The organism is Paenibacillus woosongensis (assembly GCF_009725165.1).
Classification (GTDB): domain Bacteria; phylum Bacillota; class Bacilli; order Paenibacillales; family Paenibacillaceae; genus Fontibacillus; species Fontibacillus woosongensis.
On record NZ_WNZW01000004.1, the window covers coordinates 173,015 to 230,685 of the forward strand.

Annotated in this window: 48 protein-coding genes, 2 tRNA genes and 1 other annotated feature (2 of these 51 running past the window's edge); of the genes, 38 read left to right on the top strand and 12 right to left on the bottom strand. The window is 48.8% G+C overall.

The features are described from left to right. Window positions 1-505, bottom strand: partial view of a GNAT family N-acetyltransferase gene (locus tag GNP95_RS13850; RefSeq protein ID WP_155611461.1) — the 5' end (the start) only. It extends 758 nt beyond the left edge of the window; only the first 505 of its 1,263 coding nucleotides appear in the window; the start codon lies at window positions 503-505; its stop codon lies beyond the left edge, outside the window. Between the two features lie 208 nt (window positions 506-713). Between GNP95_RS13850 and GNP95_RS13855 the strand changes: the two genes are divergently transcribed. Further along, on the top strand, window positions 714-875 hold the full coding sequence (locus tag GNP95_RS13855) for a hypothetical protein (protein WP_155611462.1): 162 nt from the start codon (window positions 714-716) through the stop codon (window positions 873-875). Between the two features lie 17 nt (window positions 876-892). Here GNP95_RS13855 and GNP95_RS13860 read toward each other — a convergent pair whose 3' ends face one another. The 4 genes from GNP95_RS13860 to GNP95_RS13875 form a co-directional block, all read right to left on the bottom strand. Further along, a complete protein-coding gene (locus GNP95_RS13860; RefSeq protein WP_155611463.1) occupies window positions 893-1,582 on the bottom strand; it encodes an ABC transporter permease in 690 nt (229 codons plus the stop codon). Continuing rightward, window positions 1,583-2,518, bottom strand: coding sequence for an ABC transporter ATP-binding protein (locus GNP95_RS13865; RefSeq protein WP_155611464.1), 936 nt, complete (start codon window positions 2,516-2,518; stop codon window positions 1,583-1,585). A 71-nt stretch (window positions 2,519-2,589) separates the two neighbouring features. Next, window positions 2,590-3,552, bottom strand: a complete 963-nt coding sequence (locus tag GNP95_RS13870) for a sensor histidine kinase (protein WP_155611465.1) — start codon at window positions 3,550-3,552, stop codon at window positions 2,590-2,592. Then, window positions 3,549-4,259 (bottom strand): response regulator transcription factor, encoded by a 711-nt coding sequence (locus tag GNP95_RS13875; RefSeq protein ID WP_155611466.1) that lies wholly within the window; start codon window positions 4,257-4,259, stop codon window positions 3,549-3,551. Before GNP95_RS13875 ends, GNP95_RS13870 begins: the two co-directional genes overlap by 4 nt. A 160-nt stretch (window positions 4,260-4,419) precedes the next feature. Between GNP95_RS13875 and GNP95_RS13880 the strand changes: the two genes are divergently transcribed. The 4 genes from GNP95_RS13880 (at window position 4,420) to GNP95_RS13895 (ending at window position 11,863) form a co-directional block, all read left to right on the top strand. Then, the gene (locus tag GNP95_RS13880; RefSeq protein WP_155611467.1) at window positions 4,420-5,667 is read left to right on the top strand and encodes an MDR family MFS transporter; all 1,248 of its coding nucleotides are present in this window, start codon (window positions 4,420-4,422) and stop codon (window positions 5,665-5,667) included. Between the two features lie 93 nt (window positions 5,668-5,760). Continuing rightward, window positions 5,761-6,021, top strand: a complete 261-nt coding sequence (locus GNP95_RS13885) for a hypothetical protein (RefSeq protein WP_330163448.1) — start codon at window positions 5,761-5,763, stop codon at window positions 6,019-6,021. Window positions 6,022-6,164: 143 nt separating this feature from the next. Further along, window positions 6,165-7,925 (top strand): protein kinase domain-containing protein, encoded by a 1,761-nt coding sequence (locus GNP95_RS13890; protein ID WP_196427176.1) that lies wholly within the window; start codon window positions 6,165-6,167, stop codon window positions 7,923-7,925. Window positions 7,926-8,137: 212 nt separating this feature from the next. Next, window positions 8,138-11,863, top strand: a complete 3,726-nt coding sequence (locus GNP95_RS13895) for an S-layer homology domain-containing protein (RefSeq protein WP_155611470.1) — start codon at window positions 8,138-8,140, stop codon at window positions 11,861-11,863. 579 nt (window positions 11,864-12,442) lie between these two features. Here the strand turns inward: GNP95_RS13895 and GNP95_RS13900 are convergent. Then, window positions 12,443-13,657 carry a methyl-accepting chemotaxis protein gene (locus tag GNP95_RS13900; RefSeq protein WP_196427177.1) on the bottom strand — a complete coding sequence of 405 codons (1,215 nt, stop codon included), beginning with the start codon at window positions 13,655-13,657 and terminating at the stop codon, window positions 12,443-12,445. A 584-nt stretch (window positions 13,658-14,241) separates the two neighbouring features. Here GNP95_RS13900 and GNP95_RS13905 point away from each other — a divergent pair. The 17 genes from GNP95_RS13905 to GNP95_RS13990 all read left to right on the top strand — a co-directional run bounded on the left by GNP95_RS13905 (window position 14,242) and on the right by GNP95_RS13990 (window position 30,808). Beyond that, on the top strand, window positions 14,242-15,147 hold the full coding sequence (locus tag GNP95_RS13905) for a response regulator (RefSeq protein WP_196427178.1): 906 nt from the start codon (window positions 14,242-14,244) through the stop codon (window positions 15,145-15,147). Between the two features lie 157 nt (window positions 15,148-15,304). Further along, window positions 15,305-16,297 (top strand): iron-siderophore ABC transporter substrate-binding protein, encoded by a 993-nt coding sequence (locus GNP95_RS13910; RefSeq protein WP_330163433.1) that lies wholly within the window; start codon window positions 15,305-15,307, stop codon window positions 16,295-16,297. A 113-nt stretch (window positions 16,298-16,410) separates the two neighbouring features. Further along, window positions 16,411-17,508: an outer membrane lipoprotein-sorting protein gene (locus tag GNP95_RS13915; RefSeq protein WP_155611473.1), complete on the top strand. Its 1,098-nt coding sequence runs from the start codon at window positions 16,411-16,413 to the stop codon at window positions 17,506-17,508. A gap of 224 nt (window positions 17,509-17,732) precedes the next feature. Continuing rightward, window positions 17,733-18,917, top strand: coding sequence for an alanine racemase (alr, locus tag GNP95_RS13920; RefSeq protein WP_330163449.1), 1,185 nt, complete (start codon window positions 17,733-17,735; stop codon window positions 18,915-18,917). A 255-nt stretch (window positions 18,918-19,172) separates the two neighbouring features. After that, on the top strand, window positions 19,173-19,454 hold the full coding sequence (locus GNP95_RS13925; RefSeq protein ID WP_019638235.1) for a CopG family ribbon-helix-helix protein: 282 nt from the start codon (window positions 19,173-19,175) through the stop codon (window positions 19,452-19,454). Between the two features lie 3 nt (window positions 19,455-19,457). Next, the gene (locus tag GNP95_RS13930; RefSeq protein WP_125082509.1) at window positions 19,458-19,808 is read left to right on the top strand and encodes a type II toxin-antitoxin system PemK/MazF family toxin; all 351 of its coding nucleotides are present in this window, start codon (window positions 19,458-19,460) and stop codon (window positions 19,806-19,808) included. Between the two features lie 171 nt (window positions 19,809-19,979). Next, complete coding sequence (locus GNP95_RS13935) at window positions 19,980-20,342, top strand: DUF4190 domain-containing protein (RefSeq protein WP_155611474.1); 363 nt, start codon at window positions 19,980-19,982, stop codon at window positions 20,340-20,342. A 134-nt stretch (window positions 20,343-20,476) separates the two neighbouring features. After that, window positions 20,477-22,705, top strand: coding sequence for a Tex family protein (locus GNP95_RS13940; RefSeq protein ID WP_155611475.1), 2,229 nt, complete (start codon window positions 20,477-20,479; stop codon window positions 22,703-22,705). Between the two features lie 141 nt (window positions 22,706-22,846). Continuing rightward, window positions 22,847-23,566 carry a hypothetical protein gene (locus GNP95_RS26205; RefSeq protein ID WP_230873806.1) on the top strand — a complete coding sequence of 240 codons (720 nt, stop codon included), beginning with the start codon at window positions 22,847-22,849 and terminating at the stop codon, window positions 23,564-23,566. A gap of 195 nt (window positions 23,567-23,761) precedes the next feature. Then, entirely contained in the window at window positions 23,762-24,439 is a 678-nt protein-coding gene (locus GNP95_RS13955) for a TetR/AcrR family transcriptional regulator (RefSeq protein WP_330163434.1), read from the top strand. Window positions 24,440-24,475: 36 nt separating this feature from the next. Then, the gene (locus GNP95_RS13960; RefSeq protein ID WP_155611477.1) at window positions 24,476-25,486 is read left to right on the top strand and encodes an ABC transporter permease; all 1,011 of its coding nucleotides are present in this window, start codon (window positions 24,476-24,478) and stop codon (window positions 25,484-25,486) included. Beyond that, window positions 25,479-26,345 (top strand): ABC transporter permease, encoded by an 867-nt coding sequence (locus tag GNP95_RS13965; protein ID WP_155611478.1) that lies wholly within the window; start codon window positions 25,479-25,481, stop codon window positions 26,343-26,345. The genes GNP95_RS13960 and GNP95_RS13965 overlap by 8 nt, the downstream gene beginning before the upstream one ends. A gap of 28 nt (window positions 26,346-26,373) precedes the next feature. Further along, complete coding sequence (locus GNP95_RS13970; protein WP_155611479.1) at window positions 26,374-27,987, top strand: ABC transporter substrate-binding protein; 1,614 nt, start codon at window positions 26,374-26,376, stop codon at window positions 27,985-27,987. A gap of 73 nt (window positions 27,988-28,060) precedes the next feature. After that, window positions 28,061-29,050 carry an ABC transporter ATP-binding protein gene (locus tag GNP95_RS13975; RefSeq protein ID WP_155611480.1) on the top strand — a complete coding sequence of 330 codons (990 nt, stop codon included), beginning with the start codon at window positions 28,061-28,063 and terminating at the stop codon, window positions 29,048-29,050. After that, window positions 29,034-30,002 (top strand): ABC transporter ATP-binding protein, encoded by a 969-nt coding sequence (locus GNP95_RS13980; protein ID WP_155611481.1) that lies wholly within the window; start codon window positions 29,034-29,036, stop codon window positions 30,000-30,002. Before GNP95_RS13975 ends, GNP95_RS13980 begins: the two co-directional genes overlap by 17 nt. Window positions 30,003-30,025: 23 nt before the next feature. Further along, a complete protein-coding gene (locus tag GNP95_RS13985; protein ID WP_155611482.1) occupies window positions 30,026-30,445 on the top strand; it encodes an OsmC family protein in 420 nt (139 codons plus the stop codon). Window positions 30,446-30,734: 289 nt separating this feature from the next. Continuing rightward, window positions 30,735-30,808: transfer RNA gene (locus tag GNP95_RS13990), tRNA-Arg, on the top strand. 267 nt (window positions 30,809-31,075) lie between these two features. Here the strand turns inward: GNP95_RS13990 and GNP95_RS13995 are convergent. Then, window positions 31,076-32,956 carry an arginine--tRNA ligase gene (locus tag GNP95_RS13995; RefSeq protein ID WP_155611483.1) on the bottom strand — a complete coding sequence of 627 codons (1,881 nt, stop codon included), beginning with the start codon at window positions 32,954-32,956 and terminating at the stop codon, window positions 31,076-31,078. Window positions 32,957-33,006: 50 nt separating this feature from the next. Continuing rightward, window positions 33,007-33,225, bottom strand: a binding site (T-box leader). 194 nt (window positions 33,226-33,419) lie between these two features. Here GNP95_RS13995 and GNP95_RS14000 point away from each other — a divergent pair. From GNP95_RS14000 to GNP95_RS14020, 5 genes are all read left to right on the top strand, one after another. Next, window positions 33,420-34,457, top strand: coding sequence for a LacI family DNA-binding transcriptional regulator (locus GNP95_RS14000; RefSeq protein WP_155611484.1), 1,038 nt, complete (start codon window positions 33,420-33,422; stop codon window positions 34,455-34,457). A 135-nt stretch (window positions 34,458-34,592) separates the two neighbouring features. Next, entirely contained in the window at window positions 34,593-35,924 is a 1,332-nt protein-coding gene (locus GNP95_RS14005; protein ID WP_230873807.1) for an ABC transporter substrate-binding protein, read from the top strand. A gap of 82 nt (window positions 35,925-36,006) precedes the next feature. Beyond that, window positions 36,007-36,945, top strand: coding sequence for a carbohydrate ABC transporter permease (locus GNP95_RS14010; protein ID WP_155611485.1), 939 nt, complete (start codon window positions 36,007-36,009; stop codon window positions 36,943-36,945). Beyond that, window positions 36,945-37,784: a carbohydrate ABC transporter permease gene (locus GNP95_RS14015; RefSeq protein WP_155611486.1), complete on the top strand. Its 840-nt coding sequence runs from the start codon at window positions 36,945-36,947 to the stop codon at window positions 37,782-37,784. The genes GNP95_RS14010 and GNP95_RS14015 overlap by 1 nt, the downstream gene beginning before the upstream one ends. 31 nt (window positions 37,785-37,815) lie before the next feature. Beyond that, the gene (locus GNP95_RS14020) at window positions 37,816-40,248 is read left to right on the top strand and encodes a hypothetical protein (RefSeq protein ID WP_155611487.1); all 2,433 of its coding nucleotides are present in this window, start codon (window positions 37,816-37,818) and stop codon (window positions 40,246-40,248) included. Window positions 40,249-40,335: 87 nt separating this feature from the next. Here GNP95_RS14020 and GNP95_RS14025 read toward each other — a convergent pair whose 3' ends face one another. From GNP95_RS14025 to GNP95_RS14045, 5 genes are all read right to left on the bottom strand, one after another. Continuing rightward, a complete protein-coding gene (locus GNP95_RS14025) occupies window positions 40,336-40,713 on the bottom strand; it encodes a PilZ domain-containing protein (RefSeq protein WP_155611488.1) in 378 nt (125 codons plus the stop codon). Between the two features lie 282 nt (window positions 40,714-40,995). After that, the gene (locus GNP95_RS14030; RefSeq protein WP_155611489.1) at window positions 40,996-41,487 is read right to left on the bottom strand and encodes a glutathione peroxidase; all 492 of its coding nucleotides are present in this window, start codon (window positions 41,485-41,487) and stop codon (window positions 40,996-40,998) included. Window positions 41,488-41,492: 5 nt separating this feature from the next. After that, window positions 41,493-42,074, bottom strand: coding sequence for a thioredoxin family protein (locus GNP95_RS14035; protein WP_155611490.1), 582 nt, complete (start codon window positions 42,072-42,074; stop codon window positions 41,493-41,495). Between the two features lie 239 nt (window positions 42,075-42,313). Further along, window positions 42,314-42,781: a hypothetical protein gene (locus tag GNP95_RS14040; RefSeq protein ID WP_155611491.1), complete on the bottom strand. Its 468-nt coding sequence runs from the start codon at window positions 42,779-42,781 to the stop codon at window positions 42,314-42,316. 309 nt (window positions 42,782-43,090) lie between these two features. Further along, window positions 43,091-43,164, bottom strand: a tRNA-Arg gene (locus tag GNP95_RS14045). Window positions 43,165-43,358: 194 nt separating this feature from the next. Between GNP95_RS14045 and GNP95_RS14050 the strand changes: the two genes are divergently transcribed. The 11 genes from GNP95_RS14050 to hemA all read left to right on the top strand — a co-directional run. Beyond that, on the top strand, window positions 43,359-44,285 hold the full coding sequence (locus tag GNP95_RS14050) for a hypothetical protein (protein WP_155611492.1): 927 nt from the start codon (window positions 43,359-43,361) through the stop codon (window positions 44,283-44,285). Window positions 44,286-44,486: 201 nt separating this feature from the next. Beyond that, window positions 44,487-45,830, top strand: a complete 1,344-nt coding sequence (gene tig, locus GNP95_RS14055; RefSeq protein ID WP_155611493.1) for a trigger factor — start codon at window positions 44,487-44,489, stop codon at window positions 45,828-45,830. 265 nt (window positions 45,831-46,095) lie between these two features. Then, the gene (gene clpP / locus GNP95_RS14060) at window positions 46,096-46,686 is read left to right on the top strand and encodes an ATP-dependent Clp endopeptidase proteolytic subunit ClpP (RefSeq protein WP_155611494.1); all 591 of its coding nucleotides are present in this window, start codon (window positions 46,096-46,098) and stop codon (window positions 46,684-46,686) included. 12 nt (window positions 46,687-46,698) lie between these two features. Beyond that, window positions 46,699-47,955, top strand: coding sequence for an ATP-dependent protease ATP-binding subunit ClpX (gene clpX, locus GNP95_RS14065; protein WP_155611495.1), 1,257 nt, complete (start codon window positions 46,699-46,701; stop codon window positions 47,953-47,955). A gap of 120 nt (window positions 47,956-48,075) precedes the next feature. Then, a complete protein-coding gene (ispG, locus tag GNP95_RS14070) occupies window positions 48,076-49,200 on the top strand; it encodes a flavodoxin-dependent (E)-4-hydroxy-3-methylbut-2-enyl-diphosphate synthase (protein WP_155611496.1) in 1,125 nt (374 codons plus the stop codon). A 923-nt stretch (window positions 49,201-50,123) separates the two neighbouring features. Beyond that, complete coding sequence (gene lonB, locus GNP95_RS14075) at window positions 50,124-51,833, top strand: ATP-dependent protease LonB (protein ID WP_155611497.1); 1,710 nt, start codon at window positions 50,124-50,126, stop codon at window positions 51,831-51,833. Window positions 51,834-52,003: 170 nt separating this feature from the next. Further along, window positions 52,004-54,340, top strand: coding sequence for an endopeptidase La (gene lon, locus GNP95_RS14080; protein ID WP_155611498.1), 2,337 nt, complete (start codon window positions 52,004-52,006; stop codon window positions 54,338-54,340). Window positions 54,341-54,354: 14 nt separating this feature from the next. Continuing rightward, window positions 54,355-54,972 (top strand): ribosome biogenesis GTP-binding protein YihA/YsxC, encoded by a 618-nt coding sequence (yihA, locus tag GNP95_RS14085; protein WP_155611499.1) that lies wholly within the window; start codon window positions 54,355-54,357, stop codon window positions 54,970-54,972. A gap of 210 nt (window positions 54,973-55,182) precedes the next feature. Beyond that, on the top strand, window positions 55,183-55,770 hold the full coding sequence (locus GNP95_RS14090) for a non-ribosomal peptide synthetase module (RefSeq protein WP_155611500.1): 588 nt from the start codon (window positions 55,183-55,185) through the stop codon (window positions 55,768-55,770). A gap of 310 nt (window positions 55,771-56,080) precedes the next feature. Continuing rightward, a complete protein-coding gene (gene speD / locus GNP95_RS14095) occupies window positions 56,081-56,479 on the top strand; it encodes an adenosylmethionine decarboxylase (protein WP_155611501.1) in 399 nt (132 codons plus the stop codon). Between the two features lie 242 nt (window positions 56,480-56,721). Further along, a protein-coding gene (gene hemA, locus GNP95_RS14100) for a glutamyl-tRNA reductase (protein WP_155611502.1) crosses the window boundary here: on the top strand, window positions 56,722-57,671 show its 5' portion. Its footprint extends 460 nt past the window's final position; the window shows 950 of its 1,410 coding nt (coding positions 1-950); its start codon is at window positions 56,722-56,724; the stop codon falls past the right edge of the window.

The following is a 57,671-nucleotide window of genomic DNA, read 5'->3' on the forward strand; positions in this document are numbered from 1 at the left end:
CGAGAGGCTTGACCCAATAAGGGGAATGCACAGCCGTATCCGAATCCGGCGATCCTAGACTGATTCGGGAAGAGAATTGCTCCGAAGGCAGCCGATATTCCGTTTCCGGGACGATGCTCCAGCCCAATTTCTCATAAAAAGGATGGATGCTCGCGAAGAGCAACGACAAATCGTAACCTTCCTGCGCCATCCATTCCGTTAGCTTTTGCAAAATTTGCAGACCTAGTCCTTGCCCGCGGTATTCTGGTTTTGTCGCAACGCTGCCGATGCCGGCCACCTTGAGTGTTACATTCTCTACGCGGCAAATATAAGGGAAAATTTGAACCGTTGAAGCGATGACGCCATCCACAACAGCTACCCAGGTGGTATCAAAGCGGTAAGCGGTATAGTGGTCAAGGCGGGATTGAAAATAAGATTTGCTGATTGGAAAACAGGTTTCCAGCAAATTATAGACCTCTTCCAGCTCGGCTCGGCTCTGAATCGGACGAATCTCCATATTCGACATCTTAGGTCACATCCAATGCTTCAATTAGTTAACTAGATAAGTCTAATGTACCATGTTCCACAATATACCTACAATACAGATAAGGCGGAACAATGAATTATCCACGTCCGCCTGAACTGCAACTTTATTCCCTTTTTTCACGTAATAAGTTTAAAGCATGCATTAACGGGTTAAGTAACACAAAAGCAATGAAAGGAGCGTGAATAGTATGGACATCATCGTTCATGGCGCATTGCCCTATTACTCCCAGCATCCAAGATCACCGATCATGCCTCTTTCCAGGAAAAATGACGATCCCCGCAAGTCCGTCCGGTTTAAAGATGTGCTTCACGAGAAAATGAAGGCAAACCGCGACAAGCAGCAGCGTTAAGCGGTAATTTAGCCGATTTACCCGACGTCGGCTGTCTCCACGTTGCGAATCGTCCAAGCCGCTATAAGCACGCCGACAACAGCCAGGGCCAACGGAACGTAAACGATCGAGGCGATCGAGAACTCCGGATTGTGCGAGCCGATTAGCGCAACGATAACAATGGAGGATACGATCGTCGCAGGTACAGAATGCTTGCGCATGCCGAAATACAGGGGAATTAAGCTGGTGCCCGCCGTAGCAACCGAGAAGGTGAGCATCGATAACAGCTGCTTAAGCAAGAAGGCCGTATCTACGTTACCGGGAATGAAATGAAGATAAGAATTGAGCAGCATCAGCAAGCCTGCGGATAACAAATTGGTGACGAAGACGGTAATGAAAGTTAAGATCGTGATGAACAGAAGCTTTGCACCGAGCAATTTTTTACGGCTGATCGGATAAGAGAAGAGGATGAAGATGGTCTTATTCTTGTATTCTTCGACGATTAGTTTAGCTACTAGCACTCCGCCCAGAATGACGCAGGTCACTCTTGCAATAGCCCCTACGACAATCAAGGCTTCATCTAAATCTCTGAGGGGAACTGCATTAGGAGTTTCTACATAATTAATCAATATGAGTATGGCTATGATGCACAGGCTGGCGATAAACGCACTGCTGAAATACCACCCCAGCGAATGCTTTTTCAGCTCCAGCTTCATAAGCTTGATCATTTATGATGCCCCCTTCATATGGTTGTTGCTGCGCTGGATAAGATCCAGGAAATATTCCTCCAGGGACATCGATTTCTTGTTGATAGCCTCGATTTCGATGTTCTGTTGTACTAACGCCCGGACAATCTCCCCCTGACCTATCGACGGGTCGTAAACGCGGATGATCCGGTCATGCATTACTTTGAAGTTGGAAATCCGCAGCTGGTGGTCCAGAATGGCTGCCGCCCGGCTGGGTTCAGCTGTAATTAACTCGATAAACTCCGTATTTTGCCCCCGAATACTATCCATGGACACTTCATCAATTAACCGGCCGTCGCTGATTACACCGATCGTATCTGCAATCTGCTCGATTTCGGCCAGCAGATGAGTGGAGATTAACAGGGTAATCCCGTACTCCCTGCTCAAGGTTCGGAACAATTGGCGCATTTCTTGAATTCCTAAAGGATCAAGCCCGTTTATCGGCTCATCCAGAATGAGCAGTTCGGGTCTGGTCATAATCGCTCTGGCAATGCCGAGCCGCTGCTTCATGCCCAGAGAAAATTCTTTCACCGGTTTCTGGCCGGTATCTCTTAAATGAACCATATCCAGAGCTTCTTGAATGGCCCGCTTGTTATGGTAGCCCATATATTCGCCATGCAGCTCCAAGTTTTGCGCAGCCGTCATCTTCTCATAAAATATCGGGTACTCGATGATGCTGCCGAGCCGTCCCAACACTTCGTAGGAAGCAGACGTCAGACGTTCGTTGAACAGCAGGATTTCCCCGGTTGTGGGCTTGACGAGATTGGTCAGCATTTTCATGATGGTTGTTTTGCCTGCGCCATTTGGCCCGAGAAAACCGTAAATTTCTCCCTTTCCGACCTTCATGTTTACATTGCTGATCGTTTCCTTCCCGTTATAGGCCTTGCTCAGCCCGCGGGTCTGAATGATATATTCCATTGGCATGGCTCCTTCCGTGATCTTACGACCTCATTCTAGCTGCAGAAATTAACTTATTTGTGATATAAATCTTAAGAAAATCTTACATTTGTCTCGGCTGCGCGGCGCAGCATGATCGTGAATACCGTCTTCTGGAAGGGCACGCTGCGCAGCGCAATCGATCCTTCCATCGCTTCTACCAGCCTTTTGGTAATCGTCAAGCCCAGTCCGCTGCCTTGGAAGGCACGATTCCTTGATTCCTCGAGCGTAAACATGCGCTCAAATACACGCTCCAGATTTTGCTCCTGAATGCCTTTGCCCCGATCCCATACTTCTATCGTCACGTGGGTTTCGTCTGCAGCAAGGGCCAGACCAAGCACTCCCCCGTCATGCCCATAGCGGATCGCGTTGGAGAGCAGATTGCTTAAGACTCTCTCTAGTGCTTCCTCATTTCCATAGGCGTATATAGGATGGTCGGGAATGTCGATAACGGCTTCCATCCCGCTGGATTGAACCCACTCGTACAAGGACAATATATTTTTACGGCAAATTTCATTCATATGTACTTTTATGATCTCAATCTGCCGGTCCCCGGATTCCAATTTCGCCAGGTCAAAAAAAGAATGGACCAACGCAATAATTTCGGTCGTTTTGTGCTGTACGTGGCGAAACAGGCGGCTTCGTTCGGCTTCATCCATGGCAGGATCGGCTTGAATCATTTCGACGTATCCCAGAATGACGGTAAGCGGCGTCTTTAAATCATGTGAAATATTCGCCAGCATTTTTCGCATGGACTGCTCGGTTCTGGCGTAGCGAACCGCCATTTTCTGACTGCTGGCCAATACCCCCTCGATGTCTTGGACCAGCTCTTGCAAATATTTATCATCGGTAAAGAGCAGCAGCCGTTCAGAGGTTTCATTATCGACAATGCGTCTTAACTTGCTGGATATCTCTGCTAGGCTGGCATCACGCTTCTTTCGCGCGGCATATTGAATCAGGTTCAAGCCGATCGACCCGGCAAGAAGGGCGGTCAAAAGCCACAGTAAAGCGGTCATTCCTGAAAATCTCCCAGCTTGTAGCCGATACCCCATATGGTCTTGATATATTCCGGGGAGGAAGGATGATCCTCGACCTTGTCGCGCAGCCGGCTCATATGAACATTAATGATATTCTCATCGCCGTAGTACTCGTCTCCCCAAACAGAGCGGTAGATCTGCTCTTTGGTAAATATTTTTCGCGGATAGGTAAACAGCAGCTTCAGGATGCTCCACTCTTTGGCGGTCAGGTGAATTTCACGCCCATGTTTGGTCAGCCGGATATTGTCGATATCCATAGTCACGTCCTTGACGGTGATGATCTTCGGGCTGTGGGAAGCGGAGCCTCCCGCATTCGAATACTCCGTCGCCCGCCGAATTGCGGATTTGACGCGGGCGGTCAATTCAATCAAGGAGAAGGGCTTGGCGATGTAATCGTCCGCTCCAAAGCCAAGTCCCAGCGCTTTATCTACTTCGCTATCTTTCGCTGACACAATGAGCACGGGGACGCGGCTATGCTCCCTGATTTTTTTGAGGAAATCCATGCCGTTTAAGTAAGGCAGCATGAGATCAAGCAGCACAAGCGCGTAGCTCTGCTCGCCGAATAAGCGCAGGGCTTCCTCCCCGTCGCGGGCGAGCGTAATGGAGAACCCTTCTTTGGACAAGCAATTGATAACCATTTCGCTGATCGAACCATCGTCTTCAACAAGCAGTATGTTTTGATTCATAACAGTTACCTACCTATTCTTTTGTTTTCCAGGAATTGGGCTATATATTGAACTTCATTTTACCACATTCGCAGTCTAGCATAGATCTTGACAGTTTAAAAAAATCAGAGTTAAATGGTTGAATAGTTTTGAATAAATTGTAAATAAAGAAGGCGCATAAATGAACGCTCATTTGAAACAAATTCACCCGTTGTCCTGGACGATCATCATCGGCACGATTTTTGGCCGTACTGCAATTTCGATGAGCATCCCGTTCTTGTCCATTTACCTGATCCGCTCCATGGGAGCTACGCCGGCAGAGACAGGGATCGTCGTAGCCGTTAGCTCGCTGATCGGCGTATTTGCCAGCTTTAACGGCGGTTATATCTCCGATGTCATCGGCCGCAAAAAAGTGCTCTTCATTGCGATTTTCGGTTGGGTGCTCGTGTTTGTGGGGTTTGCATTTGCGAATAAAATATGGATTTTCTTCATTATGAATGCATTAAACGGTCTGTGCAGGGCGACGTTCGAGCCTACTTCCCGCGCGCTCCTTGCCGATATTACCCCTAAGGAAAGCAAGCTGCTCGTATTCAATTTGCGATATGCGGCCATTAACATCGGGGTTGTCGTCGGACCGCTGCTCGGACTGCAGGTAGGCGCTTCCGATTCCAATAGCGTGTTTTTAATAGCGGCTGTAGTATACGCCTGTTACGGCATCTGTCTGGTCGTGCAATTTTGGCGTTATCACGAGCTTGGAGGGGCGAGCACAGAAAATGAGCAGCGGCTTAGCATCAGCGGGGCTTTGAAAGTGACGAGTGGAAACCGGACATTTATGCTGGTGCTGACCGGGATGATTTTCTGCGTGCTCGGTTATGGACATTTCGACTCGACACTGGCTCAGTACATGGAGATGAGTCCGCGAATCGAGGAGGGAGTCAAATGGTTCAGTTACCTGATATCGCTCAATGCGGTAGTTGTACTGGCGGTTCAATATCCTCTCGTTCGGCTCGCTGCCCGCTTTGCGCCGGCACTGCCGATCATTGCTGGTAATTTATTCACAGGGGCAAGCCTTATTTTATTCGGGATGTCGGACACACTTCCCTTTTTAATGATATGCGTCGTTATATTTACGGTTGGCGAAGTGCTGGTATTCACGGCAACGGATGTGCTTGTCGATCGAATAGCGGAGCCTGAGCTGCGGGGAGCGTACTTTGGCATGTTTGGTTTTAATAATTTGGGAATGGTATTGGCGCCTTTACTGGGCGGCTTTCTCCTCGAGGGTCTGGGGGTTGCTTCGTCGCAGCTTATCTTTGCTCTCCTTGGATTGACGACCTTTGCCGGCGTCCCATTTTTGTATTTGGCCCATCGGAGCATGCTGAAGCTGGAGCAGGCTCGTGCCGAGCGGGAAGGACAAGCCGCTTCCTCCTGAGGATGATATAACCTGTATGTTGGGCAAACGTCCACACTCCCCCGGCAAATGACGCGTATATTGTGTCATGAGCCGGGGAGGTGATATGGCTTGGTGAAGATCAGTGATCAGGCGAGGAAGCATTTGAATAAGCGGGTCAAAATCAAAACAAAGACCGGGGCGGTGCTGTACGGTAAAATCGTCAAGGTAAGCGGGAATAAGCTGTACCTTCAAGTGTCGTCCGTCCATGAGCGGGGCAGCAAGGCTCATGCAGCGTTTGCTCCGTTTATCATCCCGCTCGTGCTGTTTGATTTGCTTGCCATCTTGCTGCTGGAAAGACGGAGAAGACGGCGGCGCAGAGTGGTAACGCTGTAAGAAGAACATAGCCCTTATTTATGGGAGCCTGGGAGGCTCTTTTTTTTCTCAAAATTGCCGGGGTTTTTTACGCTCAGAATCTATTAGGCTGACCTTTTTAGTTTATAATGAGGTATATCACAGTTAAAAAGGATTGTAGCGTAATGATTAACATTCCCGGTTACTCGATCATACGGACGGTTTACGAGGATTCTTATCTTTTAGTTGCATTCGCCGCTCTAGAACAAACGTCTAAGCAGGTGTTATTAAAAATCGTTAAAAGCGGCAGAAGCACAACGATTGAAAACGCCAAGCTTATTCATGAGTTTAACTTTTTGAGCGAGCTGGATATGAAGGGTCTTCTTAAGCCTACTTCCTATATGAATTTCAAAAATGTGATGGTGCTGGAGTACGAACCGATTTACGCGTCAACCTTACGGGATTATTGGTCCATGGTGGCTGTGACACCTGATATGTATATTCATATCATGAAGAACGTCGTGACACGCTTGCAGGAGCTTCATGACCGGCAAGTGCTCCATTTAAATATCAGGCCCGACACCTTGCTCATTCAGCGGCATACGGATGAAGTATTCCTGACTGGGTTTGGGTATGCCGTACAAATGAATGAACGGAAGGAGCAAGGCCAGAGCAGCTTGGAAGGAAATCCGGTTTATATGTCGCCAGAGCAGACAGGACGAATGGATTATCCGGTTGACGTTCGATCGGATATCTATTCATTGGGGATGGCCTTCTATGAATTATTTGCCAGCAGGCTTCCTTTCAAGGCACGAGGAGCGCTAGATTGGGCGCACGCCCATCTGGCCCGGCAGCCTGTGCCATTATATGAAACCAATCAGATGGTTCCTCCGATCATCTCGGATATTGTCATGAAAATGCTGGCGAAGAACCCGGACAATCGTTATCCAAGCATGAAAGCCGTTTTAGAGCAGCTAGGGGAGCATACTTTATTAGAGAACGGGAACGGCAGTGCTGCCCGGGAGAAATGGAGGATAAATGCCAGCGGGGGGAACGATCCGCCAAATACCGGACTGCCTATGCATACGAAGGATATAACTTTTTCTCGGGGAGATCATCACGTACAAGCTCAACGCACTACACTGGTTGTCACCGATAATATTGTCAGTTATCCTCAAGTATTGGATTTGGCGGCTATCGTTCAAGCGTCAGAGATATTCGCAGACCATATGAACGGGGAACAAATCGCTGAGCAATTCATGAAGCTTATCATACAAAATGCAGGAGCACAGCGCGGCTTACTTATCATCCCTAGCCATAATCAATGGTACGTGAATATAGAAGCCAAGCTTGAAAGTCATGCCATAGTCTCTTCGCTTCAGCACATTCCTATTGATACATACCCATATATTAGAAGAGAGCTTGTCGCCGGCGCACTTCAGGATAAAATGATAATGCAGGCAGCGGAGACGCGGGAGGCATCTCTGGCTGCAGGAAGCAAGATCAGCGGGACTGCTCTTTGCATGCCTATCGTGAGCCGCAATGAAGTTCATGCTTTGCTGTACATGGAGAATTTGCTTACAACAGAGTATTTTGCAGCAGAGCGATTTCATGTCATCAATAATCTAGCCTCACAGGCTTTGTTTGTGCTAAAGTCCAGGTCGTCAGCCTTTGCTGTTGGAGCTCAACATGATAACGACCGGGTTATGGAGCTGGACGGGCAGGCAGAGGTCCAGCGCGCATTAACTACAAGAGAGCAGGAGGTGCTAAAGCTCGTATCCGAAGGGCTGTCCAATAAAGAAATAGCCGCCACATTAACGGTTACGAGCGAAACGGTTAAAACGCATCTCAAGAACATATTTGAGAAGCTGAAGGTGGACCGGCGTATGAAGGCTGCTGCTATCGCCAAAACGATTGGATTGCTGGATGAGGAAGAGCGCAGGTAGGTTAAGCAATGGTTGAACGATAGAAGGTATACGGCAAAGGGCTGTATGCCTTTTTTGATTGAACTCCTCTCGTGGAAAGTCATCATAAATATCCCTCGATCGGGGGATGTTTAATTCATTTTTGGCAATCTACAATTTGAAGTGATGGGCTGATCCAGAAAGGAGAGTGTATTATTTACCCGGATAGAAAGAGTTTTATTGGTTTGTTGTCAATGGTTTGTTTTACCGCGACGCTCTTATTTGCCGGACCAGCAAGCAGAGCTTCTGCCGAGCAGATTCAAGCCGAGGCGATCCATATGATTAATTACAATCCGAGCGGATTCGCATCGATGTCGCATCGCTATAGCGATGGAGTGGATATATTCTATATTGATTTAAACTTTAATCCATTGCCTTCCAACGCGAAGTGGGCCACGTTTCTTCCATTCCGAGGTTTGGATGAGGGGGTAGAAATCTACTATAGTCGTGACGGAGTTACGACCGAGAAAAAATTCATCACGGACTATTGGTACGGACTTCCGACTGATGTCAGATGGATCACGGTCAGCAATTTCGACGGCGGTTTTGGCGAAAAGAATCCGATTTACAACCAAAAATACAGATACAGCCTGGACGGCGTCACTGTACTGGAAGGGGATTCGGTTCCAGCGGAAGCGATATGGGCTACCTTAAGTTCTTTTCAGAGCTCTTGGGGCGGCGAGACCAAAACGCTTGATTACAGCAGATCTTCAGGCACTTATACGTTAAATGTTGATACGATACAGAAACTGAGTATTTCATCGAGTAATCCGAACGCTCCAAAGTATGCTCAGGCAGGGGATACGGTGACGCTATCTATCTCTTCTGCATTCTATTTGAAGCCCCCCGTCGTACGAATTGCCGGGCAGGAGGTTCAGGCGGTGCAACATGGCAACCGTAAAAACTGGAAGGCTGCCTTGACGCTGGATTTTTCCGTTCCTGAAGGACCTGTCCCGTTTATGCTCGAATATGAGGATGAAACAGGACAGCGGCGCGGCCAGCTCGACGCTACTACGGACGGGAGCAAGGTTCACGTCGATAAAACTCCGCCCATCATTATTGAACTTAGGCATTCACCCGCAAGTTGGACCCAGCAGAATGTGTATGTCGTTGGTTCCGTCAGAGATGATGGCTCTGGCGTTGCTGCACAAAAATGGTTAAAGGGCGAACATGACGCCTCATCCATGCGGAAATATGGAACCACAGTGCCTGGAAATTACTTTATAGCTACCGATAACGGGAAGTATACATGGTACGCCCGAGATCATGTCGGCAATGAAAGCGTTGCAGTCACTGAAGTTACGAATATTGACCGCATGGCACCGACGCTGGAGGTCTTTACGAAACAGCAGGGATGGACGAATCAGCCAATCCCGGTTACGGCGAATGCGGTCGATGATCAAAGCGGTTTGAATTCGGGGCAGTTCAAATGGGCTGCTGGGCAGCAGACAGCCGATTATTTCCGTTCGGGCGGCACCTTAATCGTGAATAATACTTTCCTTGCCGATAGCAATGGCAAGTATACCGTCTATGCTGTGGACCAGATTGGCAATGAGACGATTCAGACCATTAGCATTGATCAGATCGATCTCATTCCGCCAAGCATAACATTAACGCCTTCCACAGGAGCGCCAACTAGTCAGGACGTGAAGGTTAGCGCCAGCGCAGTTGATCAGGAGAGTGGAATAGCTGAACTGAAGTGGGCTCAGGGAGATCACAATGCCGCCTATTTCGTTCAGGGAGGCAGCGTGTTTAATGACAGTTTCCCTGTTTCCGAGAATGGTATTTACACGGTGTATGCCGAGGACAGAGCTGGGAATGGAACTGTACAGACAATCACCATAACAAATATTTTTAAGATCGGCCCGAGCCTTACCCTCTCTTTATCTTTCACGAGCTGGAGCAATCAGCCGGTTGCCGTAAATATCAACTATATCGACAACGGGAGCGGGATTGCCGAGCTGGAGTGGGCCAAGCAGGGGCCGAATGGGCAGCGTGTTGCCCTGAATACGGACGATACCCGATTCCTAGTGCATGAGAACGGAGTTTATACGGTATATGCCAAGGACAAAGCCGGATTCGAGGTAAGTGCCGATATTGAGGTGAGCCGTATCGACGTAGAGGCTCCGCAGCTGGATGTGAGCTTGGATCCATTGGATTGGACGAATCAGCCTGTCACAATCACCGCAGCCGCTGATGATGATACGGATGATCATGTGGCCTTGAAATGGAATGAGGGACGGCAGCCTGTCTCGTTTTTTCAAAATGGCGGAGGAGTTTCATTCCAGAATTCTTTTCAGGTCAGCCAAAATGGAGAGTATACGGTCTACGCAGAGGATCATGCAGGGAATGGGGCCGCTGAGACGATTGTGGTAAGCAATTATGACGGAACAGAGCCGACGATTCATCTTAGTATAGGGAACGGTCTGCCGACCAGCCAGCGCGTGACGGTAACCGCCGACGTATATGACCGTTTAAGCGGGATCAGCGAAGTGAAATGGGCGGCTGGAGATCAGCCTGTCAGTTATTTTGAGCTGGCCGGTACGGCATTTGGCGGATCAGGCTCCTTTGAAGCTGAGTTGAATGATATTTACACAGTTTACGCCAAGGATCGTGCCGGCAATGCCGCCGTACAAACGATCGAAATCACGAATATCCATAGGGATGTACCAGTCATTAAGCTTACGGTATTTCCGACGGCATCTACGAACCAGAACGTCACTGTGACTACATCTGTTTACTCGCGAGTAAACCTGATCGCAGAGAAAATGGCGTTCGGATTTCATGAGTCGTCTTACTTCGATGATAACGGGGATCCGTTATTGCCGGTAGTCATCGCCGAGAATAACGGCTGGATCAGCTTCTATGCCAAGGATGAGGCCGGCAATGAAACGGTGAAGCAAATTGAAATTACGAATATTGACCGCAATCGGCCTGTCATTACGTTAACGGGCGATCCGATGATAAGCGTTGTACAAGGCAGTTCCTTTGAAGATCCGGGAGCCGTAGCTGCGGATGATGCGGACGGAGATATTACCCGTAAGATCAGGGTGTCCGGTCAGGTTGATACAGATGCTGTCGGCGAGTATATACTGCGCTATAACGTCTCTGATGCAGCGGGGAATGCAGCAGAAGAGGTTGTAAGGACCGTGAAAGTAACTCCTCGGCCTATTATTGATGACGGTGGGAATGGCGGCGGTAGTGGAGGATCGCCTTCTAGTGGCGGCAGTCCTTCCAACAGCAGCGTAAATCCGTCCAGCGGGGATAACACGGCTCCAGCCAAGGAGACTGGAGAAGGCTCCAAGCCGGATGGATTGGAATGCTCGGCGGGGGCAGCGTGCAGTGATAATGATATCCAAGTATTCCTGAGCGACATTGAAGGACACTGGGCTAGTGAAGCGATCCGGGAGCTTGCAAGAAGGGGGTACGTTAAAGGTTACCCTGATGGAACCTTTCAGCCGAATCGTCAGCTAACCAGAGCCGAGTTCGTCACGTTACTGGTCAAGGCCCTAGAGTTAAAGGGTCAGGAATTTCCGGCACAGATTACCCCTGTGTTCGGCGATGTGCAAGGACATTGGGCGCAGAAGACTATAGCGGCAGCACAGCACTATGGGCTGATTCACGGCTATAGCGACCGTGTATTCGCTCCAGAAGAACCGATTACACGCGAACAAATGGCCTTGATCCTAGCTAAGGCTCATGGATTGAGAGTTGAATCAGCTGTCGATTTCGCCGCGATTGAATCAGGTGCTTTGCTGTATGAGGACGCTGTCCATATTTCCGCATGGGCGCGGGAAGCCGTCCGTTTGGTAACGGAGCAGCAGGTGATGATTGGCCTGCCCGGCAACAAATTTCAGCCGCAAGCGCTCGCGACAAGAGCGGAAGCAGCCGTCGTATTGCTGAAGCTAATCAGGCAATAGGAATTGTACGGTTTGTCTGGGATGATCAGAAGGAGCTGTCCAAATAGTCAAACCAACAAAAAATTGGGTGTGAAAACAATCTGTTTTCCATCCAATTTTTTTTATTGAGATTTTGATCAGCAATGCAGCAAGGCGGATGCCTGCTAACTTCCTCACTGCCATACCCATTTTATTTGTTCAACCCATCTAAATGGACTTATAGTAGGTAATTTCTGCGGCAAAGAAAGGAAAGTAGATTTAATTGTATTCCAAGCCGTTAGATGAAGTAAGAAAGTCATCATGGGCTGGATTATTACTTTTAAGTGCATAAAACCCATCTAATCCCCTAAAATATGCTTTTGGAGCATAATTAGATGCATGAACTCCAATTAGTGTGGACGACGACATAGCTTAGCACGTGGCATCTCTTCTTGGTGTCGGTACTGCTCATATAAACTGCTCATATAAGATGAGCTAAAGAATCGGATATCAGGCAAGGGATGAAATGGATTCCGCAGGAACGGAAAGTCTTTCTGAAAAAAAGGGTGCCCCTCAGTCATCTAGGATGGCCTTTGGGAGAGCCCTTTTCTGCTGCACGGTTTATAGTTTATCCGCCGATAAGCTCCTCTCAATGCTGCCGACAATCCCGCCTAGCTCGGCAACGAGCGATTCCAGGTTTAAGGCGATATCATGAACTGCATCGGAGGATGCGGATTGCTCCTCTGCGGCGGATAAAATTTTCTCAATGTTTGAGAAAAAGGCCGACGTTATTGCGGACACCTGAATCATCATATCCTTGGTCTGTTTGGAGTGCTGGAGCAATAAATTGGTCGTGACGGAAATGTCACTAATTTGCTGATCGACTGTATTTGAAGATTCGGAAATTTCAGCAAAGACGCGCTGCATCTCGGTAATCTGCTCCATGCCTTTCTGTACCTCGCTTAAGCTGACATTCATTTCACCGAGCACCTGATCAATGCGGCTTTGGAAAGATTGAACGTTCCTGTGAATTTCGGCAGCCGAATCATTAGACTGTCCAGCCAGCTTGCGAACTTCAGCGGCGACCACGGCAAATCCGCTGCCATGTTCTCCGGCCCGGGCCGCTTCGATCGAGGCATTGAGAGCCAGCAAATTAGTTTGATTTGCGATGGACGATATGAGATCCACGAGCTTGTTGATTTCCTGAGAGCTGTCAGCCAGCTGCTGAATCACCTCGTTCACATTGTTGACGGCAGAAGTAATCACGTGAATCTGGTTTGCCAGCAGATGAATCCTATCTTGCCCATAAATGACCTGCTTCGAGGTTGCCAGGGCACTCTCCGTAACAGTATTAGCGTTTTTGTTAATATTTCCGACCTGATCCACCATGCTTCGAATGCTCTCGACTCCTAAGCCCAGCTTATTCGTCTGCTCGTAGGCCCCTATAGAGATCGATTCAATGGACGTTACGATTTCTTGGCTGGCCTTGGCCGACTGGCCGGCACCGGACAAGAGCTGGCTGACGGCCTTCAGCACTGACTCGCTGGAATTATTCATGTTTTGCAGAACCTCATTCAAAGCTTGCTGCTGGGAAGCTACTTTATTCTCGTATTCACTAGTGTGTAATTGCTTAGAATAGACGAACCAGATCGTTGCTCCGCTCGTAAGAATTAAATAGAGCGCATGAATAAGCAGCAGCGAGAACCTGTAATCGGACGTGCCGCAGAGCAGCTGCGGGAACCAGAAATAGCCGGCTAAATGCTGAACCGCGAATATGACGGTGCTGTAGATCAGTATTCTTATGTTTTCATAGTAAGCGATAATTGCGATCGTCATAAATATGGAAAAGTGGTACTCCACGAATCCGTCGCCGCCAGCCATAATAGAGATGCTGCTGAATGTCAGCGTTGAGCTGATCATCCACGGCAAAACCGGGGAACTGGCGCTCTTCCTGTAAATGAGGAGGCTTAATATCATTAGGACAATCGGGACAAAAAAGAGTAAATTTTGGAATATGGACAATCCCTGCGACAACTGGCCGATTCCGCTCATCGCTTTATGAATATCGAACAGAGATGTATATCTGTGCACGGCATGTGTTCCAACTGACAGCAGCAGCGAGATTCCGGATAAAATAAGCATGATTGAATTTTTTTGTAAATGTTTCAACTTCATTTTTCTTTTCAGACCTGCCTTTATAAAAAAATATTTCGTTACAAATATGTGAAGCTATTCATAAACGCATCTTCCCCGCCGAAATTGTATTCAAACCTTCGTAGGAAGGGTCGAGTACGGAGACTCGCTATTTTGGCATAATGTACATCATAAGTCGCTGAACTCACAGAAATCTCACAACATCACAACTCTTGCTATAGCAAATGTTACTTGGGTTTAAATCAGTCTGAGGTAGGTGGATGTCAATGCTGAGAACAGTTATCGTAGAGGATGAATGGCTTGCTCTGAATATGATGAAAAGATACATAGAAGAGCATCCGAAATATGAGCTCATCGGGGCTTATTCCGATCCGGTCGAGGCGTTGAAGGACATTTCACGCTTGCAGGTTGACGTTCTGTTTACCGATATTGGCATGCCGGGTATAAATGGATTGCAGTTGGCGAAACGGGCAAAGCAGGATTCTATGCAAATCGTGTTTACGACGGCACACCGGGAATATGCGGCCGATGCCTTTCGCGTCGACGCGGTGGATTATATGCTGAAGCCGGTTACGCGCAGGGCAATCGACGAGATTGCCGTCAAATTGGAGCGTATAAAGCGGTTGCTCGCCATGGAAGCTTTGAATTTCAAAGCGCCTGTCATGAAGGTACAATGCTTCGGTTCGTTCCAAACGACTAATCAGGACGGGCAAATCGTGAAATGGCCAACGAAAAAAACGGAAGAAATGTTCGCTTATTTCATCGCGAATGAGGGGCAAATCGTGAACAAGTGGATCATCGCGGACAGGTTATGGCCGGAGATGGACGGTTCGCGAGCGGTTCACAATGTGTACAATACGATCTACAGGCTGAAGAAGACAATTGAGGAGTTCTCCTTGCCATTATCGCTCAGAACCATGAATGAAGGTTATGTTCTTGAGGCAGACGTCGCGATCATTGTGGACTTATACGACTTCCGGGAATTATCGGAGCAGAAGGAATTGACGGCAGGTCAGCTTCAGCTCTTGCAAAATCTATATTCAGGTTATTTATTTCAGGATAAAGACTATCCTTGGTGCATCAATCTAAGGGAAAGCCTCGAAATGACATATCTGACAAAACAGCAGCATATGTCCTTAACGCTGGAGCAGCCGGCATCACCTGAGCAATGATGGCACTGAACCATATCCCTATAAAGAACCCGAAGGGGTTCTTTTTTTGTTGTTTGAGTGAAGGGATTTTATTGTGTTGACAATGTATACAGATGATCATATAATCTTTAACGATAATGATAATCATTATCAATAAAACGGAATCGGAGGAATTACTGTGCCTAATACATATCGAATTAACCATAAATTAAGGTCTTTTGTTGTCGTTGTTTTCATGCTAGCTGTTGTGTTGATATCGGGATGCGGCTCTGCCGGATCCGTAACTGATCAGAATAATGCTTCTACAGAAGACTCGGAAGTTCTCTCCCCTATTATGCGTACGGTCAAGGATGTGAGCGGCGATGTGGAAATTCCAGCTGCACCGAAAAAAATAGCCGTACTGCTGGATTATTATGCGGATCACATGCTGGAGCTCGGAATTAAGCCTCATGCCTCGACGACATCGCTTGTCGATCATCAGTTCCTACCATATATAGCAGATCGAATGGAAGGAGTAATCCCTTTAGGCGCATCGGAATCTCCGAACCTGGAGGCGCTATTGAAGGCTGAGCCCGACTTAATTCTCGCTTACGCCCCTTCGCATCAAGATATCGAAGACAGTTTGCGGAAAATAGCGCCCACTCTTATGCTTGACGGAGAATTGATGAACGATTGGCGTCAGCTGCTCCTTGAACTGGGAAGAATCGTCGGGCAAGAGGAGCTAGCGCAGCAGAAGCTGAACGACTATTTGACTAAAGCTGAGAGTGCACAAGAGGAGCTCAACCGCAGGGCTGGCGAAGAAGTGTTCGTCGTTATGCGCGTGATGCCTAAGGAATTGAGAGTGTATGGCGTGGATGATATCCGCATCGGCCGCATCATTCATCAAGAGCTTGGCTTAAACGGCTTGAAGCTGGCCGAGGGTAAAGCGATGCAGACGATTTCACTGGAAGAGCTGCCGAATCTAAATCCGGATCATATTTTCCTGATGGAGAATGTCGAGGATACAGCCAAGAGCAGGTTAGATGAATTAAAGAGCTCGGCACTGTGGAAAAACATTAAAGCGGTTCAGAAAGATCAGGTTTACATCGTTGAACAGCAATTATGGAATCGCGGCATTGCGCCGATTGGTTCTACTCAAATCATTGACCAGGTTCTGGAAATTGTGAAATAGCGCGCATTTTTAAGCTGAGTTCCTGCTTGTCAAACTAGTCCGCATAATCGGCCAAGTTCCCTCATAGACATGTTATCAGTTTAGGAAATCAATCTGCAGAGGGGATGATCTTCATGCGACGGATCACTTGGGCGCTAGTCATTGTGATATGCTTGAGTGCGGTATTGGGCGGGTGCGGCAAGAAGGATGCTGACGGTGTCGTCAAGGATTTGGACAAAATCGTTACCAAGCTGGAGAGCTACCAGGGCTCGGGAACGATGACGCTTCATACGGGGGATAAACCCCAGGAGTACAAGGTTGAGGTGTGGTACCAGAATCCGTCTTTTTATCGGATTGCTCTAACGAATGCCCAGAAGGACATTACGCAGATCGTCCTTAAGAACGATCAGGGCGTTTACGTGTTGACGCCGAGCCTGAACAAGAGCTTCCGGTTCCAGAGCGATTGGCCGGAGAACCAAGGTCAAGTCTACTTGTATCAGACGCTTGTGCGCAGCATCCTAAGCGACAACACGCGCCAATTCGTAAGCGATAAGGACAGCTATGTGTTCGATGTGGCCGCAAACTATAATACTCATGCGCTTGTACGTCAAAAAATATGGCTGGACAAAGACGACTATGCGCCGAAGCAGGTGCAGGTCTCGGACGCCGAAGCGAAAGTCGTAGTCGAGGTCAAATTTGACAAATTTGATTTCGGTGCGAAGTTTGATAATAAATCATTCGATATGCAGCATAATCTGGATACGGCTGGCCAACGCGCCAAAGGGACGCTGCTCGAAGTCGATGAGAATGGGATGCTTGTGGAGAACATGGACGCTTCCGAGACCGGAGCGAATGCAGCTGGGAGCGATAGTTCTGCCGCACCGGCGCTGAACGAGCCATTCGGGGTTATTGTTCCGACATATTTGCCTGAAGGCGTAGTGTATAAAGATGACAAAGTCGTAGATGATAGTGATAGAAGCAGCGTATTGCTCCGATATGACGGTACATATCAATTTACGGTAACCGAATCCCGTTCACCGGATCGCACGGTTTCGCTAGTTGCAGGAACAGTCGTTGATCTCGGCTTTACTGCCGGCCTGCTGACAGGGGATGAGCTGCAGACATTAACCTGGACTGTGGATGGATTGGAATTCCGTATTACAAGCGACAATCTTCCAGTGAGCGAAATGGTAAAAATCGCCGCGTCTATGGAGGAACAAACGGGTAAATAAGAAGAGGCTGGCGGACTTGCGGTACTTCAGATAGACTGTAGAAGCTATCGAACCCGTCAGTCTGTCTCTTCTTTTTATTTGGATAAAACAGGATTATGGGTTAAAATGACTTCATATGCACAATATGGTTTATTCTGTATAATTGACAGCCGCCTTCTAGAACATTACGATTAGTGTATTGTTTGATGATGGATTTTCACTCATTAGAGAAGGTGACCTACAAAGTGCAAGTGAAGTATCGACCTACCCGTGCAGAAATCGATTTGGACGCGCTTTATGCCAACTATACTGCTTTACGGAGAAGAATACCGGCGGACATGAAGCTGTTGGCGTGCGTTAAAGCAAATGCATATGGACATGGAGCTGTGCCCATCGCCAAAGAACTTGAGCAATACGGTGCCGACTATCTTAGCGTAGCCTTCCTGGACGAGGCGCTGGAGCTGCGCCAAGCTGGTCTGACCATTCCTATTCTGGTTCTGGGCTATACCCCTCCGCACGGGATACGTACGGCATGGGAGAATGGGATTACGCTTACTTTGTTCAGCGGAGAGGTGCTTGACGAGATAAAGGCTATTGATCCTGTTGAGTATCCCGGCAAACTGAAAGTTCATATCAAAATCGATTCTGGTATGGGGCGTCTCGGACTCCTGCCCGGGGATGAGGCGCTGGATTTCATCCGCCATGCAATGAGCTTGCCGCATTTGGAAGTGGAGGGCTTATTTACCCACTTTGCAACAGCGGATGAACAAGATAAGAGCTATACATTGGAACAGTACCGACGTTTTCAGAATGTGGTTCATGCGCTGAAGCATTATGATTTGGATATCCCGATTATACATACAGGCAACAGCGCGGTTGCAATTGATTTACCGGAGATTTCGTGCCAGATGGTGCGAATCGGCATCGCATTGTATGGTCTCTACCCGTCCGATGAGGTTCATAAGGAGCAGGTTCCGCTTCATCCGGTTCTGTCTCTTAAGACGGAAACGGTTCAGGTGAAGACTTTGCCGCCGCATTCCTCCGTAAGCTACGGAGCGAAATATGTGACGGACCGGGAAGAGATTATTGCAACGCTGCCCATAGGCTATGCCGACGGATATTCACGGATGCTTAGCGGTAAAGCGCAAATGCTTATTCGCGGACGGCGCGTCCCTGTCGTGGGAACGATCTGCATGGACCAATGTATGGTTTCGCTACAATCTTTAGCTGAAGAAGCTGAAGAAATCCAAGTCGGTGAGGAGGTTGTTCTCATCGGCCGGCAGTCCGGTGCAACGATTACAGCGGACGAACTGGCCTCCATGCTCGGTACCATAAACTACGAGTTGATTTGTATGTTGGCTCATCGTGTGCCCCGTCTATACATAGGCACAAATAGACCACAAATTTTGGTAAACCCGTTGTTTGCCTAATACAGGCAGACAAAAAACTACAAAACTCCCTTCCTAATGGAAGGATTTTATGCTAGGTCCATCGAATGATATACATTATGATCGAAAAGATGGAAATGATCAGGTATGTACGCTCATGCCAATTTTGGTTATAATGAAATGCAGCATACTTGATATACACTTAGCATATATTCTTTTGTATAAATATCCTTGAATATTGCTATACTGAGTCACAAGGATCTGGGTCGACAAGGTTTTGGGGGTGGATGTTTAACGATGGCCAATATGCAGAACACCAAAAGGATTATGATCAGCTTACCGGATCATCTGTTACAGGAAGTGGATGGAATCGTAGCTATGGAGAACTCCAATCGTAGTGAGCTTATTAGGCAAGCCATGAAACTGTATTTGAACGAACGGAAGAAACGCTTCATCCGGGAGTCTATGCAGCGCGGCTACATGGAAATGGCCAAAATTAACTTAACCATGGCCTCTGAAGCTTTCCACGCGGAGGAAGATGCAGACAGCACTCTGGACCGCCTAGTTAGCGGGGTGTGACCATTGATTGTAAAGCGCGGCGACGTATTTTTTGCAGACCTTTCCCCTGTGGTCGGTTCTGAACAGGGCGGGGTAAGACCTGTGCTTATCATCCAGAACGATATCGGCAATCGATTCAGCCCTACGGTAATCGTTGCTGCCATTACCGCTCAAATTCAAAAAGCGAAGCTCCCGACTCATGTTGAGATTGAAGCGGCTACGCATGGATTCGACCGGGATTCCGTCATCTTGCTTGAACAGATACGAACGATTGACAAGCAAAGATTAACGGACAAAATTACCCACCTGGATGATGAGACGATGAAAAAGGTTAACGATTCGCTGCTTATTAGTCTGGGATTAATCGATTTTTGATGAAAAAAGGGGAGAAATTTCCCAAGGCGCCCTGCCTCAAGGGCGTCTTTTTTTCATGGGGATGGTATGCTTCCATTTATAGTTAGAATGAATTTTTTCGTTTTCGCATATCTTCATTGGCTGAATCTGGTATAATAATCATATCTACTTCTCTGAGGAGGACCGTTTTTAATGGATTATAATACTTCCGGGCAATACAACTATAATTATCCGCCCGCACCACCCCAGCCGCCTGCACCGCCTGCCGAGCAGAATACGAATGGAAAATCAGTTACGGCGCTGGTTTTGGGAATTTTGGCTATTGCTATTCCGTACATTGGATTCTTTTTAGGGATCGTAGCGATCATTATTGCGTCAATTTCCTTTAAGGAAATCAAGGTGACTCAGGAGAAAGGGCATGGCTTCTCCGTAGCTGGATTGGTATGCGGCATTATCGGAACAGTAATTTATGGCCTTATCATCCTGTTCTTTGTCATCGTAATTATCACTGCCGTATCTACACCGGATAACTATTGGAACTACTCGAACTTCTAAAATTCGACGATCGGACACCGTACCTCGTGTACGGTGTTTTTTGTTGTTCATTCACCACAAGCAGTGGTACCGACTGGCACTCGGCCATAAATTTTGTGATAATAGGAACAGTGCAATTTGAGGATGAAAGAGGGATGACTTTGTCACAAACTGAAATCAATCCGGAAACGAATACAAGCGAAGCGCAAATTGAGGCTAAGGTTCAGGAAAGAATTGTAGTTCAGGTAGCTAAAGAGCTCGGGCTGCCTTTAAAAGGGGTACGGACGACCGTTCAACTGCTGGATGAAGGCAATACGATTCCCTTCGTGGCCCGTTACCGCAAAGAGATGACCGGGGAACTGGATGAAAACCAGCTGCGCGACATCGACGACCGGGTACAGTATTTGCGGAATTTGGAGGTCCGCAAGCGGGAAGTGATCCGCATTATTGGCGAGCAAGATAAATTGACCCCAGAGCTGGAGTCTGCCATCGTTCAAGCGGTAAAGCTGCAAGAGGTGGAGGATTTATACCGTCCCTACCGGCAAAAACGCAAGACAAGAGCCAGCGTCGCCAAAGAAAAAGGGCTGGAGCCTCTGGCAAAATGGCTGCTATCACAGCCAAAAGACGGCATGCCGCTGGAGGAGTCCGCCAAGTATGTAAATGCGGAGCTTGCGGTAGAGGCGGCGGAGGACGCATTGCAGGGCGCTATGGACATCGTGGCCGAGGAGATCGCGGACGAGGCGGTAATCAGAGCCTGGGTGCGGAAGTACAGCATGGATCATGGCGTGATCGTGTCGGAAGCGAAAAATTCGGAGGAAGAATCCGTATACGAGATGTATTACGACTATCGTGAGCCGGCCAAGAAAATGCCGCCCCATCGCATATTGGCGATTAACCGGGGAGAACGCGAGAATATTCTTAAAATATCGCTGGAGCTGGACAACGGGGCCATCCATCGCCATATCGCTGGGCGGACGATTAAAGGGCGTTCTGTCACCGAGGGCATCCTTCAAAGCGTGATTGAGGATGCTTACAAAAGGCTGATCGCCCCCTCGATCGAACGGGAAGTGCGCGCGGAGCTGACGGAGAAGGCCGAACGGCAGGCGATTTCTATTTTCTCGGCGAATTTGCGCAGTTTACTGCTTCAGCCGCCGGTAAAGGGTAAAATTGTGCTCGGCGTTGACCCGGCTTACCGTACAGGCTGCAAGCTGGCCGTCGTGGACGAAACAGGGAAGCTGCTTGAAGTTGCTGTAACCTACCCGACGCCGCCGAACAATAAAAAAAGGGAAGCGGCGGTTAAATTTAATGAACTTATAGATAAATACGGCGCGGAGCTGATTGTCATCGGCAATGGAACGGCTTCCCGGGAGACCGAGCAATTTGTGGCCGAGATCATTACGGAACGCAATGATCCTAACCTGGCCTATCTGATCGTGAATGAGGCGGGGGCCAGTGTCTATTCAGCTTCAAAGCTGGCGCAGCAGGAATTCCCTGATCTGGACGTCGCTGAACGCAGCGCGGTCTCGATCGCCAGAAGGCTGCAGGATCCGCTGGCCGAGCTTGTAAAGATCGAACCAAAAGCAATCGGCGTCGGCCAATATCAGCACGACGTATCTCAGAAGCATCTGGACGAGAGTCTTACGGCGGTAGTAGAGTCTGCGGTTAACCATGTCGGTGTAGACGTGAATACGGCATCGCCATCTCTTTTGTCCTACGTTTCTGGCGTTAATGCAACCACTGCCAAGAACATCGTGAAATATCGGGAAGAGAACGGAAAATTCACGAGCCGCAAGCAGCTGCAGAAGGTTCCGCGCCTTGGCGCAAAAACGTATGAGCAGTGTATCGGCTTCTTGCGGATCAATGATGGGGAGCATCCGCTCGACCGCACGCCAATTCATCCAGAGTCTTATGGCGTGGTGACCGAATTGTTCAAGGAGCTGCGCGTAGAACTGAGTCAGCTTGGAACGAAGGAATTGGCCCAAATGCTCTCTACGCTGGAGCCGGAGAACCTGGCCGTACAGCTCGGCGTAGGAGTTCCGACATTGCGGGATATTCTCGACAGCCTGCAGCGGCCGGGCCGTGACCCGCGGGAGGAGCTTCCGCCGCCGATCTTCCGCACGGATGTTCTGAAAATCGAGGATTTATCCCCAGGCATGGAGCTTCAGGGCACCGTCCGCAACGTTATTGATTTCGGCGCATTTGTCGATATCGGCATCAAAAACGATGGTTTGGTTCATATATCCCAGCTTAGCAATGGCTATGTGAAGCATCCGATGGACGTTGTATCGGTTGGCGACAATGTGACAGTATGGGTGCTTACCATTGACGTTAAGAAGGGACGAGTTGGGTTGACCATGCGCAAGCCCTCTGAAGTAAAATCATAACGCAGGGACCCGATAAATTGCCAGTCTGAGTGTTCTCAGGCTGGCAATTTTATTTTATGGTGCTGATAGCGGCTCCTCGTGCATGTTTTCTTTCACATTGTACACAATGGTAACTATGGCAAGCTTAGAGGAGGGGTGACGATGGGTAAGCGTTACTATGTGTCCATACCGGGACGCTCGGTTCTGGAAGAGCAGGGCGCCACAGCTTATGAATGGACGATTGAAGCGTCTTCTGAAGAGGCAATCAATTTGAGATATATGCTGGAGCGGATTGGAGAGAAGGAGGATAGCTCCTTTGTGGCCTACACGTATCCTTGGCCGGATACGCCGGAAGATGTCGTAAACAGCGGGTACCAGAGTCAGATTGACAAGGTATATCGGGAAATCTACCGGTTGGGCACGGAAGAGACCAGGCGCGAGCTGGCCCGGATCGGTTATGGGAACGGGGTTGAAGACAAACACCAACTACAGAATAACGAGGTGCGAAGGAATATGTATTATATCAAGGAAGCCAAATTTCGCCGGTTGGCTGAACATGATGGCCGGGAATGCGCGGAAATACAAGTATGGCCCGGTGCGGCCGGTGATCCGGAGCTGTTTGTGTACGTAGCCCGCTCCCAGAACGGGAACGAGGAATATGAGATCATCCGGATGATTCGCAGTGATGCCGATTTTGAGATCGACTGGTATGATAACAGTCTTCATGAGGCTTATGCCGAGATCGCTGAAGAGAACTTTGGCGATACTGGCTGGCCTGAGCCTGCAAAGCAGCGTGCTGATTTCAAGGAGCAATTGCTCGCTTACGGCGACATCGCCGACAAGCTCAGGGAAAAATTGAGTGGTGAAAACGGCCAGCAATAGTCACATTAAATGTGCTTTATCGGCAGCTTTAGAGCAACCTTATCGGTTGCTTTTTTTTTGGGCAGGATAGGGGAGCCCTAAACCGTTTTTCTCATGTTCAAGCCAATCTTCACTCCAAGAAGTGCTTTGCAGCAATCATCATCGGCAGCCGCGTGAGATTTAACCATTGACAAATACCGACTAAACCTATAAGATATGAAAAAAACTGACTCACCAGTCAATCTGGAAGGAATGATTTTCATCGCAAGCGTAAATCCGTCTAGACTACGTGATACGAGAAAATCTCAATTGATGGATATAGCAGTTGAGAGATTTGCAAAATACGGCTATCAGAACACGAAAATTTCAGACATTGTCAATGATGCTGGAGTTGCGCAGGGCACGTTCTATTGGTATTTCAAGAGTAAAGAGGCCATAGCTCTGGAAATCATCGAATCGGGCAGAGAAGCGCTGCTGGCCGTGATTCAGAGAGGCTATCGGACGGAAGGCGGCTCTGTGCAGGAAATGGTTCAGGGGTCTGGACGCCTGCTCGCGGATATTTTTAGATTCGCTCAGGAGCATCGTTATTTCATGGAGCTGCTGCTTACGAGCAACGGTGAAGAGGAAGCCATTCGAAATGCTTTCCGTGAAACGCGCATTGAAATGGAGAAGTCCTTCAGGCGCAATATCGAGCGTGCCATTGAGCTGGGAATGCTGCCGGAATCATCGGACATACATATACGGGCAGCGCTGCTGATGAGTCTGATTGAGGGCATTGTTGCAAGGTGGCTGTTTGGTCCTAATCCAGTAGATTCTAATCTGGCTGAACTTACGGTGGAGGAATTGGCAGCAGAGGCCGTTCATTTCGAATTTTTCGGATTGCTTGGGATATGACAGCTTCAGACAGCAAGAGAAGGGGTATGATGTGAGTTGCTAAAGTACGCGCTTAGACGTATAGCCATGATGATCCCAAGTATTATAGGTATCGTTATGATCACGTTCATCTTGACGAGAATTTTACCAGGGGACCCGGCATTAATGATTACAGGGGAACAGGCGCTTCCGGAAGTTGTAGAAAAGGTTCGGCAAGAGTACGGTTTCGACCAGCCGCTGTATATCCAATTTTGGGATTATATCAAGCAATTGCTCCGGGGAGATTTAGGGTTTGCCTGGCATACGGGACACTCGGTAGCATCCGATTTTGTCTCCCGCTTTCCGGCTACTTTGGAGCTTACACTTGCAAGCATGTTTATAGCTTTAGTAGTAGCCATTCCTCTCGGTATTGCGGCTGCTTCCAGACAAAATTCTATTTTTGATCATATCTCCAGGGTGCTCTCCTTTATCGGATCATCTGTTCCTATATTCTGGCTTGGATTGCTGCTGATTGCGTTATTCTATGCCAAGCTTGGATGGCTGCCTGCTCCCATTGGACGTATTAGCGGCGGCATTAACCCGCCGACTCATATTACGGGCCTGTATGTGCTGGATAGCTTGCTAAGCTGGGACATGATTGCTCTGAGGAGCTCTCTGCATCATTTGATTCTGCCGTCGCTCTGCCTGAGCATGGGTACGATGGCCATCGTGACCAAAATGATCAGGGCGAGCATGCTTGAGGTGATCAGCCAGGATTTCATGAGAACGGCCAAAGCGAAGGGATTATCGAACAGGTCCGTGATTTATAGACATGGTCTTGTTAATTCATTAATCCCTTCTCTGACGGTAATTGGCCTGCAATTTGGCGCACTGCTGGGCGGAGCCGTGATTACGGAGACGATCTTTGTATGGCCGGGAATCGGGAATTATGTAACGGAATCGATTCTTTCGGCAGACTACGCTCCCATTCAGGCCATGACGCTTATAAGTGCCATATTGTATGGATTCATTAATCTTATTGTGGAATTATTGTATGGGGTTCTTGATCCCCGGGTGAGATATGAGTAAATCAATTAGACGATCATGGACAAGCTTCATAGGAAAATTTACGTCAAAAAAGTTGTTATTCATCGGCTTAACCCTAGTAATTATATGGATTATATTGGCATTATTAGCCCCCTGGATTGCCCCTTATGGCCCAAATGAAATCAGGACAGAGGACAAGCTGCAATCTCCTAATATGGCTCATTGGTTCGGTACGGATAATTTCGGCAGGGATATTTTCAGCCGGATTTTGTATGGAGCTAGAGTCACGATTTGGACAGGGATGGTGGCGATAGGCATAGCCTGTGTGATCGGGATTCCGCTTGGCGCCATCGCGGGTTATTTTGGAGGGAGAATCGGCAATCTCATTATGAGATTCATGGACATCTTGCTCGCGTTTCCATCGCTGATATTGGCTATGGCGCTTGCAGCCTCGATTGGTCCGGGCTTAATTGGCGCGCTGCTGGCGGTCGGCATCGTGGCTATACCGGAATTTGCGCGATTAATGTACGGCCAGACCGTAGTGATTAAAGAGAAGGAATTTATTGAAGCAAGCAGAGCGTTGGGGGTTCGGCATTCCTCGATTATTTTTCAGCATATTCTACCGAATGCATTGGCTCCGCTCGTTGTGCAGATTACGCTTGGCTTGGGATCGGCCGTTCTCATTACCTCTAGCCTCAGCTTTCTCGGTTTGGGGGTTAAGCCTCCGACAGCAGAATGGGGAGCTATGATCTCGTATGGCCGTGATTATATTATTTCGGGCGAATGGTGGATGACGGTGTTTCCGGGAGCAGCCATTGCAACAACTACTTTTGGATTCATTTTACTTGGAGATGGATTACGCGATGTTCTTGATCCGCATGGCCAATCCTCCAGAAAATAAATAACAACATAGATTAGGAGTGGAAGACATGAATAAAAGCAAATTATTTATTCTCATTTCAGCTTTACTGGTTTTGGTGCTAGTATCCGGATGCGCGCAAAGCTCCAATCCAAAGGGAGCTGCCGGCAATAACACAGGGACCGGTGCAGAGAAATCCTCCGGGGCTGATTCCTCGGCAGGCCAAACCATTACGATCGCTTATTCGCAGGGTGCTGGCCAAACGATGGATCCGCATGATGCAGCGGACCTGACTTCGGCTTCATATGCATTTGCTCTGTATGACCAGCTTGTAACGAGTGCAACGGAAACCGTCGATGGCAAAACCGTGGGACGTACCGATCAAGTTGTTCCTTCGCTAGCTGAATCCTGGAAAATTTCCGATGATTTGACGACATATACTTTCACCCTCCGCGACGGAGCCAATTTCCAAAGCGGCAATCCCGTAAATGCAGATGCAGTCCTGTATTCGTTTGAGCGGCTAAAAACCAAAGGTGAGGGCGGAAGCCTGTATACGCTGGCAAATATTCAATCCGTTACTAAAATCGACGACAAAACGGTAGAATTCAAGCTTGGGGCTCCTAACCACCTGTTCTTGAAATATCTAGCAACCTTTACGTTCTCGATCGTCGATCCATCTGTGGCTGAGGGCCAAGCGGATGATTATTTGACTCAGCATTCCGCAGGCTCCGGTGCGTTTAAGCTAGAAAAATGGGATCCGGCTACTGAAGCCGTATTCGTAGCTAATAAAGACTACTGGAACGGCGCTCCAAAGGTCGACAAAGTAATCGTTAAATATGTAGCAGAGGCTTCCAACCGTGAAATGTTCCTTGAAAAAGGCGAGGTTGACGTAGCGCTGGATATCCCGGCAAAGGACGTTGAAAGCCTGTCGAAGAAAGACAACATCACGATCAGCTCGGAATCTTCCAACCGGATTGTGTATCTTGGCATGAATTCGAACTTCGAGCCATTCGACCAGTTGAAGGTAAGACAAGCTCTAAACTACGTGATTGATCAGAGCAAGCTGATTCAGGACGTTGCCTTCGGACAGGCATCTCCGCTAAAGAGCTCGATTTCCAGCAAATCCCCGGATTTCACTTCCGAGGGAAATGAGTATGAATACAATCTGGACAAAGCCAAGGAATTGATTAAAGAAGCAGGCTATGAGAATGGATTTACCTTTGACCTGACCGTCAGCTCCGCTACGCAAGACTATGAGGACATTGCTGTCCTGCTTAAATCGGAGCTTGAGCAAATTGGAGTAACCTTGAATATTAACAAAGTATCTCCAGCACAATACCGCGAGCTGATCAACAATAAAAAAGCAGCAGCTTTTCTGGGCAAATACACCTCGCTGGTCAATGATCCATCCTATCATTATGGATTCCTGCTCGATAGCAAAGGTGCTTCCAACTACACCGGCTACAACAGCAAGGTCGTCGATGATCTGTTGGCGCAGGCCAATGTCGAGGCGGATGATGCGAAGCGCTCGGAACTGTATAAGCAAGTACAAAAACAGGTTACGGCGGATTCTCCATGGGCCTACCTGTATGAGAGCAATTTGATTGTTGGAATCAGCAAGGACGTAAATGGGTACATCTTCTACCCGGATGAGATTATTCGTTTCAGCTCATTGCACAAATAAGAAGAAGGACCCCCGGGCCGAAGGGCATAAGGGGGTCTTGCCCACTTAATTCATCATGGGAGGCCGCTATGTTATGACAAAGCTCTTGGAAATCGATCAGCTGTCTATCGAGTTCGCCAGTGGTTCAGGTACGGTACGGGTAGTAAACGGTGTCCGCTTGGAGCTGGAGGCCGGAGAAACGCTTGGCATTGTCGGGGAGTCCGGCAGTGGGAAAAGTGTGACCTCGTTATCCATTATGCGACTGCTTCCCAAGGGTCTGGCCAAGGTGGCTGAAGGCGATATCCGCCTTCATGGACGAAGTCTGCTGGACATGTCTGAAGCCGAAATGCAGAAGGTGCGGGGCAATCAGATTGCCACGATCTTTCAGGAGCCGATGACTGCCTTGAACCCGGTCTTCAAGATTGGCCGGCAAGTTAGAGAATCGATACGGCAGCACTCGAGGAAGAGTAAAAGAGAGGCCCACAAAGAAGCGATTGTTCTGCTTGGTGAAGTCGGCATATCCGCACCGGAGCAAATTATGGAGGCATATCCGCACCAGTTGTCCGGCGGCATGCGGCAGCGCGTGATGATCGCGATGGCCATGGCCTCCAACCCGGATATTCTGATCGCGGATGAGCCTACAACAGCTTTGGACGTCACGATTCAGGCACAAATTCTCGAGCTGATGAAGAAGCTTCAGCAGGAGCGGGGAGCCGCAATTATTTTTATCACTCATGATCTCGGAGTGGTGGCTGAAATGTGCGATCGGGTAGCGGTGATGTATGCCGGCCAAATCGTGGAGCAGGGGGATGTCCGGACACTATTCAAGGAGCCCAAGCATCCTTATACCATCGGCCTCTTAAATTCAATGCCTCAATTTTCAGGAGAGAAGAAGCGTCTGGAGGCTATATCCGGACAGGTTCCTCATCCTTCGGAGTATTTGCCGGGCTGCCGCTTTGCCGAGCGCTGTCCTTCCAAGATGGATGTGTGTGAGAGCATAGAGCCGGCGCTTTACGATTTTGGCAATCAGCATAGATGCAAATGCCATCTCTATAGGGGGGATATGGATGCTGCCCATTCTTGAGATCAAGGATTTAAAGAAGCATTATCCCGTAAAAACGGGTCTGCTCGGCCGAGTCACCGGCGCCGCCAAATCGCTAGACGGAGTCTCCTTTGCAATTCAAAAAGGGGAAACGTTCGCGATCGTAGGCGAATCGGGCTCAGGGAAAACGACGCTGGGCAAAACCGTGCTCAGATTAATTGAGCCTACATCTGGAAGCATACTGTTCGAAGGGACGGATATCACGGAGCTGGGAACGGAACCGATGAGAAGGCTCAAAACGGATATGCAAATGGTATTCCAGGACCCGTTCGGCTCCCTGGATCCGAAGTGGACGGTTCGTCGTATTTTGGAGGAGCCGCTGCGTACCCATTATAAATTACCGAAGGAAGAGCTTGTAAAGAAAGTGAATGACATTCTCGAAGTTGTAGGGTTAACCGCTAAGCATGCCTCAAGATACCCGCATGAATTGTCGGGGGGGCAGCGGCAGAGAGTAGGAATCGCCCGGGCGCTGATTCTTGAGCCGAAATTCATCGTTTTTGATGAGCCAGTATCGGCGCTGGATGTATCCATTCAAGCTCAGGTTCTGACCTTGCTGGAGGAGCTCCAGAGCCGCTTGTCGTTAACTTATCTGTTCATTTCCCATGACTTGTCGGTTGTACGCTACATTAGCGATCATGTCGGGGTCATGTATTTGGGAAAAATGATGGAGATGGGGCCTTCGGAGGAGCTGTTCACAAATCCGCTTCATCCCTATACAAGGGCGCTGATATCAGCTATTCCCGAGCCGGATGTGGACAAAAGAAGAGAGCGAATTGTTCTGTCCGGAGAGGTGCCGAGTCCGCGCAAACCGCCTTCAGGCTGCGTATTTCATACGCGCTGCCCTCATGCTATGCCGCAATGCAGCAGCGTTCAGCCAGAATGGCTTAAAGTATCCGAAAATCGTTATACAGCTTGTCATCTATATCATAAATAGAACAAAGAGAGTAGGTAAACAACATGCAAGTAACGACAACATGGCAGGGTAAAAGATTTTTCCAAGCAGCAGGTCCTTCTGGTTACACCGTGAATATGGACGCCACTCCGCAATGGGGGGGAGAAGGCAATGGAGCTTCCCCCGTTGAGGTACTGCTAGCCAGCTTGGCGGGTTGCATTGGCATCGATGTAACGATGATTCTGGAGAACTTCCTGTCTTCCATTAATAAAATTGAGATTGTAACGAACGGAGTCCGCAAGGAAGAGCCTCCAAAGGGATTTGCATCGATCGAGCTGATCTTCAAAGTAGACGGCGATATTCCCGATTACCGGATTTGGAAGGCTATTGAACTCGGAACGATGAAGTATTGTTCCGTATCGGATTCGCTGAATGCGGTCATTACACACAGACTCATTCTGAATGGCGTAGAGGTGTTTAAGTAAGAGATGATGGATCTGGAGTTGAGCCGGCCTTGGTGATGAAATAGAGCTGTAGGCCGGATCAGTATACGGAACTTGAGCCAAGGCTGGCGCGAGAGCCGGAACCAGATACGAAGCTTATGCCGAGCCAGAGAGATACCCATGGTCAGGGCACTAAAAAATTGCCGAGACGGTGGGTATCTTCTGGACTTTTGATTGTTGATTAAAACTGCTTCGAAACAATAGATATATCCGCTAAAGGTCTTGAAAAAAAGACTCAATGCGGTATAATAATACTGTTGCGTTAAAATGTGTCCCAGTAGCTCAGCTGGATAGAGCAACGGCCTTCTAAGCCGTCGGTCAGGGGTTCGAATCCCTTCTGGGACGTAGCCAAAACTCTCCTTTGGAGAGTTTTTTTCGTTTCCCAGGGGATGAGAACCCCTTGTGGGGTTCGTCGTAGTGAGACCGCCATGCGGAGCGGCAGGACGAACGAAGTCTCGCGCCTGGAGCGCGAGTATCCCTTCTGGGACGTAGCCAAAACTCTCCTTTGGAGAGTTTTTTTCGTTTCCCAGGGGATGAGAACCCCTTGTGGGGTTCGTCGTAGTGAGCCCGCTGAGCGTAGCGGCAGGTCGAGCGGAGTCTCGCGCCAATAATCTACATACGGCTAGGCGCAGGCAAACCAAGCACCTGCAGTGCATCTCCTAACGTCTCCTGGGCTTTGGCAGTCAACCATATGCGAAATGGCTGCAATGCGCTCTCCGCTTTTAGGACAGGGCAGGACGTATAGAAGTTATTGAACAGGGCTGCCAGCTGGTAGGCATAGCTGCATATCGTATTTGGTGTCAATTCCTTACTGGCATTGTGCAGGGTATCGAACCAGCTGCTGATATGCCTCAGCAAAGCCCTTTCGGCTGGTTCCAGCGAAATGATCTTGACCGGAATACGGTTCGGCTGAAGATTCCGTTCCTGCGCTTTCCTTAAGACATTATTGGCACGGGCATAAGCGTATAACAAATACACGCCCGTATTGCCTGAAATTTCAGTAGCCTGCTCTAAGTCGAACACCACTTCGGTCTGAAGGCTGAAGCGCAGTAAATAATAGCGTATAGCTGCAGCTGCAATTTCTCTGCTGGATAGGCCGCTTTGCTCCGTGCGTTTGTTCTCGATCACGCCCTCCATAATATCCAGTAACTCAGTAACTTTGATGCCAATTCCCTGGCGTCCGGACATGGCATACGAGCTCTTGCCATCGGATATGTCGATTCCTAATTCTGCGGCCGACGAGGGACTCAGGGAGACGACCCCGTAGCTGACATGATAGAGATTCTCCGCTTCTTTCGCATAACCCAGTGCCTGAAGCGCCTGCTTCACCATGGCCTGAGGATATTCCTGACGGTAGTCAATGACATTAATAACCGAATCGGCATGGCCGAAACTTTTTTCGGCGATCCCATAAGAGCGGGTTATCCATAAATCACCGGAAAATTTCTGATACGCAAAATCTTTATCCAACAGCCCGTATTTCCACAAATGGTAGGCAATATCTTTGGCTGTATACGTTAAAATGCCATTGGAACGCACCAGAACTTTGTCTGCGGCATGATCGGTCGCTGCCTTCTGCATGCTGACCTGAACCTGGTCTTCAGCGCTTTGCTTCAAAACCCAACACCCAGCCAGCTTGCCTTCGGTTTCTTGGTAAAACAGCGATGTCTTCTGCAACCGCTGAAACGCTGAATGCCAAAACCCTTCCCTTACAATACTGCTCTCCCAGACGAGCAAATCGTATTGGATCCCGAATGCGCTCATATCCTCAAGATGCTCACGAACGATCCGTTCCGCCGCAAGCATGCCTACCCACGATATGTTGGAGTTGCCGCATTCCAGGTCATGAAGCACTTCGATTCGCTTCTCGGCCAGTTCAGGATGAATGGCATATGCTTTATTGGTCATTGCGTACAGATCCCAGCAATAATCTCCGAAACGCCCGTGTTCTCCCGATAAAGGAATGTGCAGCAGTCCAACCACGGTGTCCGCTAATTGATTGCCTAAATCATCGATATAATTATGAACTTCGACATCATAGCCGACTCTTCTGAGCAGTCTTACTAACGTATCGCCAATACATGAATTTCTTAGATGGCCGATATGAGCTGACTTATTCGGATTGATGGAGGTATGTTCGATGACTATTTTTTCAGCAGAGCACTTCGGTAGCTCGAATTCTTGCTGCATCCATGCTTCCCAGTTGATATATAGATTTATAAATCCCGGAGGAACAATCTCGATTCGGCTCAATAAATTTTGCATATTCCCCTGCTGGAGGAGCTCTGCCTTAATCAGCTCTGCGATTTGCAGAGGTGGTTGTCTAAGCGCCTTTGCCAATTGCATCGCAATATTGCTGGAGTAGTCGCCATGCTCAAGGCTTGCGGGTTGTTCAATTTTGACAATGGGCTCTTTAGCGTCTACAACGTCTAGATCTTCACACAGACTCTGAACAGCATTGGTTATGTGCCCCCTTATCCAATGACTTAACATGCAATCCCTCCAATAAATTTTGTTGTAAAAAATAAAAAAGCCCACGTCTCATAAGAGACGAGGACTGATCGTACTCGCGGTACCACTCTTGTTGTTAAACATAAATGTCTAACCACTCATAACATAACGGTGTCTGCCGGACCTTCCTACTTTACTGTTCAGAAGACCATCTCATGGATCCGTTTCATTATTGACTCCGGCCGGCTCCCACTATCCCGGCTCGCTTGGACGTGGAGGACAATAATTACTCTTCCAATCATGGATGTACATATTAAGTTTGAACTATTATAACCAATTTACCCATGAATATCCACCTATTTTAAAAGCATATTTATCTGAGTGAAAATAATATTTAGTTAAAACGGCAAGAAAACGCTTGCAGAACAAAAACGGATATGGTATAAAAAATATAAATCTAAACGTTTAGATTTTGTGAACAGTGATTATATCGAGGAGGTGGAGTATGTCTAACATTAGCATCAAAGATATAGCAGCCAGGGCGAATGTGTCTACGGCTACCGTCTCCTACGTCCTCAATGGCACGCGGAATGTCCGTCCCAAAACGCGTGAACGGGTTTTGGCGGTGATCGAAGAGCTCAATTATAAGCCAAATGATATTGCTAAAAGCCTCAAACGCAGACGTACCGATACAATTGGCGTCATTGCCGAAGACGTTACCGTATTTAACACGCCAGAAATTATTGACGGCATTAACGATTATGGCGACCGCCATGATCTGCATATTTTGCTGACCAACCTGCGTCTGGATAAACGGATCGGCCGCGATTTCGACAACGTCGACAAGTACAAAAAATATGCTACAAGCGCCGTATCCGAACTGCTCAGCAAGCAGGTGGACGGGATCATTTATGTAGGCGTACATACCCGGGACTTGAGTGGCTTGATCGATACGGAGGGCAAACCGATTGTTTACACGTATGGGTATACCCAGAATGATATCGCTATTCAATATAACGATGAACAGGCATCCTATGAAGCAATGTCCTATTTAGTTCAGAAAGGACACCGGCGAATCGCTATAATCAGCGGCTTGATGGATTCGATTCCTTCCCGCCTGCGTTTGAATGGATATTACAAGGCGGTAACAGAGTTCGAACTTCCCTTCGACCCGCTGTATATTAAAATGGGAGATTGGGAACGGGAGTCCGGCTACCGATTAACGAAGGAATTGCTGGCTTTGCCGGAGCCGCCGACAGCGATTCTATCTATGAATGATGTTATGGTTGTCGGGGTTTTGGAAGCGGCAAACGAAGCAGGAGTAAAGGTGCCGGCGGACCTGTCTGTGATCGGGTTCGATAATCGTGAGTTCAGCGATTATTTAACTCCCCGCATTACAACCATGGATATTCCATTGCATGAAATGGGATACCAAGCGATGGAGGTTCTCCATAACCTCATGCAAGGAAAGAAAAACGAGCCTGTGAATATGCCGGTCTGCCGGTTGATTGAACGTGATTCTGTAGCTGCCCCGAAGAAATGAAAGAATTTTTCGAGACAGCTCCTCTTTTCCAATAAAATCTAAACGTTTAAATTTTTGACCGAATGGTGACAACTTGCCGAAGGAGGCAAGCTCACATATACATGTACCACACATTAGGGAGGGGTCAATGTGAAAATGAGCAAGAGTACAAGCAAGGATAACAGCAGGAACAAAAGATGGTTTATGCTAACTCTGGTAGCTGCGTTGTGTCTCAGTTTGCTGTCCGCTTGCGGCGGCAAAAGTGAAAGCGGTGCCAATTCGCCTGGGACAGCAGCTAATGGAGGCAATAAAGGAACTGAAGGAAATGAAGTGACGCTTCGTTTTATGACTTGGGATTCCGGACAGACGCTTCAGCCTTACCAGAATGCAATTAACGCTTTTATGGAGAAAAATCCTGGCATTAAAGTCAAAGTCGAATCCGTACCAGACAACTATGATCAGAAGCTGTTGACATCTCTTGCGTCAGATACCGCTCCTGATGTGTTCATGGCCTGGAACTATCCTCTGTACGTACCGGGGGGTGCGCTTGAAGATATGCAGGCCTGGGTAGATAAGGACAACTATGATCTCGGCAAATATTACCCGATCTTAATGGATTACATGAAATATGACGGCAAACTGTGGGGGCTCCCGACAACGTATTCTACGCGTGCCATTTACTACAACAAAAAGCTGTTTGATGAAGCAGGCGTACCCTATCCGCAAGACGGATGGAAATGGGATGAATTCGTCGATACCGTCCAGAAGCTGACCAAGCCCGGACAATACGGATTCATTATGACGCCGGATGATGTGATGACGATGCAGCCATATGTCTGGAGCAACGGCGGGGACATGGTGAGCGAGGACGGGAAAACGGTGGAAGGCGTCTTGAACAGTGCAGAGAACGTGGAGACGATGACCTTCCTGAAACAACTGTACGACGCCTCCTCCAAAATCAACTCCGCAGGCAAGTTCAGTACGAATAACGGTTTGGAATCGTTCCAGACAGGGCAAATCGCCATGTTCGACAACGGGATGTGGCCGCTTGGAGATATTCTGAAGGAAGGTAAGCTGGATATCGGAACTGTGACGCATCCTCTGCCGGAGGGCGGCAGTCTGAAAGGCATTATCCATACGTCCGGCTACTCGATGCCGAAGTCCGGCAAGAACAAAGAGGCGGCATGGGAATTGATCAAGTTCATGTCGGGTGAAGAAGGCATCAAAATCATCACTGCGAATAAGTTCGCATTCTCGCCAGTTATATCCGTGGACGAAGAAAATGGTTACGCCGCGGATCCATATCTAGAAGCCTTCGCGAAAGAATTAGAGGGCAGTGACAAGCTGATCGCGAGCATGCGGAACGAAAAATGGAGCGAGGCCGAGGATATGATTCGCGCCGGGGTACAGGCGATCTTCTATAACAATGCCGACATTCAGAGCACTTTGAATGATGCGGCCAAGCAGGCTCAAGCGGTTTTGAAATAAGGGTTCAAGTACGGATTCACAGTAATGGAAGGATGGGAGGCTGAAAGGCTTCCCCTTCTCCTCAAATTGAGGTGATGACAACATGGCACAATCCAGCGCAGATCAGACTCTATTGAAACGTTCCTTCAGAAGGAAAAGGCTTCGTGAGAATGCAGCGGGTCTATTCTTTATCTCGCCGTGGCTCATCGGCTTTCTTCTGCTGATGTTCGGCCCGATGGTTTTCTCATTGGGGATCAGCTTCACCGAATGGAATATGGTGGGCAGCCCGAAATTTACCGGTATTGAAAATTACGTCCATATGTTCACGAGCGATCCTTTCTATTTTAAATCGATGATCGTCACATTTAAATACGTGTTCATTATGGTGCCCTTGCAGGTCGTGTTTGCGATACTTATCGCTGTCCTGCTCAACCGGGCCACCTACGGCATTAAATTTTTCAGATCGATTTTTTATTTGCCATCCCTGATACAAGGGGTAACGCTAGCGCTAATTTTTAGCTGGATGCTGAACGACGATTTTGGGCCAGTCAATTACATGCTGGAGCTTGTCGGACTTCCACGAGTGCACTGGCTGACCGATCCAAACGTTGCTCTATACGCACTCATATTCATTGCTCTATGGGGCGTCGGCTCCCCGATGGTACTGTACCTGTCAGCGCTTCGTTCAGTATCCTCTGAATATTATGAAGCGGCAGACATTGACGGCGCAGGTCCCGTACGCAAATTTTTCAATATTACGATTCCGCTGATTACGCCGACGATTCTATTTAATATTTTGACGAGCCTGATCTCGGCTTTCCAAACGATTGTTCTTGCGTTCGTGCTGACAGGAGGCGGGCCGGCAAACTCAACCTACTTCTATTCTCTGCATGTGTACCGCAATGCGTTCACCCATTTCAAAATGGGCTACGCCTCGGCCATGGCCTGGGTGATGTTCATTCTCATCGTGCTGCTGACCGGCCTCGTTCTGGCTTCGTCCAAGTATTGGGTTCATTATGAAGACGACGGAGGTGGACGTTAATGCATGCGCTAGAGAGTAAAAAACGTACCCAAACAGTCATGGTTTTTGCTTTGACGGTACTCTGTGCAGCAGCATTCCTCTTCCCGATCGCCTGGATGCTGTCCACGGCGGTGAAAGCGCCGGAGGATATTTTTACAGCAAAGCCAGAGCTTATACCGACAAATTGGCAGCTGCATAACTTTGCCGATGCTTGGAAGGCGCAGCCGTTTGGCCGCTTCCTTCTGAACACGCTGATTGTAGTGGGCGTATCGACTCCGTTTGCCATGCTGTCCGCTACGATGGTCGCCTTCGGATTTGCCCGGATCAATTTCTGGGGCAGGAATGCTCTGTTTCTTTTCGTAATCGGTACGATGGTAATTCCTTGGGACGTAACGGCGATTCCGTTATATATCCAATACAACAAAATGGGACTCATTAACACGCTTTGGCCTATGATTTTGCCGGGGGCGTTTGGCTCCGCGTTTTTCATCTTCCTAGCCCGGCAGTTTATTATGGGAGTTCCGCGAGATTTGGACGAAGCGGCTGAAATTGACGGGTGCAACCGCTGGCAAATTTATTGGAGCATTATTTTGCCGTTATGCCGTCCGATTGTGGTCGTCATTGGGGTGTTCCATTTTGTCTGGTGCTGGAATGAATTTTTAACGCCGCTCATTTTTATAAATGACCAGAGCATGTACACGCTGCCGCTTGGAATCAATTTATTCAAAAATGCTTTTAATATTGAATACGAGAAACTGATGGCGGTATCCTGCTTATCGGTTCTGTTCCCGGCAACGCTGTTTTATTTTACGCAAAACCTTATTCTAGGGGGCATTTCGCTCAGCGGAGTCAAAAAATGATAAAGGTGACAAGACTGAGGGGTGGAGACATATGAACATACTGAATAGTCCAAAGTTTGAACTTGCCTTTACAGAGCGTGGAGCGGTAAAGTCTCTGAGGATGAAGGACGATCCTTACGCGATGAACTGGGTCGTTGATCCCGGTTATTTGGCAGAGGCTGGTTATGATGATGTTGATAAGCTATTCGGGGAATGGACAGCGGTAGTGAACGGACGTACAATACGAAGCTTCGATCTGATTCCGGCGATTAGAAAGGTCAGTGAGGGCTGTGCCGAAGTCTCCTTCGATACAGGGGGGCTGACGATCACACTGACTTACCGGCTTGAAGAGGAGCGGATGATCTGGCAAATTGAGAGCTTCAATTCTACAGACAAGGAGCTGCGGGTCGATGGATTCCATCTCTGGTTCTCATTAGCCTACGTGATGTTTCGCGATGATAACGTCGTACGCAACATACGCGAATCCTGTGCGGTATTCGCCCATATGGGAGGGGACTTCTCCAAGTTTGCAGCAATCCGGCGCAGTAATGAGGCCCCCCATCTCGGTATTTATGGAAAAAAGGGGCGTTCCGCGGCGTTCGGTTCATTTTGCAGATATGAGAATCGCTTTTTGGAGCAGGTGTCCCCGTCGCTTGACGGTCTGCTGTTCCATCGCTTATCGCTAGTCGAGAATGGCAGCTCGATGCCGGAATCGGCAGCGGTCGATTGGATTTACGGGGATGAGTATGATCCGCTGATTTTGGATGCCGGGCAGCGTGTGCAGTGGGAGTATGCGTTCGCTGCTTGTGATGATCAGGAGGATTTTTATCACCAGGCATTAGAGCACGGGCATCCCCGCTGGACCTATACTCCCGTGCTGACGTCAGGCGGGTTATTTCAAGCGGAACTGGAGCTTCCGAATGGGCAACAGGTCAGGCAGGTTAGATTGCTTACTTCGTCATCTCAAGGTGTGGTCCAGGAGGAAGACATTACTTCCTTTTTCGCAGCGGATGGGCAGCGCCCTCAGCGATTCCAAGCCGCCTTGCATCGGACGGAGCCAGGTGAGCATAAGCTTGAGCTGCTGCTGGAGGATGGGCGCAAGGATATTCTGGTGTGGAACGTGCTTGAACCGATCGGCCGTATTTTGGAGAAGCGTGCGGAGTGGCTCTGCCGCAACAATTACGACGAAGAGGGGACGATGGGAAGAGCGCATGCATTTTTACCGCTGTCGAATCAGGGAGAATCCCTAGGGAAGCTTACTTTTCTGCTTATGAAAAATAGTCTGGCGACCCCCGTTCGGGAGCAAGTGGAAAAGGCGGAGGCATCCGCAGTGCTCGATATGAAGCGTCATTGGTTTGAACATGGCAACTTTACTAAGCCGCGTGCTTTATATGGAAGCTTCTATCGCATATTTGATCTGGACTATATCGCCCATGTGTTTTATTTGCTCTCTCGCATGGAGGCTTCGCTGCTTAAATTGAATACGCCCCATACTTATTTAGAATGGGCGGCGGAAGTGCTTGCTGTCCGGTTGAACCCGGACTGCCACCAAGGTCAGAGGGAGAAGGATGAAACAGGTTTAAGCGGCGTGTTTATATTGTATATCGACGACTTGCTCAAAGATTTATGGGAGACTGGAATGCTGGAATGGCATCAGCGCTTGACGCGGCTGTGGCAGGAGTTTGGGATAAGGCTGGAACGTAATTCGGAGCCGTTTGCCGGTGCAATTACAGAGCATTTCTATGATAATGCCGGTTTCGGGCCGACGTGCGAGACACTGCTCTCGGTTGGACTGCGGGATGAAGCGGAGAAATACGGTCAGTTGATCTTGGCTAATATCGGCTTCAGCAATGATTATCGGGCGCAAAATCCGGATCGCTGGTGGGAAGCCTTATCGTACATGATCCATTCCTTATGGGGAGGTCTGGTAGCGGCTTCTTCCCGGGTAGCTTACGAGCATCTTGGAGATTCGCAGTATTTGGAGGCCGCCTATCGCGCGGCGATGGCAGTCTTCAACTGCTATGATTGGAACGTCACATCTACGCCGCGCCGCTTGCAGCCCGGGGAAGCGGCTTCGACCTATAGCGTGGCAGCCCCGAACCTGAACATGCCGTCACTGTCGCGCGATCGTTTCGGACAATCCGTGTTCCGGAACGCGAGCGATCCGTTGTTTGCTTCCTTGTTCGCTAATGCGACAGGGGACGATTGGGACATGGGAGAAGAGCTCGTGGCCTATTTGCTCGGATTCGGCACGACGACTTATTTATATCGCGATGCGAAGGGACAACTGCGTTGTGTCAACGGATATATTACGGAGGATGGGGATAGCTGGATCATAACCAGCTATGCAGCTTATCCGATGAGATATGTTGTTCAGGAAGAAGGGCTGGTGCTTGAGGCGAGCAAAGGCGAAGTGCTGAGGCAGGCTCGGTTCTGGGAAGGAAAGCTGTCGGCGCTGGAAGCCGTGCGTGAAAGTGAACGATAAACGGATTTGATGCCCACAGATAACTGTAACCGCAATCGCAGATCGACTCAGATTTGCGGTTGCGGTTGTTTTTTTAATATGTATGTATTACAGTACTACGATTCGCCGGGAGGCAGCCAGGGACCGCAGCTCAATATTGAGGCTTTCTTTCATGTCTTCGGTCAAATTTAGCGCAAGGCCATAATGGAATACGGCGTTCTCATGCTCTTTCTGCCAGCGAATGCTGCCCGGGAACTTATGTAGATCCTCATTGAGCCGCACATGAACTGTGGCTTCAATCTGATGGGTGGATGCTCTAAGGTCCAGTTTGGTCTGGATTCGGCATCCTGACTTGCTAATATCGATCAGCTCAATTTCTGCTAATTTACTGTGAACAGGAACAGCGTTAATTTCTCTGATTTCAATCCAGCAGGGTAAGGGTGTGATCATTGAGTAACGGAAGGGATCCGTTCTTCGTGTTGTCATAGTTACGTCCTCCGCAAATAGGAATATAATCCGGTAATCCAGGATATTTTAGGTAATTGATATTATAATATATCGGGTTTAGTTAATTATTTGATGAGCTTCAAAAACTCAATTAAAAAATATATTTTGCAGTCATGGATATTTCAAATGAAGGAAGGGACTCAGGGGTTGAGCGGAGGAGAATACCTCAGAGAGGGAGCGGCAATGACGGAAGCAAAAATAAAGGTTGTTCATAAGAGCTTTGGGCTCTCTGAACAACCTCAGTTTAGTGTTGTGGAGCGGTTAATCAGCATGGATCAACGCTTGCCGGATATCAGACTCTAGAACTGAAGGCTCCGTACGCGCGCTGTACTGCTTAAGAATGTTTCCGTTCCGGTCCACAAGAAATTTGACGAAATTCCATTCGATGTCTCCTGTCCGGTAAGGTGCCGGAACGTGGCTGACAAGATATTTATACAACGGGTGGGCGTTTTCGCCTTTGACATCGATTTTGGCGAAGAGAGGGAAGGTGACCTGGTAATTCAAATCGCAGAAACTTTTGATTTCCGCTTCCGTACCTGGCTCTTGCCCGGCAAACTGATTGCAGGGAAAGCCGAGAACGACCAAACCTTGTTCGCCATACGTATCATATAAATGCTGCAATCCCTGATATTGCGGTGTTAATCCGCAAGCGCTGGCCGTATTAACGATCAGCAGCACCTTATCTTTGAATTGCTCAAGCGTGACAGTTTCTCCCTCGATGGTCCGGACTTCAAATTGATATATTTGTGACATTATCGTTATACCAAATCACAGGCTTCCGCTGGCATCCAGTGGGCGTCCTGTCCTTCCCATTTGACATTGCAGCCGATCGGATTCGTTAACGGCACGCTGACCGGCTCGCCTGAGGTAAGCTCCGTCAGAGCTCTTTCCAAGTCATTAGTGGTCATTTTTGAAGTTTCACGAGGGTTGTCCACTCCACGGCCTGTATAAACAAGGCGGCGCTGTTTGTCAAATACAAAGAAATGAGGTGTGCGCAGCGCACCGTAAGCTCTGGCTGCGTCTTGGTCCATATCCCGAAGGTAAACCCATGGGAACCGGTGCTCTTCCATTCGAAGAATCATATGCTCAAAAGAATCATCGGGATGCGTGTTTTCGCTATTTGCGTTAATGCCGACAAAGGCCACGCCTTTGTCTTTAAATTTCTCCGCCGTTTGGCGAGTGACTTCGTCGGAACCGACCACGTAAGGGCAGTGATTGCAAGTGAAGAAAACTACGAGATAATCGGCCCAAGCGAAGCTGTCCAATGAATACAAAGCCCCATCTGTCGCCTTAAGTTCAAAATCGGGAGCCTGCGCTCCAAGCTGTAACGTAAAACTCATGTAATACGGACCTCCTCATCAATAGTTTGATAGATTGCGTTTCAACATGAGCAGAATTTGGTAGACAGCCAGACGTCTTTATTGTACTTCATTTTGCTTGAGATGCCTAATTGAAAAACAAATGAAAAGCGAGCCCTTCGACATATCAAATGCAGATATTTGTCGAAAAAACTCGCTCGGTTATGTACTCGAAATTTTAAAAATAACCCCTTAAAAATGCCCTCTCTGTGATTTAATTACTACTGAAGCAGCAAGTGAAGAGTGCTTGCCAGGAACATTAACAGGCCGGTTGCGACCAGGTCGATCAGCAGAGTTACAATAAATTTCACGATCAAATTGGTAGGCAGCCGGAACACGCTCATATTGGCTGCTGCAGCAAGAATGCCGATCAGGGCGCCGATCGCTCCCCCGATAAAAATAAATACCAGCGGCAGGAAACACCAAACCTTAGCTACGACAGGAAGCGGCTTAGCAACCTGAATGAGCGAGCCGTCAATTATGATATTGGGGACGTCCATTCCGAATAAGTCCTTTTTCCACACAGCCTCTACTTCCTGCCCGTCATCCCGGCGCAGCATCATCGGCTGTCTCTTCTTGGCGGTAACCAGCTGGTTATTCACCATAAGCTTGGCATTGCCGCCAATGCCTGAAGTCACGACTTCCAGGGTTTGATTGGCGAAGCCCGTGGGGGTAATACTGTAACGCATAATTTTCCTCCTTCATCAAATGAAAAATACATCTTTATTTATATCGGAAGGAATGGGAAAATTTTCATAGTTATTGTATGGGGTAAATGAAAAATTTGCGGTATTTTAGCGGATTGTGTTGCAAAATATTTATTTTTAAAACTCTCCTGATGGAGAGTTTTGGCTTGCGTCCAAGAAGGGATACTCGCGCTCCAGGCGCGAGACTCCGTTTGCCCTTCCGCTGCGCGTGGCGGTCTCACTCCGACGAACCCCCAAGGGGTTCTCACCCCCTGGACGCAAAAAAACTCTCCTGATGGAGAGTTTACTATACGTCCCAGAAGGGATTCGAACCCCTGACCGACGGCTTAGAAGGCCGTTGCTCTATCCAGCTGAGCTACTGGGACATAAAAAATAACAAAAGTAAAAACGCAAGCAAAAAATATTTTAACACACCAAATGCTGCGAATCAATAGGTAAATCAATAAAAATATTCCTTCATTAATAGCATTCACAATCGGCTCATAAATAAAGTCTTGAATACAAGTATTTTTATCTCGAATACGTCTATGCTATAATCTCAATTAATTGCAAATACGGAATGAAGGAGGTTGCGCATATCAGCAATTCTCGACCCGATGAAAAAGACAACATCGTTTTATTTCCCAAAACGTTGGATTATTATCAAATCGAGCTGACGCGGATGCTGGAAACGGAACGATACCGGGAGGCCGCGGAGCTCTTGCAATTTTTGCTGCAATGCCAGGGGCAGGATCCCCGCCATTACGAAGAGTGGCAGGCTCTGCTTGATTGGCTGAACAGCGCTTTTCCAAGCTTTGAACAAGGCGAGATGCCCGAAGAGGACGATTATGCCGAAGAAGATATGGCCAGGCAGCATGCCGAAGCCAAGCTGGCGGAGGATCACCTATACGTCGAGAAGCTTCTTCATGCCGTAACTGAGAAGCCTTTATCGGAGCAGACCTTCCTTGCCCTGGAGCAGCTGGTGTACCTGGACAGGCCAGAAGTGGACGAGGTGCTGATCCGCTGGATTGAGGGCACGGAATTGCATCCGCTGCTGCAATTCCGCGTGTTTCAAACTTTGCAGCGCCGGGGCACGCAGGGAACGCTGATATTGAAGCGCGGCAGCGAGCCGGTTGAAATCGATATCGAAGCTGTTCCCTTGAAGCCGGAACAATTCCCGGCGCCGATACAAGCGGTATTGGAACGGGTAGGGAATGAGACGCAGGTGCATGATCCGACGCTGTTTTATTTTGCCCAGGAGCTGTGGTCGCAGTTTATAATGGCAATTTACGGGACGAAGAATTACTACTCGATCCTGAGCGAGGAGGATGCGGTTATCGATATTTGGGCGGCCGCTCTGCATCTTATGGTCTCGGACAGTCTTCCCGGCGGGAAAAGCGATGAGGAATTGAGGACGCTTTATGGTATAACAGATGATCTCCGGTTAAAGTTTGAGCAGGCCTGCCGTACGATGCGGCAGTTCGTGGCAGCGGGCGTGGGGGGGTAATCGAGACACGGGGTAGCCGGTGGTCTCCAAGAACCCTCTCGTTCTGCTCTTGTAAAAACATGTATTGTTGTTTATAATATAGTGGTTATTCTGAACGTGGAATAGAGACAGCTATACTGGAACCACGGTAGCTGCTTTATCGCGATTCGGTTTCAGTATTTCAATATAGTAATATGTGAAATTTGGAGGGGAAGGCATAAAATGAAAGCAACTTGGGAAAAAATAGAGAAGAACCTCGGTGTTCTTGAGGTTGAAGTTGAAGCAGAACGTGTAGCTGCTGCACTAGATAAAGCGTTTCAAAAAGTGGTAAAGAAAGCAAACGTACCTGGATTCCGCAAAGGTAAAGTACCACGGCCGATCTTTGAAGCGCGTTTCGGCGTTGAATCCCTTTATCAAGACGCGATCGATATCTTGCTTCCTGAAGTGTACACTGAAGCGGTTGAACAAACGGATATTTTCCCGGTGGACCGTCCTGAAGTGGACGTAGAGCAATTTGCTAAAGGACAACCATTTAAGTTCAAAGCGAAAGTAACTGTTAAACCGGAAGTTACGCTTGGCAACTATAAAGGCCTCGAAGTGCCTGTAGAGCCGGTGGAAGTAACTGAAGAAGAAATCAACCAAGAGCTTGAGCGTTTGCAGCAGCGTCATGCTGAACTCGTTGTTATCGATGAAGAAGCAGCCCAAAACGGCGACACTGTTGTCATCGACTTCGATGGTTCCGTAGACGGCGTTCCGTTTGAAGGCGGCAAGGCTGAGCGTTATTCGCTGGAGCTTGGCAGCGGCACATTTATTCCAGGTTTCGAAGAGCAAGTTGTCGGCCTGGCCACGGGAGATTTCAAAGATGTAACCGTGACTTTCCCTGAGACATACCATGCCGAGGATCTGGCTGGCAAGGAAGCCGTTTTTAAAGTAAAAGTACACGAAATTAAACGTAAACAACTGCCTGAGCTGGATGACGAATTCGCGAAAGATGTCAGCGAGTTCGATACGCTTGCTGAATATAAGGAAGATCTGAAGAAAGAGCTTCATTCCCGCAAAGAGAAAGACAGCAAAGCAGCGCGCGAAGGAATCGTCGTTGAGAAAGCCAGCGAGAATGCTGAAGTTGAAATTCCTCAGTCGATGGTTCAAAGTGAAGTTCAAAACATGGTGCGCGATTTCGACAACCGTCTGCGCTCCCAAGGCATGAACTTGGAAATGTTCCTGAGCTTCTCCGGCCAAAGCATCGAAGATCTGCAGGAGCAAATGAAAGCTGATGCCGAGAAACGCGTTCGCAACAACCTCGTTCTGGAGCAAATCGCGAAGGAAGAAAATATCGTAGCTACCGAAGAAGAAGTCAATAAAGAGCTTAACGATATGGCTGAAGCGTACAAGCGTACTCCAGAGGAGATCCGCAGCATTCTTGCGGCTAACGGTTCGCTGGGCACATTGAATGAGGATGTAGCTCTTCGGAAAACGATCGAATTCTTGCTGGAGAACAGCAAAGAGGTTCCAGCCGAGAAGAAAGAAGAAGCTAAAGAAGAATCCACAGAAGCAGCAGCTGAATAATAAGCCGGGAGCTTAACCTGCTTTAAGCCGCTGAATCTCCGGATAGAACATTGGACAATGTTAAGGCACGTATATAAGATGCGTGCCTTAATTTTTAACCTTTTTGAAATACATATATTGGAATTACCTTGCTGGACAAGTCTTTGGTTATATAATACGTTCAGAAAGTCATACACTGTATCGAATGAAAAATGACATGCGCCTTTGAACGTGATAGAATATTTCTGTAAGCGTAAGAATTTGAAAAGGAAAAGAGGTTGGTCGCATGAGTCTGGTACCTATGGTCGTAGAACAAACAAGCCGGGGAGAACGGTCTTACGATATTTACTCGAGACTTTTAAAGGATCGAATTATTTTTCTCAGCAACGCGATTGACGATGATGTTGCCAATCTCGTAATAGCCCAGCTGTTGTTCTTGGCAGCGGAAGATCCTGAGAAGGATATCCATCTGTACATCAATTCCCCTGGTGGTTCGGTTACAGCCGGGATGGGTATATATGATACGATGCAATATATCAAACCAGATGTTTCTACAATTTGCGTAGGAATGGCTGCCAGCATGGGTTCGCTCCTGCTTACAGCGGGTGCCCCGGGCAAACGATTTGCACTTCCGAACAGTGAAGTGATGATTCACCAGCCGCTTGGCGGAGTACGCGGTCAAGCCGCGGATATCAAAATCCATGCTGAATGGATCATCAAGACAAGAGAGAAGCTGAATCAGATCTATGTGGATCGGACGGGTCAACCCCTTGAAAAAATCGAACGCGATACAGACCGCGACTTCTTCATGAGCGCGGAAGAGGCTATGGCCTATGGAATCATCGACCAGGTCATTAGTAAGCCGATTAAACCATAAAGGGGTGTTTACATGTTTAAGTTCAACGATGAAAAGGGACAATTAAAATGCTCGTTCTGCGGCAAATCGCAGGAACAGGTCCGCAAGCTTGTTGCCGGACCGGGCGTTTATATATGTGATGAGTGCATCGAATTGTGCACGGAGATTGTAGAAGAGGAACTCGGACATGAAGAGGAACTCGATCTGAAGGAAATTCCGAAGCCGAAGGAAATTCGCGACATCCTGGATCAGTATGTTATTGGCCAGGAGCAGGCGAAGAAATCGCTGTCCGTTGCGGTGTATAACCACTACAAGCGCGTTAATATTCAAGGCAAAGTTGACGACGTCGAATTGCAGAAGAGCAATATTTTGCTGCTCGGTCCTACGGGTTCCGGTAAAACATTGCTTGCGCAGACGATGGCGAGAATTTTGAACGTGCCGTTTGCGATTGCGGATGCGACTTCCCTAACAGAAGCAGGGTATGTCGGTGAAGACGTCGAGAATATTTTACTGAAGCTGATCCAGGCTGCGGATTATGACGTGGAGAAAGCGGAACGCGGCATCATTTACATCGATGAAATCGATAAAGTGGCCCGCAAATCCGAGAATCCATCCATTACCCGCGACGTATCGGGTGAAGGCGTACAGCAGGCCCTCCTCAAAATCCTGGAAGGCACTGTAGCGTCTGTGCCTCCGCAAGGCGGACGCAAGCATCCACATCAGGAATTTATCCAAATCGATACGACGAATATTTTGTTTATTTGCGGCGGTGCGTTTGACGGCCTGGAGCAAATCATCAAACGTCGGATCGGCAAGAAAGTGATCGGCTTTAACGCGGTGAGCGAAGGACAGAAGGACCTTAAACCGGGTGAATATCTTTCCATGGTGCTTCCAGAGGACTTGCTTAAGTTCGGTCTCATCCCTGAGTTCGTCGGCCGTCTGCCGGTGATTTCGACGCTGGAGCCGCTTGACGAGAAGACGCTTGTACGTATTCTGTCCGAGCCGAAGAATGCTCTGGTGAAGCAGTATCAGAAGCTGCTTGAGCTTGACAACGTGAACCTGACTTTCGAAACAAAGGCGCTTGAAGCGATCGCCCAGGAGGCGATTAAGCGGAACACGGGCGCGCGCGGACTCCGTGCGATCATCGAAGGCATCATGCTGGATCTGATGTATGAAGTGCCTTCGCGCGAGGACATTACGGACTGCGTCATTACGGAGAAAGTCGTTCAAGACAAGACGGTGCCCGAGCTAGAGCCTAAGAAGAACAAGAAGCAAGAAGAGAGCGCATAAGGCTTAACGGCCGAATACGCCACAAAATAGATGTCGGGTTCTCCACCTTTGCAACGGCGCGTGGTAAGTGACGTGCTTGCTTGCAGGGGTGGAGCTTTGACGTTATGGGAGAGACCTGAAATGACATTCTTGAGACAAGATACCCGGCCGGTCAAAGTCGGCAATCTGACGATCGGCGGCAGTAACGAAGTAATCATTCAGAGCATGTGTACGACCAAGACGGCAGATGTCGCCGCTACGGTGGCGGAAATTCACCGGCTGGAGGAAGCAGGCTGCCAATTGGTTCGCGTGACCGTGAATAATGAAGAGGCTGCAGCGGCGATCAAGGAAATCAAGAAGCAGATTCATATACCGCTTGTGGCAGATATTCATTTCAATTATAAGCTGGCCTTGCTCGCGATTGAGAATGGCATCGACAAGGTGCGCATCAATCCGGGGAACATCGGCCGCCGGGAAAAAGTTGAAGCCGTCGTTAAAGCCTGCAAGGAGAAAGGCATTCCGATCCGTATCGGAGTCAATGCAGGTTCTCTTGAAAACCATCTGCTCGAAAAATACGGCTATCCTACGCCTGAGGCGATGGTGGAGAGCGCATTGTTCCATATTGGGATTTTGGAGGAACTGGATTTCCACGATATTATCGTGTCGCTCAAAGCATCCGATGTTCCGATGGCTATTGCCGCGTACTCTAAAGCGGCGGAGGTCATTCCGTATCCGCTGCATCTTGGCATTACCGAAGCCGGTACGCTGTTCTCGGGAACCGTCAAAAGTGCGGCAGGCATCGGGGCACTGCTTTCCATGGGTATTGGCTCCACGCTGCGGATTTCATTAAGCGCCGATCCGGTGGAGGAAGTCAAGGTTGCTCGTGAGCTGCTCAAGACCTTCGGGTTAATTTCGAACGCAGCCACATTGGTGTCCTGTCCGACATGCGGCCGCTTGGACATTGATTTGTTTGCGATCGCAAATGAAGTGGAAGAATATATCGCCAATCTGAAAGTGCCGATCAAGGTTTCCGTGCTTGGCTGCGCCGTTAACGGGCCGGGTGAAGCCCGCGAAGCTGACATCGGCATCGCCGGAGCTCGCGGTGAAGGCTTGTTGTTCCGTTACGGAGAAATGATCCGCAAGGTGCCGGAGGCCGAATTAGTATCGGAATTAAAGAAAGAAATCGACCACATCGTCGAGGTCTATGAAGCAACCGGGGAAATCCCGGGGCGCAAAGAGCACCGGGCCGCCAGTGCTCAAGCATAAGCGATGAGCATGAAGCACGCTTAGCATAAGGATTACATGACGTAAGCAGCGGTTTAAACGCAGGTAGTCGACTGTGTGAACCGTGAAATAATGAAACCGCAAGCTGTACGCAAGTGCAGTTTGCGGTTTTTGTTTATTAATTTTTGGGCGAATTAACAGTTGTGCCGGTTGGTGTCAGGATTGCGATAGCTCGCGAATGCATGAATGGGTACAGTTGAGGTGCTATGCCAGTCGATTGACGAAGCTTGACGAGTTAGAGATTCATTCTCAGCTGATATGCTATACGTCTGTTGGTGTGCTATATCGTAATTGGTGGGCTTATCGTTTGTTGTAACCAGTATTGTTTGTTAGCAGCCAATATTCTTTGCTGGTATACTACATCGTTTGTTAGTGTGCTTATCCTTTTTTTGGCGCCCTGCATAGTGTGGTTTGAGTCCCCCAGGTGACACAAAATCCCTGAGTTAACTTGCTTTTTATAGCCGATTGGAATACTAAATGCATTTTATACAACTAGTTCCCCTCATTTTATAGAAGTTACCTGTAATAAATGTAAATCATGCAGTTAGTTTGCCTGAATTGGACTGAAATGCCGTAATAGCCCTAAAATAAATGCAGGTTCTGCAGTTAGTTGTCTTCGACCTAGTTAAAACTGTTGAACTAACTGCAGGAAATACATTTGTTACCTTTACCGCAACCTTTACTGTTACCTCTACAATTAACCAAATGACCTTTCTATAATATCTCCACGATCCGCATTCAGTCTTCTTTTACTCATATTTCCTGTGGCTAATAATCTGAGTTCTAAAGGAAATAACGTCAATCGACGGTTTTCTTAATGACATTTTAGCTTTTATTTGCGTTTTATGATGAGTGAATAGGGCAATACTACCATGTATCAGTAAAAGTGTGGGAGGCTCTGTATAATGGAACTGAATGTAATTTTGATGTCTGTTCAAATGTTTTTCGCCGTGGTGATTGGCCTTTATTTCTGGAATCAGCTTCGCAGCCAGAGGGGGAACCGGACTGCGGTGGACAAGGAGTCGCGCAAGGAAATGGAGAAGCTGCGCAAACTGCGGGCGGTATCGCTGACGAAGCCGCTTGCCGAGCGTACGCGCCCGGCGACTATGAATGACATCGTTGGCCAGAAGGATGGGCTTCGGGCTTTGAAGGCTGCATTATGCAGCGCCAATCCCCAGCATGTCATTATTTATGGCCCGCCAGGCGTCGGCAAGACGGCTGCGGCCAGAGTGGTGATGGAGGAAGCGAAGAAAAACCCGATATCGCCCTTTAAGTCAGACGCCAAGTTTATTGAAATGGATGCGACGATTGCCAGATTCGATGAAAGGGGCATTGCCGACCCCCTCATCGGGTCGGTTCATGATCCGATTTACCAAGGTGCTGGCGCCATGGGGGTGGCGGGAATTCCGCAGCCGAAGCCGGGAGCGGTGACGAAGGCGCACGGCGGCATTCTTTTTATCGATGAAATTGGTGAGCTTCACTCCATTCAAATGAATAAAATGTTAAAGGTGCTGGAAGACCGCAAGGTCTATCTGGAAAGCGCCTATTACAATTCCGAGGATTCGGGGACTCCAGCGTATATCCATGACATTTTTCAAAATGGATTGCCAGCCGACTTCCGCTTGGTTGGGGCAACGACACGTTCTGCGCATGAAATCCCTCCAGCCCTTCGTTCACGCTGCATGGAAATTTATTTTCGCCCGCTGCTGCCGGACGAGATAGCCCAAATCGCCGAGGATGCGGTGAAAAGAATCGGCTTTCAGCCCTGCCCCGAGGCGATCGAGGTCATCAAGAAATTCGCGACGAACGGTCGGGAAGCGGTGAACATGGTTCAGCTTGCCGCCGGGCTGGCTCTAACCGAGCAGCGCGATCATTTGCTCGCATCGGATTTGGAATGGGTGGCCACGAGCAGCCAACTGGCGCCGCGTCCTGATCGCAAAATCAATGAACAATCGGAAATCGGCGTTGTCAACGGTCTTGCGGTATACGGTCCTAACATGGGCACGCTGCTGGAAATTGAAGCGACGGCTGTCCCCGCCCAGAAAGGGAAAGGCGTATACACGATCACCGGCGTAGTCGATGAGGAAGAAATCGGCGGCGGCAACCGAACGCTGCGGCGCAAGAGCATGGCGAAAGGCTCGGTGGAAAATGTACTGACCGTGCTGAAGAGCATCGGCCTTCATCCGGCGAATTATGACCTGCATATCAATTTTCCCGGGGGAACGCCGATCGATGGCCCTTCCGCAGGGCTCGCGATCGCAACGGCGATTGCTTCCGCAATCAAGCGGGTGCCTGTGGACAACCGGATCGCAATGACTGGGGAACTAGGAATTCACGGAAAAGTGAAGCCCGTGGGCGGAGTCGTCGCCAAGGTTGAGGCGGCTTTTCAGGCAGGGGCGACAACCGTGCTTATCCCAAAGGATAATTGGCAGACGCTGTTTGAAGGCTTGCAGGGACTCAAAGTGATCCCGGTGGAATCGGTATCCGAGGTGTTCCGCCATGTGTTTGGCCCTGAAGCCGAGAAGAACTTCGACCTGTCCTTGGGAAGCGACTCTTTCGTACCGGCTCCGGCCCCGTTTTTGCATGCCGAGTCTCCGCAGAGCGGAACACTGTAAGGCTGTACAAATGGAATCTGAAGGGATTTGACGAAGCAATCCCCCAGGGAAGCAATCCCCCAGGGCAATGGGGCGGCTGCATGGAGCAGTCGCTCTTCGTTGGTGTTTTCAAGAAACATTTGCTAAAATAGGACTAATATCTTACGAGAACGTTTGGAGGTGCGAAAGCGATGGGATCCCATAAATCCAAGAGCCGTCGTTTTCCTTTGTTGCCCTTGCGCGGCCTTCTCGTCTATCCGAGCATGGTGTTGCATTTGGACGTAGGCCGGGAGAAATCGGTAAAGGCGCTGGAAAAAGCGATGGTAGACGACAATTTAATTCTCCTCTGTTCTCAATCCGAAGTGAACATAGAAGAGCCGACCCAGGAAGATATATTCCGCATCGGAACAGTAGCGAAAGTTCGGCAGATGCTGAAACTCCCTAACGGTACGATCCGTGTATTGGTCGAAGGGGTAGAGCGCGCCGAAATTATTGAATATTTGGACAATGACGAGCATTATGAGGTGCTTGCTCAGGAGCGTCCTGAAGAGGAAGTGCTTGATCCTGAGGTAGATGCCCTTATGCGAACCGTACTAAACCAATTCGAGCACTATATTAACTTGTCCAAGAAAGTAACGCCGGAGACGTTGGCTGCCGTGTCTGATATTGAGGAAGCCGGCCGCCTGGCGGATGTCATTACTAGCCATTTGTCGCTAAAGATTAAGGACAAACAGGAGATTTTAGAGACAATCGATGTAAGGAAACGGCTGGAGAAGCTGCTCGATATATTGAATAATGAGCGCGAAGTACTGGAACTGGAGCGCAAAATCAGCCAGCGCGTCAAGAAGCAAATGGAAAAGACGCAGAAGGAATACTATTTGCGCGAGCAGATGAAGGCGATTCAGAAGGAGCTAGGCGAGAAGGAAGGCCGGGCTGGCGAAGCGGAGGAGCTGCGCGCCCAACTGGAGGAGAAGAACCCGCCGGAGCATGTCCGGGAGAAGGTCGAGAAAGAAATCGACCGCCTCGAGAAGATGCCGGCCAGTTCCGCTGAAGGCGGCGTCATTCGCAATTATGTGGATTGGCTGCTCAGCCTGCCTTGGAACGAGAGAACCGAGGATGACCTCGACTTGGCCAAAGCGGAGCAAGTGCTCAACGAGGATCATTACGGCCTCGATAAGCCGAAGGAGCGCGTGCTGGAATATTTGGCGGTACAGAAGCTCGTGAAGAAGCTCAAAGGACCGATTCTCTGCCTAGTAGGACCGCCGGGGGTAGGGAAAACATCGCTTGCCCGTTCGATCGCCCGCTCGCTCGGCCGGGAGTTCGTGCGGATTTCACTGGGCGGCGTTAGGGATGAAGCCGAAATTCGCGGCCATCGCCGCACTTATGTAGGAGCGATGCCTGGACGGATCATCCAGGGCATGAAGACGGCGGGGACGCTGAATCCCGTATTTTTGCTTGACGAGATCGACAAAATGGCCTCCGATTTCCGCGGGGACCCATCTGCTGCGCTGCTGGAGGTGCTGGATCCCGAGCAGAACAACACGTTCAGCGACCATTTCATCGAGCTCCCGTTCGATTTGTCGAATGTCATGTTCGTGACGACGGCCAATGCAGTGCATAACATTCCGCGTCCACTGCTCGACCGGATGGAAATGCTCTATATTCCGGGGTATACCGAGCTTGAGAAGCTGCAAATCGCATCGCGTTACCTGCTTCCAAAGCAGAAGCGCGACCACGGGCTCGAGCCGGAGCAGCTCGAGATCGGCGAAGAGAGTCTGCTGCGGACGATCCGTGAATACACCAGGGAATCGGGCGTGCGTAATCTGGAGCAGCAGGTTGCGGCGTTATGCCGGAAAGCGGCCAAGATTATCGTCTCCGGCGATGCAGAACGTATCGTAATCGAGCCGGATGACATCAAGGATTATTTAGGCGTGCCGAAATACAGATACGGTGTAGCCGACCTGGAGGATCAGATTGGGACGGTAACCGGCCTCGCCTGGACGGAGGTCGGCGGCGAAACCCTCGTCATCGAGGTCACCGTCGTTCCGGGTACCGGCAAGCTGACATTGACCGGTAAGCTTGGCGACGTCATGAAGGAATCGGCACAGGCAGCCTTCAGCTATACTAGATCCAAGGCGGCCGAGCTGAATATTCCGCTTGATTTCCATGAGAAGAACGACATTCATATTCATATTCCGGAGGGCGCCATACCGAAAGACGGGCCTTCCGCGGGCATTACGATCGCTACGGCGCTGATCTCCGCGCTGACGAACCGCTATGTATCCAAAGACGTGGCGATGACCGGTGAGATCACGCTGCGGGGACGCGTGCTGCCGATCGGCGGCCTAAAGGAGAAATCCCTGGCGGCCCATCGCGCAGGCTACAAGAAAATTTTGCTCCCTAAAGATAACGAGCGCGACCTGCGGGATATTCCGGACAGCGTGAAGGAAGAAGTCGTATTTGTTCCTGTGTCCCATATGGACCAGGTACTGGAGCACGCTCTTGTAGACCAATCCGGGATTCATTAGAGAGGAATTCACCTATGAAAGTTACGAATGCAGAATTTGTGATCAGTGCGGTACGCCCTGATCAATATCCAGAAGACGCCCTGCCGGAGATTGCTCTGGCCGGGCGATCCAACGTTGGCAAGTCATCCCTGATTAACCGGATGATTAACCGCAAGAACCTGGCTCGCACCAGCTCGACGCCGGGCAAGACGCAGCATTTGAATTATTATCGCATTAATGATCAGTTGTATTTCGTTGATTTGCCGGGATACGGCTATGCCAAGGTTTCGAAGACGCAGCGCCAGGTATGGGGGCAGATGATCGAGAAATATTTGCTCGAGAGGGACCGCCTGAAGCTGATTCTTCTCGTTATTGATTTAAGGCATCCCCCAACCAAGGACGACGAAATGATGTACGATTGGCTGAAGCATTACGACCTGCCGGTATGTGTAGTCGGAACAAAAGCGGATAAAATTCCAAAATCCCGCTGGCAGAAGCATATTAAAATTATTAAGGATTCACTCGTCCTTCGGGCAAGGGATGAGTTTGTCATGTTCTCTTCCGAAGAGGGAATTGGCAAGGATGAGCTGTGGAGCCATATTAGCCGTCATATTCTTGAGGAGCAGCAGGCCGAGCAGGATGCCTTTGAATGAAAAAATCATAAGAATCGATGGATAGCAAAGGGATTTGAAGGAGTTATAGCAGGAAAGTGAGCATGCAGGGGGATTTTTGGAGCTGAGAACGGCTAAATCCGTTTTTTTCTGAAAAATGGCAGGAATTCACGTTTTGGACGCTGAGCAATACCTTGAATGAGTAGTGTATAATTATGATTAAGGATTGCTAAAAGAATTGAGGAGATTTTTATGGCTCAGCGGTTAGCCACAGAATATGTTAATGCCAGTTTACGATTGTCGGAAGTTCAGATGTCCCAGTTTATTCACAAGGTATACGATCCTCATGTGCGCCAGAGAGTGAAAGTACTCGATAATGGCGGCCAAGAGGTGGTGCTGGAGGATGATAGCGGAGAAGAAGTCCATCTGCCTTTTGACCGTAAGGACGGATATTATGTCTGTGAATTGTCTTTCCGCTTGGAAAAACCCCATTTAACGAACGTAATGCGACTGTTATTTGCCGCCTTCAAAGGCTCGGGAATGGTTACGCGCATTTATAACGGATTCATGATGATGTATTATTATCAAGAGGGCCGCGTACGCAAAATCGTAGAGTATTCCCGTGATTCCTACAAATTGGTTTATGAACATAAGGATACGGTTGGCGAGCTGCAGCGGATTTACCGCAACAATGATGTGGAGCGGGAGATTGAACAGATTCACCGCGAGGTGAATGTTCTTCTGGATCAGCGCTTTGTCGCTGAGGACGCCAAGGTTGTACAGCGGATCGATAGCGAGCTTCGCAAGCATACTCGCCGTTTGTTTGTTCTGGAAGCCTGAAGAGGCTATAAATAATTTTCTAGACGGCTGTCACCATTGACGAGAGAATGACATAAAGTGGTAAGGAAAACTACCCTAATGCTAGGGTAGTTTTTTTTCCGGGGCAACAAACAAACTTTTTTTGCGAAAAGTGTTGCATTTGTTACGGATAGATGGTATTTTTAATCTCGTTGAAAAGAATATAGGAACCAGGATTCACTCAGGACATGGAGATGTTGCGAGAGATTTTTCCCTCGGGAAGTGAATGACGTAGGTCCTAGCGGATGAAATTTTTTCAAACATTTTATTCCTAGGAAGGGGGAACCGAAGGATGGAATATTCAACTTTCGGAAGACACGTTGCTGTTGATACTTGGGGAGTCGACTTTGAGGTACTGAACAATGCAGAGCTATTGCAAGCTCATTTGGTGGAAGCTGCTGAATCTTGTGGAGCAACGGTATTGTCCGTGCAATCCAAACAGTTCGAACCGCAAGGTGCGACGGTACTTGTGTTGTTGTCGGAGAGCCATCTCTCGATTCATACGTATCCTGAGAGAGGGTTTGCTGCTATTGATTGCTATACTTGTGGAGAAACGGTTGATCCGCAATTGGCGATTGATTACCTGGTGTCCGTATTGAAGCCGGAGAAAATGTACGCGAAGAAGCTCATTCGCGGGCTGGGCGAGCTTGAGGTCGTAACGCCGGTTATGAATCAAGTGGAGCTCGTATAAAGAAGAAATTAAAGACTCAGTGGTTTCGTAGCTCATAGTTTGCGGAAAATTGGGTAGAATAGGATAACCATGGAGCAATTCCATGGTTATTTGTTTTTTGGCGGAATTTTTTGGTTATCTTCATAAAGAGTTCATAAAACGCTCATCAAAACCACCGGGGAATCTGCCAGTCCTGTGATATAATTAACATAGTTTGTTTTCGATCGATGCTATGACATCTTAACAAGGCAGGTGAACTTGCAATGCACATCGTCGTAGTCGGGTTGAACTATCGAACAGCGCCTGTGGAAGTCAGGGAACGTTTTACTTTTGCCGAACGGGATTTGCCGCAAGCGTTGCAAGAGTTGAAACGCACCAAGAGTGTATTGGAAGGCGTCATTATAGCAACCTGCAACAGAACGGAAATTTATGTCGTGGTTGACCGCTTGCACATGTGCGGTTATTTTATCCGCAGCTTCATGGAGCAGTGGTTTGGCATTCCTAGACAAGAGTTTACCCAACATTTATACATGTATGAGGACGAACAGGCTATCCGCCATCTGTTCCGGGTCGCATGCGGCCTTGATTCAATGGTGCTTGGCGAGACGCAAATTCTAGGTCAGGTTCGGAGCGCTTTTTTGCTCTCGCAAAAGGAGAAGGCTACGGGCACCTGGTTTAATATGCTATTTAAGCAGGCGATCACGCTGAGCAAGAGAGCCCATTCGGAGACAGCGATCGGCGAAAGCGCCGTATCGGTGAGTTATGCAGCTGTTGAATTGGGCAAGCGGGTATTCGGCAGCTTCGAGGGCAAGAAGGTGCTTATTCTCGGCGCCGGCAAAATGAGCGAGCTGACGGCGAAGCATTTGAGCGGAGGCGGCGCGGCAGAGGTGCTTGTGGCTAACCGTACCTTCGGCCGTGCGCAGGAGCTGGCAGCCAAGTTCGACGGTACCCCGTGCTCGATGCAGGAAGCGATGCAGCGATTGCAGGACATCGATATTTTAATCAGCTCTACCGGGGCGGACGGTTACGTCATAACCTCGTCTCAGGTGCAAAACAGTATGAAGCAGCGGCCGGAACGGCCACTGTTCATTATAGATATAGCGGTGCCTCGCGATATCGATCCAGCGATTGGGGAGCTTGACAATGTGTTCCTATATGATATTGACGATCTGGAAGGTATTGTGGAGAGCAACATGGAAATGCGCCGCGGCGA

Excerpts from the sequence above, each read along its gene's own strand:
- GNP95_RS13855 (WP_155611462.1), top strand. The coding sequence starts at position 714 with ATGGACATCATCGTTCATGGCGCATTGCCCTATTACTCCCAGCATCCA.
- GNP95_RS13860 (WP_155611463.1), bottom strand. The coding sequence starts at position 1,582 with ATGATCAAGCTTATGAAGCTGGAGCTGAAAAAGCATTCGCTGGGGTGG.
- GNP95_RS13865 (WP_155611464.1), bottom strand. The coding sequence starts at position 2,518 with ATGGAATATATCATTCAGACCCGCGGGCTGAGCAAGGCCTATAACGGG.
- GNP95_RS13870 (WP_155611465.1), bottom strand. The coding sequence starts at position 3,552 with ATGACCGCTTTACTGTGGCTTTTGACCGCCCTTCTTGCCGGGTCGATC.
- GNP95_RS13875 (WP_155611466.1), bottom strand. The coding sequence starts at position 4,259 with ATGAATCAAAACATACTGCTTGTTGAAGACGATGGTTCGATCAGCGAA.
- GNP95_RS13880 (WP_155611467.1), top strand. The coding sequence starts at position 4,420 with ATGAACGCTCATTTGAAACAAATTCACCCGTTGTCCTGGACGATCATC.
- GNP95_RS13890 (WP_196427176.1), top strand. The coding sequence starts at position 6,165 with ATGATTAACATTCCCGGTTACTCGATCATACGGACGGTTTACGAGGAT.
- GNP95_RS13895 (WP_155611470.1), top strand. The coding sequence starts at position 8,138 with ATGGTTTGTTTTACCGCGACGCTCTTATTTGCCGGACCAGCAAGCAGA.
- GNP95_RS13900 (WP_196427177.1), bottom strand. The coding sequence starts at position 13,657 with ATGACGATCGCAATTATCGCTTACTATGAAAACATAAGAATACTGATC.
- GNP95_RS13905 (WP_196427178.1), top strand. The coding sequence starts at position 14,242 with ATGCTGAGAACAGTTATCGTAGAGGATGAATGGCTTGCTCTGAATATG.
- GNP95_RS13915 (WP_155611473.1), top strand. The coding sequence starts at position 16,411 with ATGCGACGGATCACTTGGGCGCTAGTCATTGTGATATGCTTGAGTGCG.
- GNP95_RS13925 (WP_019638235.1), top strand. The coding sequence starts at position 19,173 with ATGGCCAATATGCAGAACACCAAAAGGATTATGATCAGCTTACCGGAT.
- GNP95_RS13935 (WP_155611474.1), top strand. The coding sequence starts at position 19,980 with ATGGATTATAATACTTCCGGGCAATACAACTATAATTATCCGCCCGCA.
- GNP95_RS13940 (WP_155611475.1), top strand. The coding sequence starts at position 20,477 with ATGACTTTGTCACAAACTGAAATCAATCCGGAAACGAATACAAGCGAA.
- GNP95_RS26205 (WP_230873806.1), top strand. The coding sequence starts at position 22,847 with ATGGGTAAGCGTTACTATGTGTCCATACCGGGACGCTCGGTTCTGGAA.
- GNP95_RS13955 (WP_330163434.1), top strand. The coding sequence starts at position 23,762 with ATGAAAAAAACTGACTCACCAGTCAATCTGGAAGGAATGATTTTCATC.
- GNP95_RS13965 (WP_155611478.1), top strand. The coding sequence starts at position 25,479 with ATGAGTAAATCAATTAGACGATCATGGACAAGCTTCATAGGAAAATTT.
- GNP95_RS13970 (WP_155611479.1), top strand. The coding sequence starts at position 26,374 with ATGAATAAAAGCAAATTATTTATTCTCATTTCAGCTTTACTGGTTTTG.
- GNP95_RS13975 (WP_155611480.1), top strand. The coding sequence starts at position 28,061 with ATGACAAAGCTCTTGGAAATCGATCAGCTGTCTATCGAGTTCGCCAGT.
- GNP95_RS13980 (WP_155611481.1), top strand. The coding sequence starts at position 29,034 with ATGCTGCCCATTCTTGAGATCAAGGATTTAAAGAAGCATTATCCCGTA.
- GNP95_RS13985 (WP_155611482.1), top strand. The coding sequence starts at position 30,026 with ATGCAAGTAACGACAACATGGCAGGGTAAAAGATTTTTCCAAGCAGCA.
- GNP95_RS13995 (WP_155611483.1), bottom strand. The coding sequence starts at position 32,956 with ATGTTAAGTCATTGGATAAGGGGGCACATAACCAATGCTGTTCAGAGT.
- GNP95_RS14000 (WP_155611484.1), top strand. The coding sequence starts at position 33,420 with ATGTCTAACATTAGCATCAAAGATATAGCAGCCAGGGCGAATGTGTCT.
- GNP95_RS14005 (WP_230873807.1), top strand. The coding sequence starts at position 34,593 with ATGAGCAAGAGTACAAGCAAGGATAACAGCAGGAACAAAAGATGGTTT.
- GNP95_RS14010 (WP_155611485.1), top strand. The coding sequence starts at position 36,007 with ATGGCACAATCCAGCGCAGATCAGACTCTATTGAAACGTTCCTTCAGA.
- GNP95_RS14015 (WP_155611486.1), top strand. The coding sequence starts at position 36,945 with ATGCATGCGCTAGAGAGTAAAAAACGTACCCAAACAGTCATGGTTTTT.
- GNP95_RS14020 (WP_155611487.1), top strand. The coding sequence starts at position 37,816 with ATGAACATACTGAATAGTCCAAAGTTTGAACTTGCCTTTACAGAGCGT.
- GNP95_RS14025 (WP_155611488.1), bottom strand. The coding sequence starts at position 40,713 with ATGACAACACGAAGAACGGATCCCTTCCGTTACTCAATGATCACACCC.
- GNP95_RS14030 (WP_155611489.1), bottom strand. The coding sequence starts at position 41,487 with ATGTCACAAATATATCAATTTGAAGTCCGGACCATCGAGGGAGAAACT.
- GNP95_RS14035 (WP_155611490.1), bottom strand. The coding sequence starts at position 42,074 with ATGAGTTTTACGTTACAGCTTGGAGCGCAGGCTCCCGATTTTGAACTT.
- GNP95_RS14040 (WP_155611491.1), bottom strand. The coding sequence starts at position 42,781 with ATGCGTTACAGTATTACCCCCACGGGCTTCGCCAATCAAACCCTGGAA.
- GNP95_RS14050 (WP_155611492.1), top strand. The coding sequence starts at position 43,359 with ATGAAGGAGGTTGCGCATATCAGCAATTCTCGACCCGATGAAAAAGAC.
- tig (WP_155611493.1), top strand. The coding sequence starts at position 44,487 with ATGAAAGCAACTTGGGAAAAAATAGAGAAGAACCTCGGTGTTCTTGAG.
- clpP (WP_155611494.1), top strand. The coding sequence starts at position 46,096 with ATGAGTCTGGTACCTATGGTCGTAGAACAAACAAGCCGGGGAGAACGG.
- clpX (WP_155611495.1), top strand. The coding sequence starts at position 46,699 with ATGTTTAAGTTCAACGATGAAAAGGGACAATTAAAATGCTCGTTCTGC.
- ispG (WP_155611496.1), top strand. The coding sequence starts at position 48,076 with ATGACATTCTTGAGACAAGATACCCGGCCGGTCAAAGTCGGCAATCTG.
- lonB (WP_155611497.1), top strand. The coding sequence starts at position 50,124 with ATGGAACTGAATGTAATTTTGATGTCTGTTCAAATGTTTTTCGCCGTG.
- lon (WP_155611498.1), top strand. The coding sequence starts at position 52,004 with ATGGGATCCCATAAATCCAAGAGCCGTCGTTTTCCTTTGTTGCCCTTG.
- yihA (WP_155611499.1), top strand. The coding sequence starts at position 54,355 with ATGAAAGTTACGAATGCAGAATTTGTGATCAGTGCGGTACGCCCTGAT.
- GNP95_RS14090 (WP_155611500.1), top strand. The coding sequence starts at position 55,183 with ATGGCTCAGCGGTTAGCCACAGAATATGTTAATGCCAGTTTACGATTG.
- speD (WP_155611501.1), top strand. The coding sequence starts at position 56,081 with ATGGAATATTCAACTTTCGGAAGACACGTTGCTGTTGATACTTGGGGA.